Genomic DNA, 57,671 nt, shown 5'->3' on the forward strand with positions numbered 1-57,671 from the left:
AGAAAGCTAAAGCATTAAACTTAGATGCAATTCATGATACAGTGCATGAAATGGCACGTGATGAAGCACGTCATGGAAAAGCGTTTGCTGGATTATTAAAACGCTATTTCGGATAATTAAGAATAATTTTTTAAATTAAAGCAATAAAAGTAGGTATATAAAAGGATAAAATTTCTTTAAGTATACCTACTTTTTATTATGCTTAATTTATTTAAAAATAGTGCTTTTCAATTTGAGCAAGTGAAAACAATACAGTAAAAGTAAAGAAAAGTTCAACAATACTATTGATTACGCCAAACATAATGATAAACATTCCAATTAATAAGACTAAACTCCTAAATAGAGTAGACATTTTTTTATAAAACTGATAATCATCTAACATGATACGATTAATTAGTAATTGGATAATAAATAATAGGGAGATGGTTCCTGATGATGAAATGAGGACATGGAGAACCGAAACAATATTTTCATTATCAGGATGATAAGGTAAATAGGAACCTGTCAGCATGGAAATAAAACAACTCCCGATTAAGAACTTATTTGCAATCGTTAGATACGTAATATGTTTAAAAAGTTTAATTACCTTAAATAATAAGAAACATGAAATTAATGTAACCCAAATTAAATAATATATTCTTAAATGAGGTTGATAAGATAAGTAAGTAAAATTATTATATGCCCAAGAGGTTTTTAACGACATTAAAAAGGTGATTATAAACATAAATAGATACATTTTTCAACCCCCAATAATGTTATTTTAATAAAATTCTAAAAAATTGTAAATAATAAAAGAAAAAATGAACATTGAATAGTAAATAATATTATAGGAGGATTTTAAAATGAAAATCAAAATGAAGAGTATTCATGCAAACATTATTAATGAAACCGTATCAGCAAGTGCCACGGATGTTCGAGCACAGATAGAAATTGGATATAGTCACGATGAAAAAAATCGATTGCAGCTTAATTATCATATATCTGTAGGTAAGCAAAACAGTGGGCATTTATATGTTATTAAGTGTTCTTTTGTCTTGATTGATTTCTCAACAGAAATGTCTGAAAAAGAGATTTTAAATGAAGCAGTAGAAAATTTACAAGAACGTATTGAAATTATATTAGCCTTATTAACTGAAGAAATGGGTTTTGAATTACTTTCATGATGAAAGTGATTATCGAGTAACAAACTAAATTAATTATCATATTTTATAGTAGAGGTGGAATATGATAGTTTATATAAATGGAAATGATAATCGTTGTAAACAATTAGCAAAGCTAATGATTGCAGATGGTTATCAAATTCAAGAAGATAGTAGGCTGATATCTTCTTGTGATATTATTTATTTAGGTAAAGATGGTCAGGGGTTTGAACAAGTTGATTTTAAAAATAATGCTGTAGTACTTTCATTATTAAAGAATCAGCGATTATGTTATTTAAGTAAGTTAAAGGGATTTAATTATCGTTACTTGTATAGTGATGAAGACTTTGTTGTTGAAAATACGCATATTAGTGATGAAGCAGTGATTGCGTATATGATAATTGATAATTCAATTAGTTTGTCAAATTCTAATGTGTTAATCTTAGGTTATGGTCATTGTGGACGCGATTTAGCAGCTAAACTTGAAAAATTTAATGCGAAAGTCAGCATTAGTAATCGCAGTGATCATTATCATGATGAAGTTGTTGAAAAAGGATATCGTTATATTCGGTTGGATCAGCTCACTTTAAATGGGTATGATTTTGTTATTAATACTATTCCTAGTCAAATAATTGACAGCGATATTCTAAAAACAAAAGATGTTAATTGTAAGATTTATGATGTTGCTTCAACACCATATGGTTTAAAAACTTGTGATCGTGATGAAAGTTATCATCTATTAAAGCAGCTTCCGACTAAGTATGCCTATGATAGTAGTGCAAAAGCGCTTTATAAAGCAATTAAACGGGCAGTTGATCAATATGCTTAAAAACAAGAAAATCGGAATTGGATTAACAGGGTCTTTTTGTTCGCTACAAAAGACGCTGGCTGTAATAAAAGAATTAGCAGCTTTAGAATGTGATTTATATATATTTGCAAGTGAAAAAATTTTAAATTGTAATACTCGTTTTAATAAAGCTGACGAATTAATTGATGAATTAGAAAAACTTTCTAAAAGAAAAGTAATTACTAATGTTGTAGACAGTGAAATATTTGGACCCAAAATTCCTTTGGATATAATGATTGTAATGCCCTGTAGTGGCAACACATTAGCAAAATTAGCTATAGGGATAAACGATAATGCTGTCACAATGGCTTGTAAATCAACACTTCGTAATGAACATAATGTTGTTTTAGCAATCGCGACAAACGATGCTTTAAGTAATTCTGGTAAAAATATCATGCAAATTTTAAATACTAAACATTTTTATCTTGTCCCAATGTATCAAGATGACTGCATAAAAAAACCAAATAGCATGTTATTTGATGAGACTCTTGTAATTCAAACAGTAATCAATGCAATTAATAATAATCAGCTCCAGCCCGTTTTTGAGGGTGTAAAAGATGATTAGAGTTTTAAAATTTGGTGGAACTGCTTTAAAAACAAATGATTCAATCAAACTAGTTACTAATGTTATAACTAATAATTTGGATCATAAATTATTAGTTATTGTAAGTGCTATGGGACGTTATCCAGATGCTTATGCCACTGATACATTAAATGCACTAGCACTTAATGCTAACTATGATGAACATTGTCGATTGCTTAGTTGTGGAGAAATAATAAGTAGTATCGTGTTATCTAGTAATTTGAAATCACAAGGAATTAATGCAATCTCGCTTTCAAGTATGCAGTTAAATCTTAAAGTTAAGCATAATCGTTTAGTTGGCTTAGATACCAAAGTAATCAATAAGTATTTTGAAACATATGATGTCATTATCGTGCCAGGATTTCAGGGAATAGATAAATTTAAAAATATTCGTATTCTAGAAAAAGGGGATAGCGATTATACAGCAGTATACCTAGCACGACGTTTGAATTTGGATGAGGTATATATTTATAGTGATGTTTGTGGCATTTTTACTGGTGATCCTAAATATATTAATGAAGCACGACTTATCAAGCATATTGGCTATCGTCAAGCTCTTGATTTAGCCAAGCACAAAGCTCGGATCATTTGTTACAAAGCATTGATGGAAGGGTATAAAAAAGATGGCTTTAAAATCAAGTTACGTTCTTTTAAAGATGATAGGATTGGTACTTTGATTAATCATGATGATACAAATATCCGAACAATGTCAATTGATTTTAATTATTGGCTAATTCGTTTTGAAGAAACAATAGCTAAAAGCGATTATAGTTTCCTTCATGATTGCTTTGACGATGATTATTTAATTTTTGAAGAAGATTTAGCTAAACTAGAAACTGATTATACTAAAATAGATCTTTATACAAAAGTACATTTTGTTGGTTGTGGATTAGAAAATGATGAGATTTATCGGAATTTTCTTGAAAAATTTGCAATTGTTTCTAAAAATGAACATGATAGTTATTATGTGAAAGCAAAAAATCAAAAACAAGATTTGAATCTTTTACATGATTTGGTTGTAAGGAGTGATTAAAATAGATATTTTTACTAATTTAATTACTCCCTTTGATATTGATGATATGATTGATTATCAAGCGCTAGATAATCATATTGAAAAATTAGTAAATCAAGGAAATAATAAATTTATTATTGGCAGCAGGACAGGGGAAGCTGCTTCATTGACTTTTTTAGAACAAAAACACTTATTACGATATGTTTGCTATCACTATCCTGGTCTTGAAATATATATGCAGCTTAGTGAATCATGTACAAAAAAAGTAATTAAACAGATAGGAGACCTTAAAGACATTAACGAATTTGCTGGCTATATGATCGAGTTACCAGAAATTTTTAGTTTAACCCAAAACGGATTGATTAGGCATCTTGATCTAATTGCTACTGCAACTAATAAATCGATTGTTATTCAACAACATAAGCAAAATACGATTGCTGTTAATCATTTATTGGAATTGAAAGAAAAACATGAAAATATAACTGGCTTGATTACTGAAGTAAATAGCACAGGTTATCAGATTATTAGAAATAAGGGGTTAGGTCTATACGGTATAGAAGAGATGCTAGTGCAAAATGAAATTAATAATTATGATGGACTTATTAGTAACTTAACTAATCTAAGTTATAAAAAGTATAGAGAATTAATTACTCAGCATAATGATTTATATTTTGATTTTTTTAAATTAATAGTTAAATATTTTTATCAAGATAATATTGTAAGTACATTAAAATATTCGTTGAGCCAAAGTAGCAATATTCTTTATAAGTTACGTTTGCCATTAGTTAAAATCAGTGATGAGTCAAAAGAACAATTGAATAAAATAATGGAGAAATATTAATTTATTTCTCCATTATTTTTGAATCACGAAATAAAAAAAGATACTTTAAATTTATTTATTTATTTAATGAGGCGGATGTTATATACTATTAAAAACGGCTAGATAACTATGAAAAAGTAGATACTCGTAAAGTCTAATTAAAGATTAGAGTTTGAATTTTAAGGAGACAATATAATGAAATTTGCATTTATAATCATGGGAGATTTTAATTTGAAATATGATCATGCCGCAATCCATCAACAGACAGCACAAATAATTGGCGTTACTAATTTAGCAGAAGCAAGTATTGTGGCAAAAAATTATTTATTGAGGGAGTTGACTGCATCGAATTATGCGGTGCTTTTGGAAAAGCAGGAGCTAAAACTATAATTGAAGTGACGGAAAATAAAATACCAATTGGGTATGTTACGCATTTACCAGAACAAGATGAAATTTACGATCTCACTTTTGCTAAATAATTTCTTAAATGAACACGGCTAAAAAAGGTTATTGTGTTAATAATATTACATGTTAAAGATGTTAGTAAAAATTAAATCATTTCTCTTTTCTTGAGAATTTTGATACAATGAACGTAGAAAGTATTAGCAAACGATACTATAATATGTTAATATGGTAAAGATTGTTTTTCAGCGATGATTAAGAAATAATATAGATTATAATAATGGAGGAAAAAATGAAGAAAGATGTTGTTAAAATTTTACCACTTGGCGGACAGGCTGAGATGGGTAAAAGTATGTACTGCATCGAAATAAAAGAACAGATTTTTATTTTAGATGCCGGGTTTAGATTCCCAGAAGTAAGTAAATTAGGAGTGGATATCATTATTCCTAGTTTTGATTACTTAAAAGAAAATAAAGAACGAGTTGTAGCTATCATCATAACGCATGGTCATGATGATGTGATGGCAGCTTTGCCTTACTTGTTAGAAGCGGTCAATGCCCCAGTTTATGCTCCAGCACTAACAGCTGATCTAATTGAACAAATGATCAAGCGACATAAAAAACATAATAATTTTAGAGTGAGTTATCAGTTAAATCGTGTAAAACGCAATGATTCAATTATTATTGCTGGCATTCCTGTTGAATTTTTTCCAGTAACTCATTCGATTCCTGGTAGTGTTGGAGTGGCTTTATGGACTGATAATGGATATATCGTTTATAGCGGTGAATTTATTGTTGATTTTGGTGCCCCAGAAGGATTTAGATGTGATATTCAAAAAATGATGGAGATTGGAAAAAAAGGTGTATTAGCACTTTTATGTGAGTCATCTTATTCTAAAAATCCAGGTTATACATCACCAAAACATAAATTGACAGATAAAATTGATAATATTTTTGAAGATAGTGAAGGACGAATCATTATTTCAAGTTATGCTCAAAACATTTTTAGAACTAAAGAAATTGTTGAACTGACGAAGAAATATAATCGAAAAATTGTTTTTTATGGTCGTGATAAATATGATAGCACAAATAGTATTGTCCGCATTGGACAGCGTTTAAAAAAAGCAGTGATTCAAGTACCAAAAAATCTTATTGCTTTTTCTACTGATATTGGTAAAAAAGGAATTGATGATAATTTAGTAGTGTTGCTCAGTGGGACACCGCAAAGAATCTATCATGATATTTGTGATATCATTGATGGTGGGGATGAGTTTTTAAAATTAAATAAAAATGATACATTTATTGTTGCTTCTCCAGTTATTCCTGGAACAGAAAAAATTGCAAATAAAGCGGTAAATGAATTATATAAGACAGATTCAAATATTCATGTATTAAAAAATAAAGAATTATGTTCGATGCATGCATCGCAGGAAGATATTAAAGTAATTATACAAATTTTTAATCCGACATATTTTGTACCAGTTAAGGGTGAGTATCAACATTTTATTTCAAATTTGGAAGTTGCTAAAAATATGGCAATTAAACCAGAAAATATTGCTATTATCGATAATGGTGAAATTTTATCGTTTAAAAGTGGAAAACTAGAAGATTATCGCGATACTATTGAAGTTGAAGATGTAATGATTGATGGAATTGGTGTTGGTGATGTAGGTGATAAAGTTATTGATGATCGAATTCAGTTGTCAAATGATGGAGTAGTCATTATTGGAGTCACGATTGATAGTAAAACTCATGAAATTATTGCCAATACTGATGTTCAGTCACGTGGTTTTGTTTATTTAAGGGATTCTGAACATATTATTAAGGGAGTTATTGATATTGCTGAAAAATGTGTTAGTGAAATGAAAGATGATCCTAAACTAGAAGCAGTAGAAGTTCGACAAAATATTAAAGATAAAGCAAATAAGTTTATTATTAAAGAGACAGGTAAAAGACCTGTAATCTTGCCAATTATCATCGAAGTTTAAGCAAGTTTATCCTTGCTTTTTCTTTTGCTAAATAGATATGATATGGTATAATGATTGAGTTAGAGTTGGGAGTGTGAGTCATGGCGAAAACAAGTCGTTCAAAAAAATCAAAACAAGATCAAATTAGTGAGGATTTAAAAGTAAGAATCATTGCTACAGTAGGCTTGTTTTTAATTGTTGTCGGGGCAATGAAATTAGGACCAATTGGCGAACAACTGAATTTTTTGTGTACTTATATAATTGGAAATTTTGTTGGAATTAGTTATATTTCATTGGTTTTGATTAGTGGGTATGTAATTTATTTTGCTAAATTACCAAAATTTACTGGTCCTCGTGCAATCGGATTATACATGGTGGTAGGGGCAGTTTTGACTTTTATGTCATCTTTAAATGATGATTTAATGGTTGGAATGAAAGTAATTAATCAATATGTCTCAACAGCACCTTGTAATCGAGGTGGATTTCTAGGAGCTGTTTTATATGGCATTTTAAGTGCTTTGTTTGATAAAACGGGGGCAATGATTGCTGCTGGTTTTATTTTAGTAATTGGTTTAACTTTGTTAGGTAGTAAGTTTTATTTAGAACATCGTAAAAATGTTGCTGAAAGAAAGAAAAAGAAACCCACTAAAAAAGATATTAAAATGCATCAAAGCGCTAGTAAATTCACAGATTTTTTTACCCCTAAAAAAGATAAAGCAAAAGGCTTTTTTCCAGAGGAGATATTTGGTGATGAAAATACTTCAAGTCAAGAGCAAGATCCCCCTGGAAAGAGTTCAGCTCGAATCCATACTACTCATTTAGAAGAAGATGAATCAGTACCCTCTACATTTGAATTTGATGAGGATTCTATGACTTTAGAAATTAAAGATAAAGAACCAAAGATCCATGAAAATGATATGTCTAAACCTAAGAAAAAGATTAATAAGAATTATCGTTTACCTGCCTTATCCCTATTAAAAAATCCTACAGCAAAAAAGTCTGGTGATAATAAAGGAAATGCATTATCTAAAGCTGAAGCACTAACAAATGTTCTTCATGAATTTGGAGTAAACGCAACAATTAGTGATATTTTTATTGGACCATCGGTTACTAAATATGAATTAAAATTGGAAACGGGCACGCGTGTTAATAAAATTATGCAATTACAAGATGATATAAAATTAGCCTTAGCTGCAAAAGATATTCGTATTGAAGCACCAATTCCTGGTAAACCGGCAGTTGGAGTGGAAATTCCTAATAGTGTTGCAACAATGGTAAGTTTCAAAGAAGTAATTAAAGACATTCCAAAAGATTTACAGGATAACAAGTTGTTAGTTCCTTTAGGCAAGGATGTTAGTGGTAAGATTATTTATGCGGAATTAAATAAAATGCCCCACTTATTGATTGCTGGGGCAACTGGAAGTGGAAAATCAGTTTGTGTAAATACTATTATTTGTAGTATTTTGATGCGTGCTCGACCGGATGAGGTGAAATTTATTCTTGTCGATCCTAAAAAAGTAGAGTTAACTAATTATAATGGTATACCTCATCTATTAGCTCCAGTAGTAACTGATCCTAAAAAGGCAGCTGCAGTATTGCAGGAAGTTGTAGTGGAAATGGAGCATCGCTATGACCTTTTTGCTGGGGCAAATGTACGGAATATCGAAGGCTATAATAACTATGCACGTAAAAAAAATGAAGAATTAGCTTTGGACGAACAATTAGAGATCTTACCTTTTCATGTAGTTATTTTAGATGAGGTTGCTGATTTGATGATGGTCGCAAGCAAACAAGTTGAAGATTGTATCATGAGGATTGCTCAAATGGCGCGGGCAGCAGGGATTCATTTGATCGTTGCAACACAAAGACCATCGACTGATATTATCACTGGAGTCATCAAAGCAAATATTCCATCAAGAATTGCTTTTGCAGTCTCTTCTGGAATTGATTCACGAACAATTTTGGATGCTTCTGGAGCGGAAAAATTATTAGGAAAAGGAGATATGTTATTTTCACCAATGGGTTCTAGTTCACCGGTGCGGGTTCAAGGTGCTTTTGTATCTGACGATGAAGTTAGTGCAATTACTCACCACACTGCTACTCAGCAGGAGGCTAGCTATGATGACAAATACATAAATGTAAAATTAAATACTACTTCACCAAGTGCTGCTTCGAAAGAAGAAGAGGAAGATGAAGAATATGAAATGTGTCGCAGTTTTGTAATCAATGCTCAAAAAGCAAGTACATCTTTATTACAACGGCAGTTTCGAATTGGATACAATAAAGCAGCACGAATCATCGATCAGTTAGAAGCAGACGGTGTTATTGGACCACAGATTGGCTCTAAGCCACGTGAAGTTTACATTCGCGGATATCAAGAAGAGGACATCTAAATAGATGTCTTTTTTGTATATTTTATAAAAAAACGGGAATAATAAATGTAATCGCTTTCAATTTTTAAGGAAGAATGTTAAAATAAAGCTATAGTTTATTGAAGGAGGAAAATTGAATATGAAAAAGCTTTTGGCTTCACTTGTTGTATTCTCATTTCTATTAGTGGGATGCGGTGGTAGTAGCAGTGAAGAATTTGAAGTAGCACTTGTAACAGATGCAGGGGATATTAACGATAAATCGTTTAATCAGTCTGCATGGGAAGCTGTTGAACAGTATCAAAAAGATCATGATGCAACTATCAAATACTATAAACCAGCAAGTTTTGATGATGCTGGCTACAAATCACAAATTGAAGAAGCTGTAGAAAATGGGGCAAAAATTATTGTTTGTCCAGGTTTTAAATTCTGTAATGCAATTGGTGAATTACAAGATAAATACAAAGATGTCAAATTTATCTTGATTGATGCTACACCAACAGTTCCAGATGAGAAGGATAGTACTAAATCTAATCCAGTTGATCCTGGTGATAATGTTTATTGTGCATTGTATACAGAAACACAACCTGGATATTTAGCAGGGTATGCAGCTGTCAAAGCAGGTCACACTAAACTTGGATTTATGGGTGGAATTGCATTACCAGCTGTAATTAATTATGGTTATGGATATATTCAAGGAGCAAATGATGCAGCAAAAGAATTAGGTGTTACAGTCGATATGATGTATACATATACAGGAACATTTAATGAAGATCCTGCGATTAAAACTAAAGCTGCTAAGTGGTATGATGCTGGAACTGAAGCTATTTTCTCATGCGGTGGTGGAATTTGTAACTCTATTTTCCCTGCAGCAAAAGAAGCTGGCAAATATGCAATTGGTGTTGATAGCAACCAAAATGATGACAAGACAGGTGTTGTTATTACTTCAGCATTAAAAGATGTAAAAAAGACAGTTTATGATAAATTAGTCGATTACAAAAATGATAAATTTAAAGGTGGTATCGAAACATTAGATGCATCAGGTGGTTATGTTGGTTTACCAGATGACTTTGATCGTTTGGGTGATTTTAATGCTGCAGCATACAAGGAAGTATTTGATAAAGTGGCAAGTGGTGAAATTAAAATCAAATCAATGACAGATATTACTGACAATGATAATGGTAATCCTACTAAAGTACCTGTCACTAATGTAAATATTACATATGATAAATAATAAAAAGCGAGACAACTCGCTTTTTTTAAAAGTATTTCTCAATCTAACCGAGAAAAATCAACATTAGATAAGAAAGGAGTGACGGTATGGAATATGTAATAGAGATGTTGAATATCACTAAAGAATTTCCTGGAATTAAGGCTAATGATAATATAACCGTACAACTAAAAAAAGGTGAGATTCATGCTTTGTTAGGAGAAAATGGAGCAGGAAAATCAACATTGATGTCAATCCTATTCGGGCTGTATCAACCTGACGAGGGATGCATTAAAATTAACGGTGAAATTGCTGAAATAAATGATCCTAACGATGCTAATCGTTATAAAATTGGAATGGTTCATCAACATTTTAAATTAGTCGAAACATTTACAGTTTTGGATAATATTATTTTGGGTGTTGAAGAAACTAAAAATGGATTATTAGCCAAAGACAATGCTCGTAAAAAGGTTCTTGATCTTTCCAAACAATATCATTTAAATATCGAGCCTGATGCTCTTATAAAAGATATAACAGTAGGGATGCAACAGCGAGTTGAAATTTTAAAAATGCTCTTTAGGGATAATGAGATTTTAATATTTGATGAACCAACTGCAGTTTTAACCCCTCAAGAAATTGAAGAATTATTGAAAATTATGAAAGGATTAGTTGCCGAAGGAAAATCAATTATTTTTATTACACATAAATTAAATGAAATCAAAGCGGTAGCTGATCGATGTACTGTTATTAGAAAAGGAAAGTACGTTGCTACTGTTGATGTTACAACGACCTCAAAAGAAGAATTGTCAAAGATGATGGTAGGCCGTGATGTTAATTTTATTGTTGAAAAAGGAAAAGCAACTCCTGGGCAAACGGTTTTAAAGGTTGAAAATCTCAATTATTGTAAGAAAAACGCTATGAAAAATGCCTTGACAGATATTAATTTTGAAGTTAAACGTGGTGAAATAGTCTGTATTGCAGGAATTGATGGAAACGGGCAAAGTGAACTTGTATATGCATTAACTGGAATGTTAACTGGATATACAGGTAAGATAATTTTAAATAATGAGGATATAACCCATTATTCGGTTAGGCAAAGAAATTTAAAAGGAATTTCCCATATTCCTGAAGATCGTCATAAGCATGGACTAGTACTAGATTATAATTTAGCAGAAAATATGATTTTAAAAAATTATTTTAATAAAGATAACCAGAAACATGGTTTCTTAAAATTTGAGAACATTTATAATTATGCAGATAGATTGATTGAAAAATTTGATGTTCGTTCTGGTCAAGGGTCACATTCGATTGTTCGAGGAATGTCTGGTGGAAATCAACAAAAAGCAATTATTGCGCGAGAAATTGAAAGTAATTGTGATTTATTGATTGCTGTTCAACCTACTCGTGGGCTTGATGTTGGAGCAATAGAATTTATTCATAAACAGTTGATTCAACAGCGCGATGAGGGACATGCGGTTTTACTAATTAGTTTAGAACTTGATGAAGTTATGAATGTCAGTGATCGAATTCTGGTAATGTATGAAGGAGAGATTGTTACTGACTTAAATCCAAAAGAAACTAACGTTGAAGAATTAGGATTGTATATGGCGGGATCAAAGCGAGGTGTTGGATATGAAAAATAAAGCATGGACAAAATCATTTTTATCTTCTTTGATTGCGATTTTATGCGGTTTGATTTTTGGACTACTAATTATGTTTTTAGTAATTCCTAATCAGGCATTAGAAGGATTTTCAATCTTACTTCGAGGTGGTTTTTATCGTGGAATTAAAAGCGTTGGTGAAGTATTATATTTATCAGTACCAATTATGATGACCGGTCTTTCAGTGGCTTTTGCATTTAAATGTGGTCTATTTAATATTGGAACACCAGGACAATATATTGTAGGAGCCTTTGCTTCAATGTTTATAGCTTTTAATGCAACTTTTATCCCCGAATCTATTCGTTGGATCTTTGCTGTGCTTGCAGGAGGATTAGCAGGAGCCTTATGGGCCAGTGTTCCTGGATTACTTAAAGCTTATCGCAATGTTAATGTTGTAATATCTAGTATCATGATGAATTATATTGGGATGCTATTAGTAATTGAAGGAGTAAAAAAATTTATGTATAATCCCACTGGCGCTGAATCGTATACTATTCCTACAAGTTTAGCAATACCAAATTTAGGATTAGATCAGGTTTTTAATGGTTCGAGCATTAATTTAGGAACGTTCATTGCTATTGGTGTATGTATTCTTGCTTATGTTATTATGAATAAAACAACATTTGGTTATGAACTAAAAGCAACTGGATATAATCCAGATGCGAGTAAATACGCGGGAATGAATGAGAAAAAAAGTATTGTTTTATCGATGGTAATTGCCGGTTTTTTTGCAGGACTAGGTGGAGCTTTGGTTTATATGGCGGGAACTGGACGAACAATAGGAACAGCAGAAGTTTTAGCCGCTGAAGGTTTTAATGGTATTCCTGTTGCCTTATTAGGGTTTAACAATCCACTTGGCGTGATTTTCGCTGCATTATTTATCGCATATATCAATTTAGGCGGAAACTATGTTCAAGCAGTACATATTGCAGTAGAAATTATCGATGTAATTGTTGCAGCAATTATTTATTTTAGTTCTTTCACATTGTTTATTCGATTGATTTTAGAACGCCGAAAGGGGCGTAAAAAAGATAAAAAACAAGCTTTGATTGGAGGGGATGAATAATGGATTTATTTTATTTCTTATTTAGACAAAGCTTGATGTTTTCGATCCCTCTGTTGATCGTTGCTTTAGGCGGGTTGTTTAGTGAACGCTCTGGAGTAGTTAATATCGCCTTAGAAGGAATTATGATTTTTGGAGCTTTTTTTGGGATTTGGTTTATGCATACTGCTCAAAATGCCGGCTGGTTAAGTGGGCAAGCATTGTTTCTAGTAGCTTTATTAATTTCTGGAGTAATCGGTGGATTATTTGCGCTGTTACATGCTTTTGCTGCAATCAGTATGAAAGCTGATCAGACTATTTCTGGGACTGCATTGAATTTATTTGCTCCTGCTTTTGGAATTTTTGTTGCTAAGACTATTTTTGGTGGAGTAAAAAGTATTCCGTTCAGTAATGAATTTTTAATAAAAAAAGTTCCAGTTCTTTCAGACATTCCAATAATTGGTGATATGTTTTTTAAAGATTTTTATCTTTCTACATTTATTGGTATTGCTATTTTGATTGCTACATACGTGTATCTCTATAAAACGAAAACAGGATTAAGAATTAGGACATGTGGTGAGAACCCACAAGCTGCTGATGCTGCTGGAGTAAATGTATATAAAATGCGTTATTTAGGCGTTGTTCTATCTGGAATATTGGCTGGTATGGGTGGTTTAATCTATGTAATCCCAATAACAAGTGAGTATTCTAGTACAGTTGCTGGATATGGATTCTTAGCATTAGCAGTTTTAATTTTTGGTAACTGGACACCTTGGCGAATCGCATTGTCAGCAATTTTCTTTGCTTTTGCTAAGACTTTAGCTGTAACATATGCTTCAATTCCATTTTTATTAAATTCTGGAGTTCCAGGTGTAGTTTTTAAAATCTTCCCTTATGTTGCCACTTTAATATTATTAGCTTTTACTTCAAAAAATTCTGCAGCACCAAAAGCTGCTGGAGAACCTTTTGATAAAGCAAAACGTTAATTTGTTAAAAAGAACATCATCATGATGTTCTTTTTAACTTGTTCTTTTTAAGATGCGGTTTTAATTTTTATTTTTTAGTGTATAATATATACATTAGGTTTGTAAAGGAGATTTTTATGAAAAAAAGTTATCAATTAGCTGGATATACACTACATGTTATTCCAAGCAAAAAATTTAAGAATATAACAATGTCATTAAAATTAGAAGGAAAGTTAACAAAAGAAAATGTTACTAAACGTTCTTTATTGGCTTTTATGCTTACTGGAGGAACAGAAAACTATCCCTCAACTCAAGCATTATCAACTCATTTGGAAGATCTTTATGGAATGAGTTTTGGCACTAATTTAGCGACTAAGGGAATTGGACAAGTGTTAAATATTTCAAGTGTTTGTATTAATGAAACATTTTTGCCGTATCAAGAAAATTTATTAGTGCAACAAATCAAAATGTTTAATGACGTTTTATTTCATCCCAATGTTAGAAATGGAAAATTTGATGAACAAACTTTTGCTATTAAGAAAAAAGAATTAAAAGAGCGTTTGATTGTTCAAAATGATGATAAATTTATGTACGGATTAGATCAATTATTCAAAAATATGGGTGAGGGTGGTTTTTTATCCATTAGTAATAATGGCTATGTAGAAGAACTTGATCGAATCACTAATGAAGAGGTCTATAAATACTTAGTTGAATGCTTAGAGAATGATGTTAAACATTTATATGTTGTTGGTGATGTTGATGAAAGTATTGTAGATGTATTTAAAGAAAATCTAAGTTTTAGCAGCAGCAGCAGTCAACCGCTTGATCCAGTTACTAATTTCAAATCAAGCAAGAATGACATCTTAGAAGTAGTTGAAAAACAAGATATTACTCAAGCTAAATTAAATATAGGATATGTTGTTGATTGTAACTTTAAGGATCCTGGCACTTATGCGATGACTGTATTTAATGCAATTTTTGGCGGATTTTCACAATCACGGTTATTCAAAATTGTCCGTGAAAAGCATAGTTTATGTTACTATATATCATCAAGCTATGGGGCATTTAGTGGGATTATGACAGTTAATGCGGGAATTGAAGGCAGTGACTATCAAAAAGCTAAGGACTTAATTGCCCAAGAATTAAAGAATATTCAAAATGGTGATTTTAGTAATGATGAAATTGATTTAGCAAAACTGATGTTAAAAAGCTCATTAACAAAAACTAAAGATGAACCAATTAGTTTGATTACATTGGCTTATAACCGGGATTTAACAGGTGTTCAAGAAACAAATGATGAATATTTAGAAAAATTAATGCGTGTATCCAAAGAAGAAATTATTGCTGCCAGCAAAAAAGTACACTTAGATACAATTTTCTTATTAACAGGGAGTGATAAATAATGGAAAAAATATACTTTGATACTTTAAAAGAAACTTTATATCATGAAAAAATGGATAACGGATTAGAAGTTTATCTTTTACCAAAACAAGGGTTTGAAAAAACTTACGGGTTGTTTTCAACCAAATTCGGCGCTATTGATACAACTTTTGTACCTTTAAATGGTAATGAAATGATTAAAGTAGAAGACGGAATAGCTCATTTCTTAGAACATAAAATGTTTGATATGAATGGTACTGATGCTTCTGATGAGTTTGCTAAATTAGGTGCCAGTACCAATGCCTTCACTTCATCAAGTAGAACAGCCTATTTATTTAGTACTACTTCAAATGAATATCCATGTATTGAGTTACTATTAGATTTTGTTCAAAGATTAGATATTACTCCTGAAAGCGTTGAGAAGGAAAAAGGGATTATTGGTCAAGAGATAAAAATGTATGATGATGACCCAGATTGGCGTGTTTATTTTGGATCAATTCAAAACCTTTACAATAATCATCCTGTAGCCATTGATATTGCGGGAACAGTTGAAACCGTAAATCGCACTGATAAAACAATGTTGGAAACTTGCTATAATACTTTCTATCATCCTAGTAATATGATGTTATTTGTCGTAGGTAATATTAATGCCGATACAGCCATAAATGTAATTAGAGAAAATCAGGCTAAAAAGAATTTTGAAACAGCACAACCAATTATTTGCCAGAAAAACATTGAACCTTGTAAGGTTAAAACAAAAGAAAATATTTTATCAATGGATGTTGAAATGAATAAAATAATTGTTTCAATTAAAATAAATGAAATTCTTTCTGAACCTAAAGAAAAAATCAAACGTGAGTTATCAATGAATCTATTGTTTGACTTACTATTTTCAAAAAGTTCAAAATTATATAACGACTGGTTAAATAAAGGGATTATTAACGATTCATTTAGTGCAAGTTTTACGCAAGAAAGAGACTATGCATTTATTCAAATTGGATGTGATTGTGATGACTATGAAACATTAAAAAATCATTTGCTCGACTTAATTAAAAATTTTAAAGAGCTTAAGATTGAAGAAAAAGACTTTGAAAGAATTAAAAAGAAAAATATTGGATTATTTATAAATTTATTTAATAGTCCTGAAAGTATTGCGAATTTATTCAGTCGCTATTATTTTGAAGGAACTATCGCTTTGAATTTAGTCGATGAGGTGGCTGATATTCAACTTAAAGATATTTATAACACTTTTAAATATTTTGATATTGAATACACTAGTACTTGTATTGTTAAGAAAAAGTAATAATTTTGTCACATATCGCTATGCTTAAAGTGTTGACACTTAAGGTGGCTGTGTTATAATAATTTTGGTTAGAGAGTAAATAAATTTCCACATCATAGATAAGGGAACCTGATCTAAATTGCGGTGTTGAAAACCTGTCTTTGAATAGGGATCCTAAAGTATATTTAAAGGTGCCCACCTGTACTTAACAGGGAAATATCTAAAGCTCTCTACCTTTTTTATATTTAAGGAGAAAATTAAAATGAGTAATATAGATCCAGAATTAATTGTAAGAATTAATGAATTGGCTAAAAAGAAAAAAGATGGTACAATCAGTGAGGCTGAATTAGAAGAACAAAAAGAATTACGTCAAAAATATTTAAAAGCTTTTCGTAGTGGGTTTAAGCAACAATTAATGGGTGTTAAAGTTGTTGACGAAGAAGGAAATGATATCACGCCACAAAAGCTAAAAGATGAAAAATTAAAAAATTAATATAATTTGTCGAAAAACTTATTTTAATTTATACGATTTTGTGTATAATAAGAATAAGTTTTTATGTGCAAAAAAGGAGAATTAGAAATTAATGGAAACATCAAGCTTATCAATCGCAACAATTCGTGCGTTAGGTATTGATACCATCAACAAAGCTAACTCTGGTCATCCAGGGATGGTATTAGGGTCAACACCGGCAATCTATACGTTATTTACTAAGGAAATGGATTTTTATCACAAACAATCAAAATGGTTTAATCGCGATCGTTTTGTATTGGCTTCTGGTCATGCTTCAGCATTGTTATATTCAATGCTGCATTTATCTGGTTATCAAATTTCTATTGATGACTTAAAGAATTTTAGACAATGGGGTTCTATTACTCCAGGACATCCTGAATGTGATATTACTGATGGTGTCGATGCTTCTTCAGGACCTTTGGGTCAAGGAATTCCAATGGCAGCAGGAATGGCTTTAGCAGAAAAATTCTTAGCTTCAAAATATAACCGTGAGGGTTATGATGTTGTCGATCACTATACATATGCATTATGCGGAGATGGTGATATGCAAGAAGGCGTTACTTATGAGGCTGCTTCTTTAGCTGGGCATTTATCGTTAGGTAAATTAATTGTTTTATATGATGCCAATAAAGTTACGCTTGATGGGCCGTTATCAATGTCTTTTAGTGAAGATGTGAAAAAGCGTTATGAAGCAATCGGATGGCAAGTAATTCGTGTAACAGATGGAAATGATGTTAGTGCAATTCAAAAAGCAATCCGTAAAGGAAAAAAAGAATTATATAAACCAACTTTGATCATTATTGATACAGTGATTGGTTTTGGTTCAAGTAATGAAGGAACTAATAAAGTTCATGGTAATCCATTAGGAAAAGAAGATGGTAAAAATGCTAAAATTTCTTATGGCTTTGATCATGACGAATTTTATGTTCCTGAAGAAGTTTATGATGATTTTGCTAATACATGTATTAAACGTGGAAAAAATCGTTATAATAAGTGGCAGCGGTTAATGAAAGACTATAAAAATGCTTATCCAGAACTTGCTCAAGAATTAGAAAATGCTATTGCTGGGAACTTTTCATTAGATTTAGATGAAATAATGAAAAAATATTCACCTGGTCATAACGATGCAACAAGAAACACTTCATTAGAAATGATTCAAGAAGTTGCTCAACAAAATCCTACATTTATGTCAGGAACAGCTGATTTAGCATCTTCAACTAAAACAAATATTGCAGGCGAAAAAACATTTAGTGTTGAAAATTATGATGGCCGTAATTTAGCGTTTGGAATTCGTGAGTTTGCTATGGTTGCAATGATGAATGGAATCACTTTACACACAGGAATAAAAGTATCTGCAGGTGGTTTCCTAGTTTTCTCTGACTACTTTAAAGGCGCTTTGAGAATGGCTTGTTTGATGGAATTGCCAATCATTTTACCATTATCTCATGACTCGATTGCAGTTGGGGAAGATGGACCAACTCATCAACCCGTTGAACAACTAACAATGTTACGTTCAATGCCAAATATGCGAGTATTTAGACCAGCAGATGCTGTCGAAATGGCATCTGCATGGAAATTAGCAGTTGAATCAACTAATAATCCTACAGCTCTAATTTTGACTCGTCAAAATGTTACCACAATGACTGCAACTTCATACGAAGGTGTTTGTCATGGAGCCTACATTGTAGGTAAAGAAGTCAATAAATTAGATGCAATTATTATCGCTTCAGGTAGTGAAGTAAATTTAGCAATGGCAGCTAAAGAAGAATTATTGAAAGAAGATATCGATGTTCGTGTTGTATCAATGCCATCAATGGAGTTATTTGAACAGCAAGATGCTAAATATAAAGATGAGATTCTTCCACACAATGTTAGAGCTCGTTTATCGATTGAAATGGCCAGTGATTTTGGTTGGCATAAATATGTTGGTTTAGATGGTAAAACAATGTCAGTAAATAAATTTGGTGCTAGTGCACCTGCTGATATCGTTATTAAAAACTATGGTTTTACAGTTGAAAATGTAGTAAAAAACGTTAAAGATATTTTATAAGGACTAGTAAAAGTGATGTAATAACATCACTTTTATTGATTTTTGGGCATGATTTGACAATATATTTAGATTTTCTTTGATACACTAATCATGGTGATAGAAATGAATACATATAAAATATATAAGTTAAATCCTAATGTTGTTGGATTACTTGAACAATATCCAGAGGTGAAAAATCAAATTATTAATATTGAACCTAAAAATGTTTTTTTTACGAAGCAAATGGAGTGTTTATTTGGAAATAATGAAGGAGTTAGTGACTTTATCGAATACAAGTTAAAAGACCGATACGATTATCATCGGGATAAAAATAAACATGTTATTGATAATCAATTAACAAAAGAAGAAATGATTTGCGTTATTCATGATTACTATATAATTATTGAAGCAAATAAAAAAACAAATATATTCTTGGATATTTTATACCAAATATCAAAAAGTTATGTTATAATGGTAGAGCAATCTAAAAACTTGGAGGTATAAATATGTTGAATATAATTTTGGGTTTAATCGTTGGTGCGATTATCGGTTTTTTCGCAGCACGTTATATGTTTAAAAAACAATTACAAAAAAATCCACCAATCAACGAAAAAATGATTCGTGCAATGTATATGGAAATGGGTCGTAAACCTAGTGAGGCTCAAATTAAAAAAATCATGTCATCTGTTATGTCACAATATAAATAAGGGGTAACCCTTATTTTTACTTTATGAAAATATACCTTACTCGACACTCAAAAACATTGTGGAATCAAGAAAAAAGATTACAGGGATGGCAAGATTCACCGCTAACAGCAGAAGGCATAGAAGATGCTAAGTTGCTAAAAGCAAGAATCACAGAACTTAAAATTGATTATTGTTATAGCAGTCCGATAGAACGTGCTAAAGCAACAAGTGAAATATTATTTGATCATGTTCTTGTTGACGAACGATTAAAAGAAATGAATTTTGGTAAATACGAAGGATGCCTTATTAATGAATTATTAAATGATCCAATTTATAATCGATTATGGAATCTTCCGGATGATGATGTTAGCACTCCTGGTGGTGAAACATATCATGAAGTCCAAATGCGGTTAAAAGATTTTTTTAATGATATTTATAAAAAACATCATGATGATACAATTTTTATTACGATTCATGGGATGTTATTTATTATTCTTCACGGAATAATGCTTAATTATAAAACATCCGAATTAACAAAAATCAATAAATATGTTGTTCGTGGTTGTTCTTTAAGTGAAGTTGAATATGATGGAAAAGAATTTAAGATTAAATATATTGGTGATGATAGTCATCTAAAAAGTAGTGAAATAATTACATATAAATAATTACCTAATGGATGCATCTCTTTTTGGATAATGCATCCTTATTTTTATTAAATAAAAAAGCCGTGATAATTCACAACTTTATGTATTAACGAGCATATTTACATCCAAGTAATTTTATTTTCTGTCCCATTTTTAATTCTAATTAAATTTTCTTTGTGTCGATAAATTAACAGTAAAATAACCGCTGCAGTTACGATTTTACCAGTCATTGACATATTTAAAAACGGAATTGCAAACAATACTGAAGACGATGCTAAAACTGAAGACAGTGAAACATATTTAGAAAGCTTTAGAACAATGAAGAAAACGACTAAGGCTAAGACAGCACCTATAGGATTGACAGCCATAAAAAAACCGATTGCAGTTGAAACTGCTTTACCGCCTTTGAAATTTGCAAAAACAGGATAGCAGTGCCCAATCACACAAGCTAAAGCACATATATATGCTAAATCATTATTCATTTTTAATAGTGAACATAAGTAACTAGTTAAAAGCATTACTAATAATGCCTTTGAAGCATCCAAAAGAATTACAGCAACACCAGCTTTTTTTCCTAAAACACGACCAGTATTTGTTCCCCCTAAATTACCGGAACCATAGTTTCTAACATCAGTTTTATAGACTAATCGCCCAATAACTAATGCAAAGGGAATCGATCCATATAGATAACTGAGTATAATTAAAATTATTGAAATCATTATATCCATTTTTTATCACCTGTGACTATTATATATTATCATTATAAAAATGCAATAATCTTTGAAAAAAACCTAAAATTTAGGTATAATGGTACAAGTGATTAAAGGAGGCAGATGAATTATATGGCAGCTAAAAGTAATTATGATGAGTCAAATATTCAAATACTTGAAGGCTTAGAAGCAGTTCGTAAGCGACCAGGAATGTATATTGGTTCGACTGATGCACGCGGACTGCATCACTTAGTTTGGGAAATTGTTGATAATGCAATTGATGAAGCACTTTCAGGATTTGGTGATAATATACAAGTAACGATTTGTAAGGATAACAGTATCAAAGTAACTGACCATGGTCGGGGAATGCCGACAGGGATGCATGCTTCAGGTAAGCCTACAACAGAAGTAATCCTTACGATTTTACATGCCGGTGGTAAGTTTAACGAAGACGGCGGTTATAAAACTTCTGGCGGATTACATGGAGTTGGGGCGTCGGTCGTTAATGCACTATCTTCATGGCTTGAAGTAACAATTTATCGTGATGGAAAAGTTTGGCAGCAAAGATTTGAAGATGGTGGTAGTAAAGTTGGGAAGTTAAAAGTGATTGGTAAATCAAATCAAACTGGAACAACGATTCATTTTATGCCCGATTCAAGCATTTTTTCAGTTTATGAATATAATTTTTCTACGATTAGTGAACGATTGATGGAAAGTGCGTTCCTTTTAAAAGGAATCAAAATTGATTTAGTTGATGAACGTACAGGTAAAGAGATAAGTTATCAATACGATAATGGTTTAACAGCATTTGTTGAATATTTAAATTATGAAAAAGAGACTCTTAATGAAATTATTAATATTGAGGGTACAAATAATGAAATAGAAGTTGATGTCGCTATGCAGTTCACTAGTGGTTATCAAGAAACTACTTTATCTTTTGTGAATTTAGTTAGAACTGGTGATGGTGGAACTCATGAAACAGGATTTAGATCAGCTTTAACTAGAACGTTTAATGAATATGCTCGTAAATATGGGTTATTAAAAGAAAAGGACAAGAATTTAGAAGGAAATGATGTTCGTGAAGGACTTTCGGCAATTATTTCAATTAAAGTACCTGAACATTATTTACAGTTTGAAGGACAAACAAAATCTAAACTAGGAACGCCAGAGGCACGAAATGTTGTAGATACAGTAGTTTATGAAAAACTTACATATTTTTTAGAAGAGCATAAAGAAACAGCAGATAATCTTGTTAAGAAAATGATTAAAGCTGCTCAAGTTCGTGATGCGGCACGTAAAGCTCGAGAAGCTGCTCGTAAAGGTAAAGGCCCACGTCAAGAAAAAATTTTAAGTGGAAAATTAGCACCTGCTCAATCTAAAGATAAAAAACGTAAAGAGCTATACTTAGTCGAAGGAGATTCAGCAGGCGGTAGTGCAAAACAAGGTCGCGATCGTAAATATCAAGCAATTTTACCATTACGAGGAAAAGTTGTTAATACTGAAAAGGCAGCAATGGCTGACATTTTAAAAAATGAAGAAATTGCAACAATTATTAATACAATTGGGGCTGGCGTTGGAGCTGATTTTAACGAAAAAGATAGTAATTATAATAAAGTAATCATCATGACCGATGCTGATACCGACGGTGCCCATATTCAAATTCTTTTACTAACTTTCTTCTATCGATATATGCGAGATCTAATTACTGCAGGAAAAGTATATATTGCTTTACCACCACTTTATAAAGTGTCAAAGAAAAGTGGGAAAAAGGAAGATATCGTTTACGCTTGGGAAGAAGACGAATTAGAAGAAGCAAAGAAGAAAATTGGTCGTGGATATAATGTACAACGGTATAAAGGACTTGGGGAGATGAATGCTTCTCAATTATGGGAAACAACTATGAATCCAGAAACTCGGACTTTAATTCAAGTATCAATTGAAGATGCGGCAATTGTTGAACGTCGAGTTTCTGTATTAATGGGTGATAAAGTAGAACCAAGACGAGAATGGATTGAACAAAATGTCCAATTTACATTAGAAGATAATTTTGCAATTGAGTAAGGAGAAAATAAGCGTGGATAAAAAAATAATTATGTCATTAGAAACTATCATGGGTGACCGCTTTGGAAAATATTCTAAATATATTATTCAAGATCGTGCTTTACCTGATGTTCGTGATGGTTTAAAACCAGTACAGCGCCGGATTCTTTATTCGATGTATAAAGAAGGAAATTTATATTCAAAACCATATCGTAAGTCAGCAAAAACAGTTGGGAACGTTATTGGTAATTATCATCCTCATGGAGACACATCAGTATATGATGCAATGGTCCGTTTATCCCAAGATTGGAAAATGCGTGTTCCATTAGTTGATATGCAAGGAAATAATGGATCTATTGATAACGATCCGGCAGCAGCAATGCGTTATACTGAAGCTCGTCTATCAGCAATTGCTGTTGAATTACTAAAAGATTTAGATAAAGATACAGTATTAATGTCTTTAAACTTTGATGATACAGAATATGAACCAACTGTATTACCAGCGGCCTATCCAAATTTATTAGTAAATGGTGCAACGGGAATATCGGCCGGTTATGCAACAGATATTCCTCCACATAATCTTGAAGAAGTAATCGATGCAACGATTCATCGAATTAAATACCCTAACTGTTCTTTGGAAAAACTAATGGAATTTATTAAAGGTCCAGATTTTCCAACTGGAGCTATTGTTGAAGGAAAACAAGGAATTTTAAATGCCTTTAAAAGTGGCCGTGGGAAAGTGATTGTTCGTAGTACTAGTGAAATGATTGAAGAGAAAACGATGAATAAAATCGTTATTACTGAAATTCCCTATGAAGTAAACAAAGCAGAATTAGTTCGTAAAATTGATGAAATTCGATTTAATCGCAATATCGATGGAATTATCGAAGTTCGTGATGAATCTGATCGTACTGGATTACGGATTGTTATTGATTTAAAAAAGGATATAAATGTACAAAATACTCTTAACTATCTATACAAAAATACTGATCTACAAAAAAATTACAACTATAATATGGTTGCAATCAAAGATAAGCGACCAGTCTTAATGGGGGTAATTGAGATTTTAGATGGCTATATTGCACATCAAATAGATGTTGTTACACGAAGTTCAATTCATGATCTTAATAAGGCTAATGAGCGTAAACATATCGTTGAAGGATTGATTAAAGCAATTTCAATTTTAGATGAGGTTGTAAAAACAATTAGACAATCAAAAGATAAAAGCGATGCTAAAAATAACTTGATTGAAAAATATGGTTTTAGCGAAAAACAAGCTGAAGCAATTGTAATGTTACAATTGTATCGTTTAACAAACACTGATATTGTCACATTGGAAAATGAAAATAAAGAATTAGATAATCGAATTGCATATTTAAATAATATTTTAAACAGTGATGAGGTTCTACGTAAAGTTATTATTGATCAATTAAAAGGTATTAAGAAAAAATATCCAATGCCACGTCTATCAAAAATTCGTGATGAGGTTCAAGAAATTAAAATAGATGAGAAAGCAATGATCCTATCTGAGGATATCAATGTTTCTATTACCCGTGATGGATATATTAAGCGAATTAGTAATCGTTCTATCAAGGCTAGTGAAGGTATTCCGTTCGGCAAAAAAGAAAATGACTATCTAGTTTCAATGTATCAAGCCAATACGTTAGATCATTTATTGCTGTTTACTGATGCTGGAAATTATCTCTTTATTCCAGTTCATAAGATTGAAGAATTTAAATGGAAAGATGCTGGTAAACATGTTAGTTATTTAGTAAAACTAAATGCTGGTGAAAAAATCATCGGAACTATTTTGGTAAAAGATTTTAATTTACCATTGTACGTTATGCTAGCAACAAAAAATGGTCAAATCAAACGGACGAATTTAAAAGATTTTGAAGTTACTCGATATTCAAAGCCCCTTAAATGTATGGGATTAAAGAATGATGATCGGGTAGTCGATGTTAAATTGACTGATAATAATCAAGGAATTATCTTAACGACTAAAGCTGGGTATGGAGCATTATATTCAGAGCAAGAAGTTTCAATCGTTGGAATCAAAGCCGCTGGGATTAGAGCTGTAAATTTAAAAAATGATGAGTTAGTTAGTCTCAATATTTTTAATCCATTAGTTAGCAGTTCATTAATCGTTATTAGCGAAGAAGGTGGGGTTAAACGAATTAAAATTGGCGATATAACACCTTGCAATCGTGCTACAAAAGGAACTTTATTGTATAAGAATCCTAAATCTAAAATTATTTATGTAAAAGATTCCGTAATTGTTGATAATTCACAATTAATTACAGTCACTTTAAACGATCAGACTTCATTTGAATTTAAAGCAACTGACTATAATAATGCTAATCTTGAGCAAAAACCAAGTGTAGCTAATAAATTAACGGCTAATCAAGTAATTGATGATGTTTATATAAATTCTCCAATTTCAACAAGTGATTATGATGTAGCTAAGAAAACCGAAGTTGATTTAGAAATCTTTAAACAACCCAAAGAGCATACCTTATTAGATGATTTTGAAAGTGATGAGGTTGAAACTACCAAAAATAAAGCGGTTGTTAAAGTACCCAAAAAAACAGAACCAATTAAATATGAAAAAATATCTCTAGAAGATATTCTAAAAGAAGATGATTTTTAAACCGTAAATTATATAATTTACGGTTTTTCTTTCATATGTTCACGCAATAATTTAATTAATGCACGTTTTTCAAGACGTGAAACATAAGAACGTGAGATATTTAATTTTTTAGCAATATCTTTTTGAGTATACTTTTTGGTATTATTCAAGCCATAACGCATAATCAAAGTATCTTTTTCGCGGGGTTCAAGAACACTAAAATATGTTGTAAATTTATCTAAAGTATCCTTTTTATCTACTATATCGATAAACTCCTCTTGTTTTGCGGCAATGATATCACCTAAAACTATTTCACTGCCATCCTTATCAATACCGATTGTCTCATTTAATGAAATATCTAAGTTAGTCTTTTTATTAGTTCTAAGATGCATTAATATCTCATTTTCAATACATCTGGAAGCATAAGTGGCTAACTTAGTTTTATGGTTTTGTTTATAACTATCGACTGCTTTAATCAGTCCTATTGTTCCAATTGAAATCAGATCTTCCTGCATATCTTTATTGTTCTCGTATTTTTTAGCAATATGAGCTACCAATCTTAAATTTCTTTCAATTAAAACATTCCGAGCCTCTTTGTCACCATTAAAAAACTGTTCAAGATATCTTTCTTCCTCTTTAGCTGTTAGTGGTAACTCAAAAGATTTTGATTTAATGTATGAGACAAAGAAACCATTAGTAAGTAAGGATAATAATGTTGAAAACATTTATATTTCACCTCTAATACATATATATTGTCAATCTTTTAATTTAGGACAAAAATCTTTATATTCATCCAAATAAATAAAATTATACCAAGTTTTATTTTAACGATTATTTACTTTAAAATTGGCTTAAAATAAGGTACAATGGGAGTGGTTTGAAAAGGAGATAGTATGACTAAAGAGATTAGATGTTTTGGCTGTGGAGCCATAATTCAAAGTGAAGACGAAAAAAAGATAGGTTTTGTGCCTAAAAATGCTTTAGAAAAAGATGTAATTCTTTGTAAACGCTGTTTTCGCTTAAAAAATTATCATGAATTACAAAAAACAGATCTTACTAGTGATGATTTTTTAAAAATTCTTCAAGAAATCGGAAATCATGATTGTCTTGTTGTTTATTTAGTTGATTTATTTGATTATAATGGCAGCTTAATAAATGGATTATCACGGCATCTTAATAATAATGATATTTTAGTTCTTGGAAACAAACGAGATATTTTGCCAAAATCACTAAAAGATCGTAAAATTGAGCATTGGCTAAGAAGACAGTTGAAAGAATCAGGAATTAAACCTATTGACGTTATTTTATCAAGTGGAACCAAAAATTATAATTTAGATTTATTAATAGATAAGATTAATGAATATCGTCATGGTCGAGATGTTTATATTGTTGGAGTTACTAATGTCGGGAAATCTTCGTTGATTAATTCTTTATTAAAACATTATGCAGGAGTAACTGATAATTTAATAACAACAAGTGAATTTCCTGGAACAACGCTTGATTTAATTGAAATTCCACTAGATGATAAAAATTATTTATATGATTCGCCTGGTATCATTAATAATCATCAGATGGCTCATTTAGTTAAAGATGAAGATTTGAGAATAATTATTCCTAAAAGCGAATTAAGACCAATTAATTTTCAATTAAACGACCAACAAACACTATATTTTGGTGGGTTGGCACGCGTTGATTTCATTAAAGGACCGCGTAGTTCTTTTACTTGTTTTTTTCCAAAATTATTAAAAATTCATAGAACTAAATTGGGAAACAGTGATAATTTATATAATCGGCACTTGACTCTGATGCCGGAAATTGAAAGTATTAAGGATATTAATGAAATGGCAAGTTATGATTTTAAATTACCAGAGGGTAAAATTGATATTGTTATTTCCGGTCTAGGATTTGTCAGTGTTAATTGTCCCAATGCCAATGTTAGAGTTCATGCACCACAAGGTGTTGGTGTTTTTATTAGAGAAGCATTAATTTAGAAAGGAATCGGGTTATGTTAACAGGAAAGCAAAAAAGATATTTAAGAGGGATAGCACATAATTTAAATGCTATTTTTCAAATTGGTAAAGAAGGAGTTCATCAAACTCAAATTGAAGGTATTGACGATGCTCTAGAAGCTCATGAATTGATCAAAGTAAAAATTCTTGAATCATGTGCTGATTCAAAAAATGAGATTGCGCTAGAGTTAAGTATGAAAACAAAAGCAGATGTTGTGCAAATTTTAGGAAGAACAATTATTTTATATCGCCCAAGTGAAAAGGAAATTTATAAATTACCATGATAAAAATAGGTGTTTTTGGCGGTAGTTTTGACCCAATTCATCGTTCTCATGTACGCGTGATTGAAGAGTCAATCAGGCAATTAAAGTTAGATAAAATTTTAGTTATGCCGACTGCTAACAACCCATGGAAAGGCTCTACAGGAGCAACTAAACAACAACGATTAGCGATGTTGGAAATTGCTTTAAAGCGCTATAAAAATGTTGAAATTTGCCGCTACGAGATTGATCAAGATAGTAGTAAAAAAAATTATACGATCGATACAATTAGATATCTAAAAAAAATATATCCAAATGATCAGTTATATTTTATGATGGGAATGGATCAAGCAAGTTTATATCATAAATGGATTGCTGCTAAAGAATTGAGTCAATTAGCTCAATTAGTGGTATTCGATCGCATAGGTTATCAAATTAATGATAATTTAGATAAATATAATTTTATTCACTTAGATTTGGTTGCCAGTGATGACGCTAGTAATAATATCCGGAATGGTGCATTACATGCTTTAAATCCTGAAGTTTTAAAATATATTGTTAATAATGGTATTTATTTAGAAACAATTGTGAAAAATAAAATGTCTTTAAAACGCTATCGTCATACAGTGAGCATGGCTCATTTAGCTAAAGAAATTGCATTAGCTAATAATCTAGATGGTAGAAAAGCATATGTAGCAGGAATGCTTCATGATATTGCTAAAGAAATGCCTCATGATGAAGCTGTTGTAATAATGCAAAAAAATTATCCAGATTATCTTAATAAACCAGAGGCGGTTTGGCATCAATGGTTATCTGAATATGTTGCAAAAAATGAGTATTTAGTTGATGATCCTGAAATATTACAAGCAATTAGGCATCATACAACTGCTTCTTTATATATGTCAAAACTTGATATGTGTATTTATGAAGCTGATAAATACGATCCAAGTCGAGATTACGATTCTTCAAAAAAAATTGCATTATGCAAAAAAGATGTAGTTGCTGGCTTTAAAGGGTGTTTACAAGATTTTTATGATTTTTCCCATGAAAAAGGGCGAAAAATTGATGAATGTTTTTTTGAAATTTATAATAAATATGCAAAAGGAGATATTAATGAATAAATTAGAAGTAATTATAAAAGCATTAGATGATAAATTAGCAGAGGACATTGTAGTAATTGACATGCAGTTAGCTAGTCCTATTTTTGATACTTTTGTGATTTGTTCAGCAAGTAACGAGAGATTGATGAATGCTTTACGTGACAGTGTCGAAGACAGCTGTCATGAAAATGGTTATGAAGTTAAAAAAATTGAAGGGTTACGCAATAGCAAGTGGTTATTGATGGATTATGGTGATATCGTTGTGCATATATTTGATGCTGACGAACGAAACAGTTATAATCTTGAGAAATTATGGTCTGATATGCCACGAATTGACGTATCAAAATATTTAGCTTAATGTCATACGAAAATTTTGCTTATTACTATGACAGCTTAATGGATGAACAATTTTATGATGATTATTTCAAGTTTATAAATGAGCACGCTGATTTTAAAAGCGTGCTTGAACTTGGGTGTGGAACTGGTGAAATTGCAATTCGTTTAGCTAAAGCAGGTAAAGAGATTTATGCAACTGATCTTTCTAAAGATATGCTTGAAGTTTCACGTTTGAAAGCAATGGAAGCAGATGTTAATCTTTTATTAGGTCGAGTTGATATGACTGATTTTGTAACCGATAAAGCAGTAGATTTGATTTTATGCCTTTGTGACTCAATTAATTATGTTTTGAGTAAAAAGAAAGTATTAAGAACTTTTAAAAATGTATATGAATCACTAAAATATAATGGAACCTTTATATTTGATGTTGATAGTCTTTATAAGATGGATGAAATTCTAGATGGCTATTTTGAAGAAGAAGATGCTGATGATTTCTATTTTAAATGGCATGTAGAAAAGACTGCTCTTGGTAAAGTGGAACACGAAATTGAGATAATTGATAAGGAAAATAATGAACATATAAAAGAAATGCATTATCAGCAAACTTACGATATTGAAATTTATCTTAGCTTATTGAAACAGGCAGGTTTTACGGATGTACAATATTATGGTGAGTTTGAGGAATATCATGATAAATCACAAAGAATTATTTTTATATGTCATAAAAGAAGGGGAGGTAAGTAGAATGATTGGAATTATCGGAGCAATGGAAGAAGAAGTGGCAGCAATTAAAGAATATATGGAGATTACTGAAACACGCTCTATTCTTGATTGTACATTTTATCAAGGAACGATAAAAGAGCGCCAAGTCGTTTTGTTACAGGGTGGAGTAGGAAAAGTTAATGCTGCTATTTGTACTACTTTATTACTGACTAACTATAAAATAGATTATGTCATAAATATCGGTTCTGCTGGTGGACTGTGTTTAACTCAAGAAGTTGGGGATATAGTTATTTCTAATGAAGTTTGTCAACATGATTTTGATATTACGGCATTTCCCAATCGAGTGATTGGTGAAGTTCCAGGTTTACCCCCAAGAATAGAAGCAGATCGTCAACTAATTACTCAAGCTAAAACAATATTATCAAACTTAAATTTAAATTGCGAAATTGGTCTAATTGTTTCTGGTGACCAATTTGTTGCTACACCGGAAGTAGCAACACGCATTAAAAATAATTTTCCTGATGCAAAATGTACTGAAATGGAAGCAGCAGCAATTGCTCAAACATGCTATAAATTCGGGACTAGTTTTATTATTACACGTTCTTTAAGTGATGTTTTTGGTAAGGGAGATTCTTCTGTCCAATTTGATGAATATTTAAAAAAAGCATCCCAAGCGTCAGCTAAAATGTGTATAGCATTAATTGCAGAAACGGAGCATTAATACATATGCAAAATATAGAATTACTTGCTCCAGCTGGAAGTTATGAAGCTTTAGTAGCAGCGGTTCAAAATGGTGCAAATGCAATTTATTTAGGAGGAAATGAATTTAGTGCCAGAGCTTTTGCAACAAACTTTAATCGCGAGGAATTACAAGCTGCAGTTGCATATGGCCATTTACGCAACGTTAAAATTTATGTAACTGTAAATACTTTATATGAAGATAATCAGTTTGAAAAACTACAAGATTATCTTTTGTTTTTACAAACAATAAAAGTTGATGCTTTAATTATTCAAGATATCGGACTGATGAGTTTTGTTAAACAATACTTTCCAGATTTTGAAATTCATATGTCAACACAGACTAGTATTTATAATTTGTCAGCAGTTAAATATTTTGAAGATGCTGGTGTTGATCGTGTTGTTTTAGCGCGCGAAAATACACTTGATGAAATAGCTGATATTTGTCAAAACACAATTCTAGATATTGAGGTGTTTGTTCATGGTGCTCTATGTATGTCATATTCGGGACAGTGTTTAATGTCGAGTATGATTGCTAAAAGAAGTGGAAACAAAGGAGCTTGTGGACAGCCTTGTCGGCTCGCTTATAAATTGCAAAAAGATAGTATGAATTTAGATAAAATTCCAAGCTATTTATTATCACCTAAAGATTTATGTACCTTTGAGAATATTGGGCAATTAATTGATGCTGGTGTTACATCATTTAAAATAGAAGGACGGATGAAACGACCTGAGTATGTTGCTACAATCGTTAAACAATACCGTGAAGCAATAGATGCATATTTAAAAAATACGACAGTTAATGCATTTGAGCAGCGTATAAAAAAAATGAAGCAAATGTTCAACCGTGGATTCACTGGTGGATATATTTTAAAAGATCAAAATTTTGTGGCTAAAGATTATCCTGGAAACCGAGGAATTGAAGTTGGTACAGTGATAGATTATGATAAACATCGAAAAATTGTAAAAATTCAATTACAAGATAAGTTGAAACAAGGAGATCGGATTAATTTCAAGAGTGTTGGGTTTACTCGAACTATTACAAAGTTATATTTATTTAATAATTTGATTAATCAAGGCAATGCTGGTGATATTGTTGAAATCGAATTGAATACCCCAGTAAAAAAGAATGAAACAGTATATAAGGTTATTGATATAGATCTAATCAATGAAGCTTTAGCAAGTTATAAAAATGAAAATATTAAAAATACAGTAACTATGGCATTTTCAGGTCAAATCAACGAACCAGCACGATTAACCATCAACTATAAAGATTTAAAAGTTGAAAAAGTTTCTAATCTTCTAATTGAATCAGCAGCTAAATTGCCATTAGATCCTCAAAGAATCAGACAACAATTAGGAAAATTAGGAAATACAGTATTTAAGGCAAATGATATTACTATTGACTTTCCTGATAATGGTTTTTTTAGTATTAAAGAAATTAATGAAATGCGTCGTCAAGCAATAGATGAACTTTCTAATATGATAGTAAAGATAAAAAAAGTTAAAAAACCAATGATTAAAACTAAACATAATCATATTAATAAACAAATTAAAGGGATTGTGGTAAAAATTTATAATTTGGCACAATTAAAAGCATTGTTAACAGAGGAAGTGGATGCATATTATTTTCCTATCAACGAAGAACTTGATGAAGCTATAAGTTTAGCGCATTCTGTAAATAAAGAAATAATCCCATTTACAAGCTTTTTGAATAATCAGGATATTTTAATCAAGTTTAAAAATAGTGTCTCATACAATAAGATAAATAGTATTTTAGTAGGTGACTATGGAGCATTACAAATTTTTAAAGATAAAAAATGTATTTTAGATAGTACTTTCAACCTTTATAATAGCTATGCTTTGAATTATTTTAATAATCATGATGCTATTCTTTCTCTCGAGATGAGTAGAAAACAAGTTAATCATTTAAATAATATTAAACAAAATATTATAATGACAGTGTATGGCAAAACAATCAATATGCATCTAAAACACTGCTTAATAAGTGATCATTATTTTAATTGTAAAAAAATCAAATGTAATCTTTGTAAACAAGGAAAGTTTACTTTAATTGATCGTAAAGGTGAACAATTTGATATTTTCCCAGATCAAGACTGTAATAACTTAATATTCAATAGTCACTGTCTTTACATTGATCATTTAGAAAAACTAGAAGTTGATTTTATTTTGCTTTCATTTAGTAATGAAGCACCAGAAATCACCAAAGCTGTATTTAGGGATTTCAAAAATAATATTATGTTTGCTAAACCTCGACAAATTAGTTTAAAAACAAAACTAACTAATGGATATTTTTATGACTAATTATCTAATTATATAAATAAAAATTATTATTTGTCGAAATAAATTATAAATATACAAAATCTTATTGAAGAAAAATAAGGAAAATGCTAAAATCTATTTATCGGAGGTATAATGATGATTGATAAAGATTTAGCGGCACGATTAAAATCTTATCGGAATTTCAAACACCTGACACAAAAGGATGTTGCTGCTTATTTAAAAGTACCACATTCAGCCATTTCAGATATTGAAAATGGTAAGAGGGATATTACAGTAGGGGAATTAAGAATATTTTCTAACTTATATGGACGAAGTGTAGAAGAAATAATGAGTGGTAAAAAATACGACTACTATAATATTGCTAATATCGCACGGTTGTTAACAGAGTTACCGGATGAAGATTTAAAAGAAGTAATGTTTATGATTGAATATAAGCGTAAGCGAAATGAAGAAAAAAATAGAAGTGAGAAATTTTAAATCTCACTTCTATTTTAGTATTTGCTTAAATTCTTCTAAAACGATTTTTCCATCGTCTAGAACCATTTTTGAGCATTCTTCAAAAGTTTCACTATTATAATAATTTACTTTTATAGTATCACCGATTTCCACGATTGCAAAGGTTCCGAAACCATATGAACCTCGATTGATCATCACACTGCCTGGATTAATAATATAACGGTTACCAATTTGGGTATATGCAGGAACATGAGTATGTCCGTGAAAACAGATATCAATATTATTAGCAATCATATATTGCTTTATTTTATCATTTCCGTAGTATATATCGTAAGCATTTCCATGAGTAATTAAACAGCGATATTTTCCAATTTCTAAAATAATATTGACTGGAAAATCTTCATCATCATGATTACCTTTTACAGTATAATATTTGTTTAACAAGAAATCATCTTTTTTTAAGGATGAATCTCCACAATGTAAATAATAATCCATCTTAGGATATGTTTGATTAATTTTTTGAAATAATTCATTTTGTAAATGAGTATCACTAATTACTAATACCTGCATGTAAAATCACTTCCTTCTTTATCTATCATAACATATTTGAAAAAGGATAAAAATAAAGATAATTATTCTTTGACACCAATGGTCTAGACAAGTACAGAAGAATAGCGGCTGTTATACTATAAAAAAAGATTTATTTGAAATATTTTATAAAAGAAAAATTAAAATTTTTAGATTCTTTTTTTATAATTCCACTTCAAAAAAACGGTGTTAAAGAGCTTTAAAAATTGATGATTCTAACAAGGAAAATTTTAAAATGGCAAGATTTATTAACTAAGAGTAGAAGTTATTTTTTACTAAAAAATTCATTTTTAATTGTAAAAAAATAAAGCATTTCAGCCAAGAAAGTGTTTACATTCTAAGCCATTCGGTGTAAAATTAATTTAGGTAAAAAAAAAGGAGTGTATATTATTATGAAAACTATTTTATTAGTGTGTTCAGCAGGTATGTCTACTAGCTTACTAGTAACAAAAATGGAAGGTGCTGCTAAAGATGCAGGTGTTGAATGTAAAATTTTTGCATTACCATTCTCTGATGCACCAAGAGTATTAGAAGAAGTAGATTGTATTTTACTTGGCCCACAAGTTAGATTCCAAAAAGCTGCTATTGAAAAATTGGCTGCTGGACGTAAAGCAGGAGCTATCCCTGTTGATGTAATCGATATGAGAGATTATGGAACTATGAACGGTAAAGCTGTATTTGAAGCTGCAATGAAAATGATTGGGTAATCAAAAAGCTTAAACTGAAATAACAAAAGATAAAACGGGCGTTTTTTGTGATGCCCTTTTTATATGAAATTTAACAATAAAGGAGAGAGTTAGTTATGGCAACAAGAATTATGTTAGTATGTGCTGCAGGTATGTCTACTAGTTTATTAGTAACAAAAATGGAAGTAGCAGCAAAAGAAGCTGGAGAAGAAGTAGAAATCTTTGCTTTACCTTTGACAGAAGGTGAAAAAATTATTGATACTGTAGATTGTGTATTACTTGGCCCACAAGTTAGATATGCAAAAAAAGAAGTTGAAAAAATTATTGCAGATACTGGAAAAGATATTCCTTATGATGTAATTGAAATGAAAGATTACGGAATGATGAATGGTAAAGCTGTTTACGAATTTGCTAAAAAATTAATGGGAAGATAATTCCTTACGATTAAATAAAAACGGATAAATTTTATCCGTTTTTATTTTGACGAAATTTCAAGAAATAGGGGTTTTATATTGTATACAACTATGATATAATATCCTAAATAATTAGGAGGTAGGTAATAGTATGCAAAAGGGGATTATTACAGTAGTAGGAAAAGATCAAGTAGGAATTATTGCTAAGGTTTGTAGTTTTTTAGCGGAGAAACAAGTTAATATCTTGGATATTTCTCAAACTATCATTCAAGGTTATTTTAACATGATGATGATTGTAGAACTAAGTTCAATTACCGAAGAATTTGGAACTATCTGTGAAGATTTAGATAAATTAGGTGAAGAAATCGGAGTAAATATTAAATTACAACATGAAAACATTTTTAATAAAATGCATCGTATTTAAGGAGAATCGGAATGATTAATTTATTTGAAGTAGCAGAAACAAATAAAATGATTGAGCAAGAAAATCTTGATGTGAGAACAATTACATTAGGGATCAGTTTATTAGACTGTATGGATCATGATATTGATGTTTTATGTGAAAATATTTATAAAAAAATTACTACCGTAGCTAAGAATCTAGTCTCTACGGGTAAACAAATCGAAATGAAATATGGAATTCCTATTGTCAATAAAAGAATTTCAGTAACACCAATTGGATTTGTTGGCTCTAATGCTTGCAAATCAACAGCGGACTTTGTTAAAATTGCTAAAACATTGGATAAATGTGCTCATGAAACTGGAGTTAATTTCATCGGTGGTTATACAGCAATTGTTTCCAAAGGAATGACAAAGGCGGAAGAATTATTAATTCGTTCAATTCCTGAAGCAATGAAAGTTACTAGTAATGTTTGTAGTTCGGTAAATGTTGGATCAACTAAAACTGGTATTAATATGGATGCAGTAAAATTAATGGGGGAAATCATTCATGAAACTGCAGATTTAACTAAGGAAAATGATTCTATTGGTTGTGCTAAGTTAGTTGTTTTATGCAATGCACCTGACGATAATCCATTTATGGCTGGGGCTTTCCATGGGGTTAGTGAAGCAGACGCAATTATAAATGTTGGAGTTAGTGGCCCGGGTGTTGTTAAAAATGCTATTGCCAATGCCAAAGGAAAAGATTTTGGAGAGTTATGTGAAATTATCAAGAAAACTGCGTTTAAAATTACTCGCGTAGGTCAATTAGTTGCTTTAGAAGCGTCGGAAAAATTGGGGATTCCTTTTGGAATCATCGATTTATCATTAGCTCCAACTCCAGCAATCGGTGATAGTATCGCCGATTGTTTAGAAGGAATGGGCTTGGATAGTGTTGGTGCTCCAGGAACAACAGCTGCATTAGCAATCTTGAATGATCAAGTTAAAAAAGGTGGCGTTATGGCTTCTTCATATGTTGGTGGATTAAGTGGAGCATTTATTCCAGTCAGTGAAGATCAAGGTATGATTGATGCTGTAAACCGTGGCGCATTAACACTTGAAAAATTAGAAGCTATGACATGTGTATGTTCAGTTGGACTTGATATGATTGCGATTCCTGGAGATACTCCAGTCACTACTTTATCTGGAATCATTGCCGATGAAATGGCAATTGGTATGATCAATCAAAAAACCACAGCTGTTAGAATTATTCCTGTAATCGGTAAAAATGTTGGTGAAGTAGTAGAATTTGGGGGACTATTGGGTTATGCACCTGTAATGCCAGTAAACCAATTTGGATGTGCTGAATTTATTAATCGTGGTGGTAGAATTCCTGCACCAATTCATAGTTTTAAAAATTAAAAGACGTTAACTCGTCTTTTTCATTATATTGAAAGGAAAATGTAAAATGAATGATTTAATAGTTTTTAATCCATTGTATAAAAATAAAGATATTGCTGAGTGTTTTGCATTATATACTGAAGTAGTAGATGGGAAACTTGAAAATAGCAGTAAATTTGTTTCATTGTTAATTAAATTAGCTGAAAAATACAACTTGTACGATAATCTATTTAATAGTTTATTAACTTATTTGTTAATTAATAATGAAAATTCGTTTACTCTAGCATTAGAAAGAAAAAAAACAATAGCTGCTAATTTAAAAGAAATTGTTATGAATGATTTTAAGATTATTTTCAAAATGTTTAATACGGATTTTAGTGTCTTGCCATTAGCACAACAAAATTTGATAACAGGATTCACACCTTCAAAGCCTGTCATTAATATTGAACTATTCGAAGTTTCAAAAACATTACAGGACAATTTAACTGCCTGTAATGATGTTGAATCATTTTATAATGTATTAGAAAACTTCTTTTTAACGTATGGAGTTGGAAAATTTGGATTAAATAAAGCATTTCGTTATGAAAATGAGCAAATTAGTCCTATAATACATATAGGTAATGGGCGACTAGATCAGTTGATTGGTTATGAAAGCCAAAAAGAAAAACTTACCCAAAATACCGAGGCATTTTTAGCAGGAAAAAAAGCAAACAATGTTTTATTATACGGTGATAGTGGAACTGGTAAATCAAGTAGTATTAAAGCTTTATTAAACGAATATTATAAAGATGGTCTAAGAATGATAGAAGTTTATAAACATCAGTTTATAAATCTTCCTAGTATTATTCAAGAATTACAGTCACGTAATTATAAATTTGTATTATTCATGGATGATTTATCGTTTGAGGAATTTGAAATTGAGTATAAATACTTAAAAGCAGTCATTGAAGGCGGGTTAGAAAAGAAACCTGATAATATTTTGATTTATGCAACAAGTAATCGCCGTCATTTAGTAAAACAAACATGGGGTGATCGTCAAGATCAGGATGAGGTTAATGTAAATGATGCTAAACAAGAAAAAACATCATTAAGTTCAAGATTTGGTGTTAAAATTTTATTTATGCATCCAGATCGTCAAAATTATTTAGATATTGTTGATGGTTTAGCCGAACAATATGGTTTAATGATGGAGCGTAACGAATTGCATCAAAAAGCATTAACTTGGGAAATTCGTCACGGTGGATTTTCAGGAAGAACTGCCAAACAATTTATTAATGCAATGCTAGGTAAATAAAACAATAGGAGTAATATGCGAAAATTATTATTAAACGATTATCACAAAATAAAAAAATATTTAGACGATGCAAATTATGAGGGCTATAATTCTAATTTTGTCACAATGATGATGTGGGATCATGAATATGAAATATATTATGAAATAAAAGATAATTTCATGGTTATGTTACACACATATTTAGACGAAAAGTTTTTTGCAATGCCTTTTTGCAAACCAGAGTACTACTATGAAGCAATCGAATATATGCAAAACTATGCTAAAGAGCATAACTTTCTTTTTAGAATCGATTTAGCTGTTGAAGAATCTATGAGTTTAATTAAAGAAAGATATGGAGATAAGTTTTTGTATTTGCATAATGAAGATTTTGATGATTATGTCTATACAAAAAAATCTCTAGAATCTTTGGCAGGAAAAAAAATGCAAAAGAGAAGAAATCACTTTAATGCGTTTGTTAAAGAAAATCCGAATTATATTTATAAAGAAATTGAAGATGAAGATGTTGATAATGTTTTACAGTGTCTCAAAAAATGGGATTTTTCTCATCGAATAGAAGAGAGTGTTATTTCTGAGTATATCGGGATTGTCTACTTGTTAGTACATCGTCATGAATTGGAAATAAAAACTGGCTGTATTTACATTAACGGACAGTTAGAAGCATTTATTATTGGTTCCCCACTTAAACACAGTACCGTTCAAATTCACGTAGAGAAGGCTAATAAAGATATTAGAGGATTATATGTGGCAATTGGTAAATTCTTCCTAGAACGAAATTTTGAGGGTTATGAATTTGTTAACCGTGAGGAAGATATGGGATTAGAATCACTACGCCGTGCTAAACAAATGCTGCACCCAGTTAAAATGGTTAAGAAATATAATATTGTTCCTAGTAACCTATCAATTATGCCGGCAGCAGATAATGATCTGCATTCAATTATTGACCTATGGCGTGATAGTTTTGAAGATGAAGACAAGCAAACAACTAACTTTTATTTTATGAAATGTTACAGCAAAGAAAATACATATCTATTAAAAAATAACAACTTCCTTGTTTCAATGATGCAAATAGTCCCATATACCATTGTTCTGGATAATCAGGAGATAAAGGCATACTTTATTCTTGGTGTTGCTACTAATAAGAATTATCAAAAGCAAGGAATGATGAAAAAGTTAATGAACTATGTGCTTAACTTGCCAAAATATGCTGGTCAAAAAGTTTTACTTCAAGCTTACATGCCAGAAATTTATTATAATTTTGGATTTAATAAAGATTATTATCATAAAATTACAAATGTTGACAAAAAATCATATCAAAATGATTATGATTTAACAGTTATTGAAGATCTGGATTTTGTAAATTCACTTAAATTATATAATGATTTCACAAAAGATTTTAATGGTTATCGTAAAAGAGATATCGACTATTACCAAAATTACTTAATCGCACGTTGCCGTGCTTATAATGATCGAATAAAATTATTTTATGATAATGCTAAAATAATTGGATATGCAATTTATCATGAAAGTGCTTCTAAAATTGAGGTCAGTGAAATAATCTATACTAATTATGAAAGTCTAAATAAAATCGTTTGTTTCTTATCAAAAACAAACAAAGAACTGATTATTGAAAGTGATTTAAACAATGAAATAATTGGTGATTGTACGTATATATGTACAATGTTGACCAATTTTTTAAAAAATAGTTGTCAAGATAATAAATTTTATATAAATGAGTGCCTATAATACCTATTTTTTATTGACTAACCTATCTCTGCATTATAAAATGTAAAAGTATTTAAGAGGAGGTTAGTTAATGTTTTCAAAAGATCGAGAATTACATGAGGAATGTGGAGTATTTGCAGTTTGTGGATATGAAAATGCTGCAGCAATGTGCTACTATGGATTACATAGTTTACAACACCGGGGGCAAGAAGCTGCTGGTATTGTTGTAAAAAATAAAGAAGCTTTGTCAATTCAAAAGGGTGAAGGGCTAGTTACTGAAGTATTTGATCAAGATAAAATTAGCAAAATGAAAGGTGATCATGCTATTGGTCATGTTCGTTATTCAACAGCTGGTGGTGGTGGAATTGCTAATGTTCAGCCATTATTATTTAGAACCTTAAATGGATCTTTAGGAATTGCGCACAATGGAAATATTGTTAATGCCAATGTCTTAAAGGCGGACTTAGAAAAAAAAGGAAGTATTTTTTCTAGTTCTTCAGATACTGAGATTTTAGGTCATTTAATTATGCGTGAAGAAGGTCATATGATTGATCGTATTTGTAATTCCTTAAACAAACTTGATGGTGCATTTGCCTTTTTGATTTTGATTGAGAATGCTTTGTATGTAGCAAGAGATAAGTATGGTTTGCGACCTGTTTCTATTGGTCAATTGCCTAATGGGGCATATGTATTTTCATCAGAAACGTGTGCATTTGAAGTTGTTGGTGCAAAATTTGTTCGTGATTTAGAACCTGGTGAAATCGTTAGAGTCAAAGACGGTCAAATCAAATCAAAGCTTTATACAAATGATGTTACTGATAAAATATGTGCAATGGAATATATTTATTTTTCACGACCAGATAGTAATTTAGATGGAATAAATGTTCATACAACTAGAAAACTTGCTGGTAAACAATTATTTAAAGAAGCACCAGTAGAAGCTGATTTAGTTATTGGTGTTCCTGATTCTTCTATTTCTGCTGCAATCGGATATGCAGAAGCAGCTAATATTCCTTATGAAATGGGTCTGATTAAGAATAAATATGTAGGTCGTACTTTTATTCAACCTACTCAAGAAATGAGAGAGCAGGGGGTTCGAATGAAATTATCTGCAGTTTCTTCAATTGTTAAAGGAAAACGTGTTGTTATGATTGATGATTCAATTGTACGTGGAACTACCTCTAAAAGAATTGTACGATTGTTAAAAGAAGCTGGTGCTAGAGAAGTGCATGTAAGAATTGCTTCACCAGCAATCAAATATCCTTGTTTTTATGGTGTTGATATGTCAACCATGGACGAATTAATTTCTAATCGTTTGAATGTTAATGAATTATGCAATTATATTGAAGCTGATTCACTTGCCTTTATTACTGAAGAAGGAATTGATAAATCTATCCATTTTAATAAAGAAAAACATAAATGTAGTTTATGTTTAGCTTGTTTCAATGGTGAATATGTAACAAATTTATATGATTCATTTGAAATGGATAAAATCAAGAAAGGTAAGGAATATTAAAAACTCCTTACCTCTTATAATTATTAAAGTAGATATAACATATATAACTTCGCATAATGTATATTATGTAAATTTTATAATTAATTTTTAATAGACAAACAGAAATAAATTGATCGATAAATCCTAATTAAAAGCATTCCAATAATCTTAGAATGCTTTTATAAACTATAAGTTATTAATTAATACCGTTGTATTTAAAAACAAGAAAACAATTCCTACCACTATTAAGTATAAGTATAATTTAATTTGATGATTTTTTTTATAATTATTATATAATGCTAAAATACCGCAAATTATTAATATGCTTGCAATTATATAAAATAATATTATGCTAACGGCTGTCTTGGTCATTAATCCTGCAGCAAAGATAAACGTTCCAATTGCATAAGCTAAAATTGACATCACGATCAATCGTTTTGTATTATCTTCCATAAATTCTCCTATTTAATTAATTCTAAAATTGATTGGCCAATAGTTGGTAATTCGATACCAAAATTATCTGCAATTGTAGCACCAATTACAGCAAAAGATTCCATATCATGTAAATGACGTGGCTTCAATAATTCCTTTGAATAAATAATTAATGGAACTTGTTCACGAGTATGATCAGTACCACTATAAGTTGGATCATTACCATGATCAGCAGTGATCATTAATAAATCATCATGATTTAAATATTTCATTAATTCCTCCAATTGCTTATCAAAATCTACAATTGCTTGCCCATAGCCCTCAGGATTACGCCGATGACCGTATACTGCATCAAAATCTACAAGATTAACAAAACACAATCCTTTAAATTCTGATTTTGCAAGTTCAACAGTTTTTTCCATTCCATCCTGATTACTTACCGTCTTAACTGCTTTAGTAATTCCTTGATCAACAAAAATATCCGGAATTTTCCCAACTCCAATAACATCAAACTGTTTATCTTTCAAATTATCAAGAACAGTCCGTCCAAATGGTGCTAAGGCCAAATCATGACGATTGGCAGTACGTTTGAATTCCCCTACCCTTTTTCCTACATATGGTCGAGCAATAACTCTACCAACTTTCCAACGCTCATCCATGGCTATTTCACGAGCAATTTCGCATGCTTTATACAATTCTTCTAACGGGATAATCTCTTCATTTGCAGCTATTTGAAAAACTGAATCAGCTGAAGTATATACGATCCAATCACCTGTTTTTATCTGATGTTCACCATACTCATCAAGAATTGCTGTACCACTTGCAGCCTTATTGCCAACACATTTACGCCCAGTTTTTTCTTCAAAAAGTTCAATAAATTCTTGAGGAAAGCCGGTTTCGGTAAATGTAATAAATGGTTTTTCAGTTTTAAGCCCCATCATTTCCCAATGACCGGTCATAGTATCTTTACCATTAGAAATCTCGTTTAAAGCTAAAGTATATCCTAATTGTGAAGTTAATTGATGTATTCCAGAAAAATTACCCAAACTTCCTAATCCTAATCCTTCCAAATTTGGTAAATCAAGGCCATTGCAGGCATTACATATATGTTTTAAAGTATTTGATCCTTCATCGTTATATAAATTAGCATCTTTTGCATTACCAATTCCTAAGGAATCACACACAATTAAAAAAACTCTGTTGTATTTCATCTTGTCCTCCATTCCTTGCGTCACTTTTTACGCAATCATAAGTATATCATTAAATTGTTTCCATATCTAGACATTATTTTACCCATCATTATGCTTTTTTATGCGTGGGTGGAATTGCTGATACTCACTTCTAATCTTTTGATTCGAAATATGTGTATAAATAGTTGTTGTACTAATATCACTGTGGCCAAGCAATTCTTGAATAGAACGCAAATCAGCACCATTTTCTAAAAGATGAGTTGCAAACGTATGCCGAAAAGTATGAGGCGAGACTTTTTTAGTTATAGAAGTTGAATTTACAATTGTTTGTAATATAGAATAAAATTCTTCTCTACTTAATCTTTGACCATGCTTATTAAAAAATAATAAACTATCATTTTTTATATTAAATTCAGCTCGATAATCATTTATGTATTGTTCCAATATCTCTCCAACATATGAACCGATTGGAATCATTCTCTCTTTGTTTCCTTTTCCAATAACTTTGATAAATCCCATTTTAATATTTAAATCTTTCAAAGTAAGATTCAACAATTCTGAAATACGCATACCCGTTGCATATAGCAATTCAACCATACATCTATTTCTCGTACTAATTGCATCACAAACAATGATCCCATCAAGTATCTCTATCATTTCTTCTTGAGACAAAACAATAGGTAATTTTTTATCTCTTTTCGGTAAGGTAAAACTACTCATGAGATTTTCTTTCACAATATTTTCTTTCACTAAAAAAATATATAACATTCGTAAAGAAACAAGTTTACGAGAAATTGAATTAGTACAGTTTGTTTTCGATAACTCCTTTAAATAAAGATGAATATGTTCTTTATTAATATTTTCAATTTGATTAATTTCATATTCCTCACCGATAAAATTAGAAAAAGCAATCAAATCTCGTAGATAAGAATAAATAGTATTCTTACTCAAACCTTTTTCAACAATCAAATATTGCTTATATTCACTTAAGGCATCTTTAATTAACATAAATTTAGCAAGTACTACACTTACTTTCACCTCACCTTCACTTAATAATTATATCACGTTTAAATTTAACCATACTAACGATTTGCTAACTAAAGTGCATAAACCTTAAATGCCATTGATAATGTGACTATTATTAAGATAATTATTACGTAATCTAAGATATAATTAATTATTTTTCGACTATTAAATACTTCTGTTGTCAAAAATGAAATTGTAAAACAATTTATTGATAATCTAATAGAAATTATAGAAATAATATAAGTTAATGCTAATTCAATAATTAATTGTGGAAAAAAACCTAAAAAAAGCATAGATGCATCAAACGTATTTAAAGTAAAATAAAAAATACTTGCAATCGATAATTGCATTCCTTTTGTAAAAATAACAAAACTATTAAAAATTGTTCCTAAAAAACTAGTTGAAATTATTAGAGATAAAAATATGTAGAAACTAGTAATTGTAATATATAGATTATAATTATTGGTTGCCTCATTATCTTTGAAAAAAAAGATATATTTACATAAATTTAATAGGGCTTCATTACCATAAAAATAATAAATAATGCCAAATAAGATACCAAAAACAAATAATATTGCAGAAAATATATTAATTAATACTTTTTCATTTCTAAAAACTTTATTTAAAATGCTCATAAGTTATCCTCCGTTTATACAACTTATGAGCAAATCATTATTTTATTCTTTTATTTTAAATATTTCTTTTGGGGAGTCTTTTTTGCAAATGATGAAGCTTTAGTCACCAGCTTCTTATCAAATTTATTATTGATAGCATTTAGTAACTGTTCAAGAGAATCATCATTGGTTTCATCCTCTTGCGCCATTTCAAAAATATTAAGTTGTTCTTTGTAGTTCTTCTTATTGATTGTATTATTTAAACTGATGCCTAAAAGACGCACAGGTCGACCGCTATAATTAGCATCAAATAACATTTTTGCAGTAGATAATATGGTTTCATAATCATTAATAAATGAATTGACAGTAGTTTGTCTAGTAACACTTTCAAAGCGAGTATATTTTATAGTAATCGAGATTGAATTTGAAATTAAGTTGCGCTTATTAGCTCGCGCTGAAACTTGGCGAGCTAAACTCTTTAATGTATCCCTTAGTATTTCCTCATCATTTGTATCATATGGTAAAGTAGTTGAGTTTCCTACAGACTTTAATTCATTTTGTTTAGCATCAACAGCGCTATTATCAATTCCATTGGCTTTACGATACAATAGTAGCGCATTTTTGCCAATAATTTGTCTTAGTTTATTATAGTTATCATAATTTGCAATATCACCAATTGTATTAATTCCTACTGCTTTAAGCTTTGGCTGAGTTTTTTTACCAATTCCAAACATATCCTTAATATCTAATGGCCACATTATTTCTTTTAAATTAGACCTTGTAAGTATAGTAATTCCCATTGGTTTTTTCATATCGCTTGCCATTTTTGCTAAAAATTTATTCGGTGCGATTCCAATAGAACAGCGTAAACTTAAATGTTCATATATATTTTTTTGAATTTCTTTAGCAAGTAATATTGGATGAATCTGTTTATCTATAATTATTTTAGTTACATCTACATAGCATTCATCAATACTAGCAACCTCTAAAATTTCGCTATAAGAAGCTACTATTGAAAAAAAATCATTAGATAAACGATGATATAATTCAAAATCGGCAGGTAAAACAATTAAATCTTTGCACAATTCTAATGCTTGAAATAGTGGCATTGCAGAGTGAATGCCAAATTCACGGGCTTCATAAGAAGCTGTGGTAATAATACTTCGTCGTGATTTACCAGATATAACTATTGGTTTTCCTTTTAAGTCAGGATTACGTGATATTTCTGCACTTGCGTAAAATGCATTAAGATCAATGTGGAAAACAACTTGCATTACTATACCTCCTTTATGCAAAAATCACTTGAATGCAAATCATATATGTAATTGTGCCTACTAAAATCGATAATAAAGTATTTTCCTTTAATAAATGAATTATAATGGTAATTGAAACGGCAATTATTTCTGGAAAACCATGATTTCCGGAAATAAAAGTTGTATCCCTTAAACAATATACAACTAACATTGCCATAATTGAATATGTTACTTTTAAAATCATTTTTCACAAGTAAAGAAAATGTTTCATCCGTTAATGAAAAAATCATATAAAGTTTTAATTTCCCTAAAAAATTAAATTTTTTTAACATTGATAATCCATAAACTAAATGCCTTGCATTAACCATCAGTGTCATAATAAATGAACTAATAAAAGAAGCTTGACCAGCTAATAAAGAAATTGTTACAAACTGCATACTTCCCGCATATATAAAACAGCTCATAATAAATGCATAATAAATTGGAAATCCTTTAGAAACAAGCAACATTCCAAAAGCAAATCCTAAGACTAAATATCCCATCATAACGGGGATACTTTCTTTAAATGCACTTTTTATCGTTAATAAATTCATCATGTTTCCCCCTTAACTGTATAATTATACTAAAAATCTCACCAAATTGAAATAAAAAGGTGCTCAATTTGAGCACCTTTTTATCCTTATTTATCCATCTCAAGCATCCAATCTATATATAGACCATAGCCAATAATTGGATTATTACCTGATACATGAGTCACACACCCAACTATTTTGTTATTTTGAATAATCGGTGATCCACTCATTCCTTGTACAATTCCATTAGCTTTATTAATTACTTCTTGATCTGTCACAGTAAATTCAATTCCCTTTTCTTTTATAGAATCCTGGTCATTCAATTTAGTGATTTCAATTTCACACTTCTGGATTTTATCACCATCTAAAACAGTTAAAAAGTAGGCTTTTCCTAATTTAGTTTCTTCAATAGATGCAGTTTCCATCATTTCTCGTTTTGAAATATCATAATTATAAGTTCCATAAATACCAAATTGACTATGGCTGTTTATACTACCTATTTCAATATTGGAAATGTCTGCAATTTTATTTCCTGAAGATTGCGTTGTTGCTTTTTTAATACTAGTTACTGTACTTTCAAAAATATTACCATTTTGAATAAGCTCTTCGCTGTCAAGTTTAGAGTCACTCATTGCATGTCCTAAAGCTCCAAAAGTACTAGTTGCCGGGTTATAAAATGTAAGTGTTCCAACCCCGCTAATTGCATCTTTGACATATAATCCCGTAGAAAATTGCTGATTTTCATAAACGACCTGGAGGTCGTGGTGGAGGGTTTCTTTACCTCTTTTAATGGTTAAATCATATCTGGGATTAGCTATATCGCCTTCTTTAATAACATTGCTTAATTCTTCAATACTTGTTACCTTTTGATTGTTAATTGCGACAATAATATCTCCAACTTTAAAATCTTTTGCTAGTGGATCGTAGCTTTCATTACCGACTTTGATCTTATATCCTCCTGTAATAACCACACCTTGATAATCTAGTTCGATTCCAATGGAATCTCCACCAGGTACTAGAGAAATAGCATATATTGCAATTGGATTAATAATGGCTAAAGCTAAGATAAAGGAAAGGATTAGCTTTTTAAAAAGCATAGAAACCTCCTTGTAACATTCGTTACATCATAGTTTGGTTTCTATGCTTTTAATTATTCACTACTTATTTTTAATTTTTTTGCATGATTTATTGATTCCTGAGATACTTCTTTTCCAGAAATCAATTTAGCAATTTCATTAATACTTTGATCATAAGATAATTCTTTAATCTTTACATTTGTATAATTGTCATTGCTTGATTTTTGGATCAAATAATGATTTTTAGCAAAAGCGGCAACTTGTGCTAAATGAGTAATGCACAATACTTGATGCTGCTTGCTAATATATTTCATCTTTGCTCCAATACTTTCAGCCACTTTACCACTAACGCCAGTATCAGCTTCATCAAAAATAATTGTTTCCACAGAGCTCGAAGATAAGGACAATATCTTGATTGCCAACATAATTCTGGACATTTCTCCACCTGAAGCTACTTTATTCAACGGTTTTAATGTTTGTCCAGCATTTGTAGAAATTAAGAATTCTACATTATCTTGTCCATTTTTTTGAAAATCAACTAATTTAAAATCAACCTTAAAAACAACTTTATCTAAATATAAAGATTTTAATTCTTTTGTAACTAATTCAGTAAATTCTTTAGCTTTTGATTGCCTTAATCTAGTAATTTGCTCAGCTACTGATTTGGTCTCTTGATAAGCAATATCCAATTGTTTTTTTAAATCATTCAAATATGTTTCCCGATTGTTAAAAGCAGCAACTTTCATTTCTAAATCTTCTTTAGCTTCTTTAATCGCCTCAATTGATTGTCCGTACTTTCTTTTTAAACGATTTAATTTAAAAAAGACTTCTTGAATTTCATTTAAACGATATTCATCAAAATTAGTACTATTAAATTCATTGATTATTTCATCATCAAGATCAATTAAATTATAATATAGGTCATACATCCTTTCATACGTATTTTGATATTGAGGATTATCGTTTAATTCTTCTAATTCGCTTAATGCATTGCTTAATGTTGCTAGAGCACCACGATCACCATTCATATATTGTCGATATTTAGAAATTTGCTCATTTGTTTTCTCATAACTTTGAAGCAGTTTTTTTTCACGTTCTAACTCATCTTCATCTAATTCTTCAAGATCAAGACTATTAATTTCAGCTAATTGAGCTTGATAAAATTCTAATTGCTCATCACTCAGCTCTTCGTTTAATGCTTTTTGATAGTCACGATTTATTTCTCTATAAGTACGATATGCTAGTGAGTATGTCTGAAATAATTTTTTTAAAGGCTGATTAATGAACTCATCTAAAATAATTAAATGATTTTCAGCATCAAAAAGACTATGGGTTTCAAATTGTGAATGAATATCAATTAAATCAGCCATGATTGATTGTAATACCATTTTTGAAACATTACGATAATTAATTTTAATAATCGATTTATTATCACGATTAAAAGATTTTGAAACAACTAATTTATCTTCATAATCAATACGATATTCTTTTAATTTATTTAAGACTGGTGACTTAGCACCAATTGTAAAAACACCCTCAATAAAACATTCATCACAATCAGCTTTAATAAAACTTGATTGACTACGATTTCCCATTAATTGACCAATCGCATCAATAATAATTGATTTTCCTGCCCCAGTTTCTCCCGTAAGAACAGTCATATGATTATGAAAATCGACTTCAAGACGGTCGATAATAGCAAAATTTTCAATATATATACTCTCTAACATTATCTCACCTACCCTTTAAAACAATTATGTGCTGTTTCTACAACTCTTTCTATGTCAATGGCAACATTATTACCATCTTTAACAAAAAGCCCTAGAAACTCGATATTCCCTTCACCACCAGTTATTGGCGAATAAGTTAACTTTTCTAAAACAAAGCCATCATGATTTGCATATTCAATAACATGTTGAATTACTTTTTGATGGACAGATGGTTCTTTGACTATTCCCTTTTTCCCAACTTCTTCACGTCCAGCTTCAAACTGCGGTTTGATTAGTGCTACAACTTGATTACCACTATGTAAAATATTTTTTAATGCATCAAAAATATACTTCAAAGAAATAAAAGATACATCAATTGAAGCAAAAGTAGGAATTCCATGTTCAAACAGTTCACTTGTTGCATATCTAAAATTTGTTTGTTCTTTTACAATAACACGTGGATCATTGCGTAATTTCCAAACTAATTGATTGGTTCCAACATCAATTGCATAAACTAGTTTTACACCATTCTGTAAAGCACAATCGGTAAACCCACCTGTTGAACTGCCGATATCGACCATTATTCTATCCGTTATATCTAATTCAAACTCCTTTAAGGCACGTTCCAGTTTTAAGCCACCACGTGACACATATGGCATTATGTTTCCTTTAACATGAAGATTTGAATCTATTGGAATTTTTGTTCCCGGTTTATCAATAATATCATAATCATCATGAACAATCCCGGCCATAATCGCGCGTTTAGCTTTTTCACGAGAATCAAAAAAGCCCTGTTCGACTAATAAAACATCAATTCTTTCCTTCTTCATTTAGTATCTCCTTAACTTTTTGATAAAAAGTATCCATATCTAAACCCTCATCTTGTAAAATTTGTGCAACTGTTCCTTGAACAGAATAGTGGTCATCTACTCCAAAACTATGAATCCGTTTTAAAATATTATTTTGGCTATAATAATAAGCAATATTACTAGCTAAAGAACCAGTTTTTAATTCTGTTTCATAAACAATCAACGGTTTTTCATCAATAATTTCATTTAACATATCTTCATCCATAGGTTTAATAAATAAAGCATCAATAATTCTAACTTTTATCTCTTTATCTTTAAAAAATTCACGAATCAAGTTAACGTTTTGACCATAACAAATAATTGTTACATCGTAATCTTTTCGATTTACAACTTGCCATTTACCAATAGTTAAAAGCTCATCACCTACATTCATATCTTCAATATCGCCTCGAGGGATTCTTAAAATGTAAGGATGATCGTTATTCTTTAAATATGTGTTAATAAAGCGTTTAGCATCATAACTATTACTTGGAGTACAAATTATTACATTTGGCAGAGGTGTTAATATTCCTAAATCAAAAACACCATGATGTGTAGGTCCGTCTGCTCCAACAAATCCACAGCGATCAACACAAATCAAGCAGCCCAGATCCATTCTTGCAATATCATGATTTATTTGATCATATGCACGTTGTAAAAATGAAGAATAGATAGAAATAAATGGCTTTTTTTGAGAAATTGCTAACCCTGCTGTAAAAGTCAAAGCATGCTCTTCAGCAATTCCAACATCAAAACTTCGCTCAGGATAATGCATAAAAATATTATCCATTGCAGAACCATGAATCATGGCAGGGGTAATAGCAACAATATCCTGATCTGATTTCATCTGCCTTTCAATATGATCAGCAACCATTTTTGACCAACTTATTTTCGAACTAGTTCCCGCACCTTTCATAGTTCCGTCTTCAATATTGAATGGGGCAATCCCATGCCATTTACCGGCAATATCATTTTCGGCGTATTTATAGCCACGCCCTTTTTTCGTAACCACGTGAACTACAACACTAGTTTTTGCACTTTTAGCTAAATTTAAAACCCTAATTAGATCATCAAAATCATGACCATTTACCGGACCCAGATAATCAACCCCAAAATCTTCAAAAATTGTATCATCAATCAATCCATGCTTAACAAAATCTTTAACTCGTTTGGAAACATTAAAAATCATCTTACCTATTTTATTGTGCGAAGTAATATTGCGATAATCCTCTTTTAAATTATTATATGTACCACTAATTCTTATTGAAGATAAAAAATCACCAAAACCACCAACACTTTTACCAATTGCCATTTGGTTGTCATTTAAAATAATAATCACTTTATTATTAATTGAGCCAAGATGATTTAATGCTTCTAAAGATTCACCCCCAACCATTGCAGCATCGCCAATCACAGGTAAAATATGATAATTTTCATGATTCAAGTCTCTTGCTACTGCCATTCCCAAGGCCCCGCTTAATGCAGTTGAGGAATGACCAGCTTCCCAAGGGTCATGTTCACTTTCACAACGCTTTTGAAAGCCTGAAAGTCCCTTATATTGGCGTAGTGTAGAAAATTGACCAGCACGTCCCGTTAAAATTTTATGAACATAAGACTGGTGTCCTACATCAAAGAAAATTTTATCTTTAGGGGAATTAAAAACATAATGGAGTGCAATGCTCAATTCTACAACTCCTAAGTTACTCGAAAGATGTCCTCCCGTTTTTGAAATATTATTAATCAAAAATTTGCGGATATCATCGGCTAATTGATTCAATTGTCTAATATCCAGCTCTTTTAAAAAAGAGGGATCTGTAATTTTTTCTAGATCCATTATTTCACTCTTTTCTTTAATTTTTCCATTATTTCTAGAATTAATCCATGATTAATCTTTAATTTATAAATTAATTCCATTGCTTCTTTAAAATATTGCTCAACAATCATTTGAGATTGTTCTACTCCCATCAAAGTTACATATGTAGATTTATGATTTACTTGATCACTACCAACTTTTTTTCCTAATAAACTACTATCACCAACTACATCTAAAACATCATCTTGAATTTGAAAAGCTAAACCAATCTTATAACCGATTTCTACCCATGTTTTTTGGTCATCGGGATTAGCAATTAACGCTCCCATTTTCATCGCTGCACTGATTAAGTCTCCTGTTTTATGGTGATGAATCAAATCTAACTGATCACGAGTAGCCAATTTAGTTTCGTATTCCATATCCAATGCTTGCCCTAAAATCATTCCGTTAATACCGCTGGCTTGATATAAAGTTGCTAACAACGAGATTTTTAATTCATCAGGAACTTTTGTTTTAATAATTACATTAACAGCTTCATTCAATAATGCATCGCCAGCTAAAATGGCAGTTGCTTCATCAAATTGTTTATGACAAGTTAGTCGCCCACGTCTTAAATCATCATTATCCATACCTGGTAAATCATCATGAATCAATGAATACGTATGTATCATCTCAATTGCACAAGCAATATCTAGATAATCTTGGTAATTTTTATCATAACTACGAATCACCTGCAGCATCATTACCGGACGAATCCTTTTTCCACCGGCCATCAAAGAATATTTCATGGCTTCTTTAACTTTAGAATCGCCAAATTCCTCAATGATTTCTAATAATCGTTCATTAATTTGTTCAATTAAATTTTCCATGTTATTCCTCGATTTTTAGATCTTCTAACTTTCCATCCACTAAGATTTTTGCTACTTTATCTTCAATTCCAGCTAACTTATCACTACAAATCTTTGATAGTTTTATTCCCTCTTGAAATAAATCTACACTTTTTTCAAGTGATATTTGGTTATTTTCGAGAGCCGCAATAATTTCTTCTAAGCGACTCATTGCTTGTTCAAATGTTATATTGTCCATAAATTAACCTCTATTCTATAATGGCCTTTTTAATGCCATTATGTAATTTTAATTCAATTTTATCACCACTATTTAAATCATCAACTGATGAAATAACATGATCTTCTTTTAAAACAATTGCATAACCACGTTCTAATGTTTTAAGGGGTGATAAAGTATTTAATTTTGATAATGAATAATAAAACTTTTCTTGATTATGTTGTAATTTACGTTTAATCTCAAGACTCATCGTTCGATTAATTGTATCTAAACGATTTCGCTGATTTAGTGTAAATAAATTGGCTTGATGATTAAAAGTTTGTATTAAATTGCTTGCTTTGTTTTGTTTTTCAATCAAATCATGGTTAAAAACATTATTTAATTGATCATATAAATAATCAATTTTAGCCGTCTTATCTTCAAACATTTTTTGAGGATTTTTAAATAAATAGAATGACTTTAATCGATTTAAATTTTCTTTATTTAATATAATTTTTTGTTTCATTAAATTATTTAAAGTATATTTTATATTGTCTACAGCCTGCTGTAATTCAAATAAGTCCGGTGTTGCTTTAATTGCCGCAGCCGTTGGTGTTGCAGCACGATAATCTGCAACAAAATCACAAATAGTAAAATCAACTTCATGACCAACACCGCTAATAATAGGTGTCTTACATTGATAAATTGCTCGAGCTAATCCTTCCTCGTTGAAGTTCCATAAGTCTTCTAATGAACCTCCGCCTCTTGCAATAATAATTTCACTAAATCCTAGTGTATCAACATATCTAAGTGTTCTAATTATTTCCAAATATGCATCCTTACCCTGGACTGGAATTGGAAATACGATTACACGAACGACAGGAAAACGCAAGTGAATGGTTCTAATAATATCAGCAAGAGCAGCACTAGGATAGGCTGACAAAACTGCAATCTTACTAGGAAATTTAGGAATTACTAATTTATTTTCAGGGTTAAATAAACCTTCGCTAGCTAACTGCTTTTTTAATTGTTCATATTTTAAAAATAAATTTCCTAATCCATCTTGTTCAATTGTATCAACATACAATTGATAGGTGCCTGCTACATCATATACTGACACACTAGCTTGAACAAGTACTTTCATCCCATTGGTCAAATCAAAAGGAACTTTACTAGCTTTTGAAGAGAACATTACTGCATTTATTCTTGAATGCTCATCTTTTAGCGTAAAATAAAAATGTCCTGAACTATGATGTTTAAAATTAGAAACCTCACCTTTGATTAAGATTCGCTGTAATTGACTATCAGAATCAATTTTAGCTTTTAAATAACGATTAAGTGCACTAACCGTCAGATATCGTTTTTCCACTATTTAATCCTATTAAGTAATCCATTAATGAATTTATAAGCATCACTATCACAATATTTTTTTGATAATTCAACCGCTTCATTAATGATTACTTCTTTACTTTGTTCAGTTTCTAAAAGTTCATAACATCCAACTAATAAAATTGCAAGTTCCATTTTTGATAATCTATCTAACGTCCATCCGGGTTTTAAATATTTAGCAACTTCAGCTTTATAACGTTCAATGTTACTAGCAATACTTATAATAAACATAAAACAATAATCAAAATCATCTTGATTGCTAGATAAATCCTTATCACTGTTTAAATATTCACGAATCTCATCTTCATTTGTATCTACTAGCAGTTTTTGATAAGTTGCAATTACTGCTTTTTCTCTAATTATTTTTTTTCTATATTTTTTCATCTAATCCGTCCTTCCAAAATATCTATCATGATTTTACCATATTTGCACTTTAAAATAAACGAAATGCATCATAATAAAACAAAAAAGATTATCCGAAGATAACCTTAAAAATTAATTCCTTTAACTTCAATATTTACTTTAACATTTTTGATTCCTGTCATTTCAAAACAGCTTTGAGCTATTTTATTTTGTAAGGCACTAGTCACTGATGCAACATTCAATCCATAATCAATTAGTACATCAACATCAATAATTACTTGGTTATTTTTATTAATATTTGTTCTAACTGGCCCACTTCCAGGCATTGGGATCATATTTCCTTCAAATTGAACACCATCAACTGACTCAACTGCTTTTACAACTATAGCTTGAAAAACGCTCAAACCAATATTTAAAGCTCCTAAATTAGATTCTTTTTCTACTGAATAATATTCTTGACTCATATTAAATGCTCCTTTATATACTCCCATTGTATATAAATTTAAGATAAAATTCAAGTCTCACTGATAAACTTGACTTCAACTTGATACTCATTTTTAGTCTTTTCCATAACTGTTTTAATAATACTGTTAGCATCACTACTACTTGCTTCCTTTTTATCAATAACTACTTTAATCGTTTTATTCTCAACCTCAACAAATGCATTCTTAAAACCAGCATCATTAATTATCTTTGTAATTTTTGCTTCTAAAGCAGCAGTTTCTTTAGCTTCACTAATATTAGCCAAAGCAGCAGCGATTTTATTACTATCGCTATCACTTGATGCAATAATTGCATTATTTTCACTAATTAAATCTGCTCTTTCTTTTTCTAAATTTTGTTGTAATACTTCAATTTGCGATAATTCTTCATTATTAACAGATACTTCACTGGCTTCACCTTCAGGTGGTAGAAGAATATAGTAAATTGAAAGTACCAAAATTAGACTAAATAGGGTTAAAAAAGTAATGGCTTGTCTATTCATATTATTTCTCCTTTTATCAACTACTTTAATATATGCTAAAAGTTAAAATATATGAAAAAAAACACTAGTTAAACTAGTGTTAAGCTCTTCCTTGATATTTTCCATCAACTGTATTAACAATGACAACTTCACCTTCAGAAATAAATAAAGGTACTTTAATTTGAAATCCAGTTTCGATAATTGCATTTTTTGTTGCCCCAGTAGCTGTATCACCTTTTACTGCTGGTTCAGTTTCTGTAATAGTGAAAGGTACATTAATTGGTAAAGATACCCCTAATACTTCTCCTTCATAACTAGTTACTTCAACTTCATCACTTTCTTTTAAGAAATTCATTTCCCATTCTAAGTTTCCAGCAGGAATTTCGATTTGTTCGTAAGTTTCATTATCCATGAAAACTAAAGCATCTCCTGAATTATATAAATATTGCATTTTACGTTTATCGATATGTGCTTTTTTTACTTTATCATTTCCACCAAAAGTAATTTCAGTAGTTGCTCCAGAACGCATATTTTTCATTTTAACTTTGATATTTGCAGCCGCACGAGCTGTTTTATTATGAGAATAATCAAGCACTACATATAAGTTACCTTCATATTCAAAAGTAATTCCTGGTCTTAAATCTCCAACACTAATCATTTTAAAATCTCCTTACTTGTAATTTACTTTGTGATTATATCAAAAATCATCGATAAAGTGAAGTGATTTTAGTAACTATTGATAATCAAACGATGATATTACTAGCGTTTCGATATTAATCTCCAAATTAAAACTGTATGATGAATCATTTTGTTTGATTGTTGTAACAATATAATAGTAACTCCCCATATCATCCACTGTATAATTAATGAAATAATCATCAATACTTATTTCATCACTAAAAAGAAGATCATTTAAAATTGTTTCTTTATAATATCTCAGTATTGTTATTTCCAACAAACGTGCCCTATCTAATTCTCTGATTCGTTCTAGACTGCGGCTATTCTCTATTATATTATTAAAAACAAGACTTATGTTTAAGATTAAAACAATAAAAATAACTAACACGACTTGAAGAATCGTACCCCGATTATTACAATACTGTTTCAACTTCATCTTTTTCATTCTCACTTATTTGATAATCAGTAGCAATAAGATAAACATGTTCTTTATTATCGACTATTATTTGTATAAAATTATATATGTCTTTTTGACTATCTTTTTATATTTTCTTAAATGTCCGCAAAGCCTTATTTTATAGGCTCTACGGGCATTTTTCTTTTGTGGTAAACCTCACATATCTAGGTCTATCTTCTTATATTTTCGCTATCAATCGTGGTTAAAATCGTGGTAAATACTTCTTATGCGATTAGACGCTGAACCTCTGATTTTGCGGTATCTATGGACGCATGAGCGTACCAGTTCATTGTGATACTGATGTTTGAATGTCCCATGATATACTGTAAATCTTTCGGGTTCATGTTCTTGCTTGCCAGTCTTGTGCAGAATGTATGGCGTAGCGTATGCGGTGTGATATGTGGCAAGGGTTT

At 30.6% G+C, this 57,671-nt stretch carries 60 protein-coding genes and 1 pseudogene (1 of these 61 running past the window's edge); 38 read left to right on the plus strand and 23 right to left on the minus strand.

The genetic code is table 11. The features are described 5' to 3' along the window. A pseudogene (locus tag KTF99_RS13355) lies at positions 1 to 116 on the plus strand (NADH peroxidase); the annotation flags it as partial. Between the two features lie 95 nt (positions 117 to 211). Here the strand turns inward: KTF99_RS13355 and KTF99_RS13360 are convergent. Further along, positions 212 to 736 (minus strand): hypothetical protein, encoded by a 525-nt coding sequence (locus tag KTF99_RS13360; protein ID WP_008791716.1) that lies wholly within the window; start codon positions 734 to 736, stop codon positions 212 to 214. 106 nt (positions 737 to 842) lie between these two features. On the opposite strand from KTF99_RS13360, the gene KTF99_RS13365 reads away from it, so the two are divergent. From KTF99_RS13365 to KTF99_RS13455, 20 genes are all read left to right on the plus strand, one after another. Then, complete coding sequence (locus KTF99_RS13365; RefSeq protein WP_003538427.1) at positions 843 to 1,163, plus strand: hypothetical protein; 321 nt, start codon at positions 843 to 845, stop codon at positions 1,161 to 1,163. A 61-nt stretch (positions 1,164 to 1,224) separates the two neighbouring features. Beyond that, complete coding sequence (locus tag KTF99_RS13370; protein WP_029480034.1) at positions 1,225 to 1,968, plus strand: NAD(P)-dependent oxidoreductase; 744 nt, start codon at positions 1,225 to 1,227, stop codon at positions 1,966 to 1,968. Beyond that, positions 1,961 to 2,551, plus strand: a complete 591-nt coding sequence (locus KTF99_RS13375; RefSeq protein WP_008791717.1) for a dipicolinate synthase subunit B — start codon at positions 1,961 to 1,963, stop codon at positions 2,549 to 2,551. The genes KTF99_RS13370 and KTF99_RS13375 overlap by 8 nt, the downstream gene beginning before the upstream one ends. Then, complete coding sequence (locus tag KTF99_RS13380) at positions 2,544 to 3,602, plus strand: amino acid kinase family protein (RefSeq protein ID WP_008791718.1); 1,059 nt, start codon at positions 2,544 to 2,546, stop codon at positions 3,600 to 3,602. Before KTF99_RS13375 ends, KTF99_RS13380 begins: the two co-directional genes overlap by 8 nt. Continuing rightward, a complete protein-coding gene (locus tag KTF99_RS13385) occupies positions 3,595 to 4,422 on the plus strand; it encodes a dihydrodipicolinate synthase family protein (RefSeq protein ID WP_029480032.1) in 828 nt (275 codons plus the stop codon). Before KTF99_RS13380 ends, KTF99_RS13385 begins: the two co-directional genes overlap by 8 nt. Positions 4,423 to 4,596: 174 nt before the next feature. Beyond that, positions 4,597 to 4,791, plus strand: a complete 195-nt coding sequence (locus KTF99_RS13390) for a hypothetical protein (protein ID WP_003538417.1) — start codon at positions 4,597 to 4,599, stop codon at positions 4,789 to 4,791. Beyond that, positions 4,746 to 4,880 (plus strand): DUF6506 family protein, encoded by a 135-nt coding sequence (locus tag KTF99_RS17675; RefSeq protein ID WP_353799300.1) that lies wholly within the window; start codon positions 4,746 to 4,748, stop codon positions 4,878 to 4,880. Before KTF99_RS13390 ends, KTF99_RS17675 begins: the two co-directional genes overlap by 46 nt. A gap of 215 nt (positions 4,881 to 5,095) precedes the next feature. Next, the gene (locus tag KTF99_RS13395; protein ID WP_008791720.1) at positions 5,096 to 6,790 is read left to right on the plus strand and encodes a ribonuclease J; all 1,695 of its coding nucleotides are present in this window, start codon (positions 5,096 to 5,098) and stop codon (positions 6,788 to 6,790) included. Between the two features lie 80 nt (positions 6,791 to 6,870). Beyond that, positions 6,871 to 9,162 carry an FtsK/SpoIIIE family DNA translocase gene (locus tag KTF99_RS13400; RefSeq protein ID WP_003538406.1) on the plus strand — a complete coding sequence of 764 codons (2,292 nt, stop codon included), beginning with the start codon at positions 6,871 to 6,873 and terminating at the stop codon, positions 9,160 to 9,162. Positions 9,163 to 9,280: 118 nt separating this feature from the next. Next, complete coding sequence (locus tag KTF99_RS13405; protein WP_003538403.1) at positions 9,281 to 10,372, plus strand: BMP family lipoprotein; 1,092 nt, start codon at positions 9,281 to 9,283, stop codon at positions 10,370 to 10,372. 86 nt (positions 10,373 to 10,458) lie between these two features. Further along, positions 10,459 to 11,991 carry an ABC transporter ATP-binding protein gene (locus KTF99_RS13410; protein ID WP_003538401.1) on the plus strand — a complete coding sequence of 511 codons (1,533 nt, stop codon included), beginning with the start codon at positions 10,459 to 10,461 and terminating at the stop codon, positions 11,989 to 11,991. Further along, positions 11,981 to 13,075: an ABC transporter permease gene (locus KTF99_RS13415; RefSeq protein WP_003538399.1), complete on the plus strand. Its 1,095-nt coding sequence runs from the start codon at positions 11,981 to 11,983 to the stop codon at positions 13,073 to 13,075. The genes KTF99_RS13410 and KTF99_RS13415 overlap by 11 nt, the downstream gene beginning before the upstream one ends. Continuing rightward, positions 13,075 to 14,037 carry an ABC transporter permease gene (locus KTF99_RS13420; RefSeq protein WP_003538397.1) on the plus strand — a complete coding sequence of 321 codons (963 nt, stop codon included), beginning with the start codon at positions 13,075 to 13,077 and terminating at the stop codon, positions 14,035 to 14,037. Before KTF99_RS13415 ends, KTF99_RS13420 begins: the two co-directional genes overlap by 1 nt. 116 nt (positions 14,038 to 14,153) lie before the next feature. After that, positions 14,154 to 15,419, plus strand: a complete 1,266-nt coding sequence (gene yfmF, locus KTF99_RS13425; protein WP_217215609.1) for an EF-P 5-aminopentanol modification-associated protein YfmF — start codon at positions 14,154 to 14,156, stop codon at positions 15,417 to 15,419. Further along, positions 15,419 to 16,699 (plus strand): EF-P 5-aminopentanol modification-associated protein YfmH, encoded by a 1,281-nt coding sequence (gene yfmH, locus KTF99_RS13430; protein ID WP_003538395.1) that lies wholly within the window; start codon positions 15,419 to 15,421, stop codon positions 16,697 to 16,699. Before yfmF ends, yfmH begins: the two co-directional genes overlap by 1 nt. A 241-nt stretch (positions 16,700 to 16,940) precedes the next feature. Continuing rightward, positions 16,941 to 17,171, plus strand: coding sequence for a DUF896 domain-containing protein (locus tag KTF99_RS13435; RefSeq protein WP_003538394.1), 231 nt, complete (start codon positions 16,941 to 16,943; stop codon positions 17,169 to 17,171). Between the two features lie 91 nt (positions 17,172 to 17,262). After that, the gene (gene tkt / locus KTF99_RS13440) at positions 17,263 to 19,239 is read left to right on the plus strand and encodes a transketolase (RefSeq protein WP_008791722.1); all 1,977 of its coding nucleotides are present in this window, start codon (positions 17,263 to 17,265) and stop codon (positions 19,237 to 19,239) included. A 102-nt stretch (positions 19,240 to 19,341) separates the two neighbouring features. Beyond that, positions 19,342 to 19,722, plus strand: coding sequence for a sporulation inhibitor of replication protein SirA (locus KTF99_RS13445; protein ID WP_008791723.1), 381 nt, complete (start codon positions 19,342 to 19,344; stop codon positions 19,720 to 19,722). 2 nt (positions 19,723 to 19,724) lie between these two features. After that, complete coding sequence (locus tag KTF99_RS13450) at positions 19,725 to 19,925, plus strand: YneF family protein (protein ID WP_003538385.1); 201 nt, start codon at positions 19,725 to 19,727, stop codon at positions 19,923 to 19,925. A 23-nt stretch (positions 19,926 to 19,948) separates the two neighbouring features. Further along, entirely contained in the window at positions 19,949 to 20,569 is a 621-nt protein-coding gene (locus KTF99_RS13455) for a histidine phosphatase family protein (protein ID WP_008791724.1), read from the plus strand. 98 nt (positions 20,570 to 20,667) lie between these two features. On the opposite strand, the gene plsY is transcribed toward KTF99_RS13455, so the two are convergent. Continuing rightward, positions 20,668 to 21,276, minus strand: coding sequence for a glycerol-3-phosphate 1-O-acyltransferase PlsY (gene plsY / locus KTF99_RS13460; protein WP_003538383.1), 609 nt, complete (start codon positions 21,274 to 21,276; stop codon positions 20,668 to 20,670). A gap of 114 nt (positions 21,277 to 21,390) precedes the next feature. On the opposite strand from plsY, the gene parE reads away from it, so the two are divergent. Together parE and parC are read left to right on the plus strand one after the other, a co-directional pair. Further along, a complete protein-coding gene (gene parE / locus KTF99_RS13465) occupies positions 21,391 to 23,319 on the plus strand; it encodes a DNA topoisomerase IV subunit B (protein ID WP_029480026.1) in 1,929 nt (642 codons plus the stop codon). 13 nt (positions 23,320 to 23,332) lie between these two features. Continuing rightward, positions 23,333 to 25,948 carry a DNA topoisomerase IV subunit A gene (gene parC / locus KTF99_RS13470; protein ID WP_050754564.1) on the plus strand — a complete coding sequence of 872 codons (2,616 nt, stop codon included), beginning with the start codon at positions 23,333 to 23,335 and terminating at the stop codon, positions 25,946 to 25,948. A gap of 17 nt (positions 25,949 to 25,965) precedes the next feature. On the opposite strand, the gene sigK is transcribed toward parC, so the two are convergent. After that, positions 25,966 to 26,652, minus strand: coding sequence for an RNA polymerase sporulation sigma factor SigK (gene sigK / locus KTF99_RS13475; RefSeq protein ID WP_003538379.1), 687 nt, complete (start codon positions 26,650 to 26,652; stop codon positions 25,966 to 25,968). A 168-nt stretch (positions 26,653 to 26,820) separates the two neighbouring features. Here sigK and yqeH point away from each other — a divergent pair, with 168 nt between their 5' ends. The 8 genes from yqeH (at position 26,821) to KTF99_RS13515 (ending at position 33,874) form a co-directional block, all read left to right on the plus strand. Beyond that, positions 26,821 to 27,918: a ribosome biogenesis GTPase YqeH gene (gene yqeH, locus KTF99_RS13480; protein WP_003538378.1), complete on the plus strand. Its 1,098-nt coding sequence runs from the start codon at positions 26,821 to 26,823 to the stop codon at positions 27,916 to 27,918. Positions 27,919 to 27,932: 14 nt separating this feature from the next. Further along, the gene (gene yhbY, locus KTF99_RS13485; protein ID WP_003538377.1) at positions 27,933 to 28,220 is read left to right on the plus strand and encodes a ribosome assembly RNA-binding protein YhbY; all 288 of its coding nucleotides are present in this window, start codon (positions 27,933 to 27,935) and stop codon (positions 28,218 to 28,220) included. Further along, positions 28,217 to 29,317: a nicotinate-nucleotide adenylyltransferase gene (locus KTF99_RS13490; RefSeq protein ID WP_217215610.1), complete on the plus strand. Its 1,101-nt coding sequence runs from the start codon at positions 28,217 to 28,219 to the stop codon at positions 29,315 to 29,317. Before yhbY ends, KTF99_RS13490 begins: the two co-directional genes overlap by 4 nt. Beyond that, positions 29,310 to 29,654 (plus strand): ribosome silencing factor, encoded by a 345-nt coding sequence (gene rsfS / locus KTF99_RS13495; protein WP_009301104.1) that lies wholly within the window; start codon positions 29,310 to 29,312, stop codon positions 29,652 to 29,654. Before KTF99_RS13490 ends, rsfS begins: the two co-directional genes overlap by 8 nt. Beyond that, the gene (locus KTF99_RS13500; protein WP_003538372.1) at positions 29,654 to 30,376 is read left to right on the plus strand and encodes a class I SAM-dependent DNA methyltransferase; all 723 of its coding nucleotides are present in this window, start codon (positions 29,654 to 29,656) and stop codon (positions 30,374 to 30,376) included. Before rsfS ends, KTF99_RS13500 begins: the two co-directional genes overlap by 1 nt. Before the next feature lies 1 nt (position 30,377). Next, on the plus strand, positions 30,378 to 31,076 hold the full coding sequence (locus KTF99_RS13505; RefSeq protein WP_009009920.1) for a 5'-methylthioadenosine/adenosylhomocysteine nucleosidase: 699 nt from the start codon (positions 30,378 to 30,380) through the stop codon (positions 31,074 to 31,076). Positions 31,077 to 31,081: 5 nt separating this feature from the next. After that, entirely contained in the window at positions 31,082 to 33,418 is a 2,337-nt protein-coding gene (locus KTF99_RS13510) for a U32 family peptidase (protein WP_003538367.1), read from the plus strand. 111 nt (positions 33,419 to 33,529) lie between these two features. Then, a complete protein-coding gene (locus KTF99_RS13515) occupies positions 33,530 to 33,874 on the plus strand; it encodes a helix-turn-helix domain-containing protein (protein WP_003538366.1) in 345 nt (114 codons plus the stop codon). A gap of 9 nt (positions 33,875 to 33,883) precedes the next feature. Here KTF99_RS13515 and KTF99_RS13520 read toward each other — a convergent pair whose 3' ends face one another. After that, the gene (locus KTF99_RS13520) at positions 33,884 to 34,423 is read right to left on the minus strand and encodes a metallophosphoesterase family protein (protein ID WP_003538365.1); all 540 of its coding nucleotides are present in this window, start codon (positions 34,421 to 34,423) and stop codon (positions 33,884 to 33,886) included. A gap of 410 nt (positions 34,424 to 34,833) precedes the next feature. Here KTF99_RS13520 and KTF99_RS13525 point away from each other — a divergent pair, with 410 nt between their 5' ends. The 7 genes from KTF99_RS13525 to purF all read left to right on the plus strand — a co-directional run bounded on the left by KTF99_RS13525 (position 34,834) and on the right by purF (position 41,851). Continuing rightward, positions 34,834 to 35,148, plus strand: a complete 315-nt coding sequence (locus KTF99_RS13525; protein WP_003538364.1) for a PTS sugar transporter subunit IIB — start codon at positions 34,834 to 34,836, stop codon at positions 35,146 to 35,148. A 95-nt stretch (positions 35,149 to 35,243) separates the two neighbouring features. Further along, positions 35,244 to 35,561: a PTS sugar transporter subunit IIB gene (locus tag KTF99_RS13530; protein WP_003538363.1), complete on the plus strand. Its 318-nt coding sequence runs from the start codon at positions 35,244 to 35,246 to the stop codon at positions 35,559 to 35,561. Positions 35,562 to 35,691: 130 nt separating this feature from the next. Beyond that, positions 35,692 to 35,964 (plus strand): ACT domain-containing protein, encoded by a 273-nt coding sequence (locus KTF99_RS13535; RefSeq protein WP_003538362.1) that lies wholly within the window; start codon positions 35,692 to 35,694, stop codon positions 35,962 to 35,964. A gap of 11 nt (positions 35,965 to 35,975) precedes the next feature. After that, on the plus strand, positions 35,976 to 37,340 hold the full coding sequence (locus KTF99_RS13540; protein WP_008791731.1) for a PFL family protein: 1,365 nt from the start codon (positions 35,976 to 35,978) through the stop codon (positions 37,338 to 37,340). A 46-nt stretch (positions 37,341 to 37,386) separates the two neighbouring features. Then, entirely contained in the window at positions 37,387 to 38,613 is a 1,227-nt protein-coding gene (locus KTF99_RS13545) for an ATP-binding protein (protein WP_003538357.1), read from the plus strand. A gap of 15 nt (positions 38,614 to 38,628) precedes the next feature. Beyond that, entirely contained in the window at positions 38,629 to 40,356 is a 1,728-nt protein-coding gene (locus tag KTF99_RS13550) for a GNAT family N-acetyltransferase (RefSeq protein ID WP_117581878.1), read from the plus strand. 70 nt (positions 40,357 to 40,426) lie between these two features. After that, positions 40,427 to 41,851 carry an amidophosphoribosyltransferase gene (purF, locus tag KTF99_RS13555; protein ID WP_003538353.1) on the plus strand — a complete coding sequence of 475 codons (1,425 nt, stop codon included), beginning with the start codon at positions 40,427 to 40,429 and terminating at the stop codon, positions 41,849 to 41,851. Between the two features lie 165 nt (positions 41,852 to 42,016). On the opposite strand, the gene KTF99_RS13560 is transcribed toward purF, so the two are convergent. From KTF99_RS13560 to KTF99_RS13655, 19 genes are all read right to left on the minus strand, one after another. After that, positions 42,017 to 42,283, minus strand: a complete 267-nt coding sequence (locus KTF99_RS13560) for a hypothetical protein (protein WP_029480014.1) — start codon at positions 42,281 to 42,283, stop codon at positions 42,017 to 42,019. An 8-nt stretch (positions 42,284 to 42,291) separates the two neighbouring features. Further along, positions 42,292 to 43,473 (minus strand): phosphopentomutase, encoded by a 1,182-nt coding sequence (locus KTF99_RS13565; RefSeq protein WP_008791732.1) that lies wholly within the window; start codon positions 43,471 to 43,473, stop codon positions 42,292 to 42,294. A 78-nt stretch (positions 43,474 to 43,551) separates the two neighbouring features. Beyond that, positions 43,552 to 44,490 (minus strand): site-specific tyrosine recombinase XerD, encoded by a 939-nt coding sequence (gene xerD, locus KTF99_RS13570; protein ID WP_081723938.1) that lies wholly within the window; start codon positions 44,488 to 44,490, stop codon positions 43,552 to 43,554. 59 nt (positions 44,491 to 44,549) lie between these two features. Continuing rightward, positions 44,550 to 45,113: a hypothetical protein gene (locus KTF99_RS13575; RefSeq protein ID WP_008791733.1), complete on the minus strand. Its 564-nt coding sequence runs from the start codon at positions 45,111 to 45,113 to the stop codon at positions 44,550 to 44,552. 50 nt (positions 45,114 to 45,163) lie between these two features. Beyond that, entirely contained in the window at positions 45,164 to 46,366 is a 1,203-nt protein-coding gene (locus tag KTF99_RS13580) for a DNA polymerase IV (RefSeq protein ID WP_008791734.1), read from the minus strand. 2 nt (positions 46,367 to 46,368) lie between these two features. Next, positions 46,369 to 46,938 (minus strand): AzlC family ABC transporter permease, encoded by a 570-nt coding sequence (locus KTF99_RS17680; protein ID WP_029480010.1) that lies wholly within the window; start codon positions 46,936 to 46,938, stop codon positions 46,369 to 46,371. Between the two features lie 86 nt (positions 46,939 to 47,024). Next, positions 47,025 to 48,014 carry a SpoIVB peptidase S55 domain-containing protein gene (locus tag KTF99_RS13595; RefSeq protein WP_003538314.1) on the minus strand — a complete coding sequence of 330 codons (990 nt, stop codon included), beginning with the start codon at positions 48,012 to 48,014 and terminating at the stop codon, positions 47,025 to 47,027. A gap of 53 nt (positions 48,015 to 48,067) precedes the next feature. Then, complete coding sequence (recN, locus tag KTF99_RS13600) at positions 48,068 to 49,723, minus strand: DNA repair protein RecN (protein WP_029480008.1); 1,656 nt, start codon at positions 49,721 to 49,723, stop codon at positions 48,068 to 48,070. Positions 49,724 to 49,731: 8 nt separating this feature from the next. Then, on the minus strand, positions 49,732 to 50,532 hold the full coding sequence (locus KTF99_RS13605; protein WP_003538311.1) for a TlyA family RNA methyltransferase: 801 nt from the start codon (positions 50,530 to 50,532) through the stop codon (positions 49,732 to 49,734). After that, on the minus strand, positions 50,513 to 52,384 hold the full coding sequence (gene dxs / locus KTF99_RS13610) for a 1-deoxy-D-xylulose-5-phosphate synthase (protein ID WP_003538309.1): 1,872 nt from the start codon (positions 52,382 to 52,384) through the stop codon (positions 50,513 to 50,515). Before dxs ends, KTF99_RS13605 begins: the two co-directional genes overlap by 20 nt. Continuing rightward, positions 52,384 to 53,232 carry a polyprenyl synthetase family protein gene (locus KTF99_RS13615; RefSeq protein WP_003538307.1) on the minus strand — a complete coding sequence of 283 codons (849 nt, stop codon included), beginning with the start codon at positions 53,230 to 53,232 and terminating at the stop codon, positions 52,384 to 52,386. Before KTF99_RS13615 ends, dxs begins: the two co-directional genes overlap by 1 nt. 1 nt (position 53,233) lies before the next feature. Beyond that, entirely contained in the window at positions 53,234 to 53,449 is a 216-nt protein-coding gene (gene xseB / locus KTF99_RS13620; RefSeq protein ID WP_008791738.1) for an exodeoxyribonuclease VII small subunit, read from the minus strand. A gap of 10 nt (positions 53,450 to 53,459) precedes the next feature. Next, positions 53,460 to 54,776: an exodeoxyribonuclease VII large subunit gene (gene xseA / locus KTF99_RS13625; protein WP_003538303.1), complete on the minus strand. Its 1,317-nt coding sequence runs from the start codon at positions 54,774 to 54,776 to the stop codon at positions 53,460 to 53,462. After that, complete coding sequence (nusB, locus tag KTF99_RS13630) at positions 54,776 to 55,180, minus strand: transcription antitermination factor NusB (protein WP_003538301.1); 405 nt, start codon at positions 55,178 to 55,180, stop codon at positions 54,776 to 54,778. Before nusB ends, xseA begins: the two co-directional genes overlap by 1 nt. A 104-nt stretch (positions 55,181 to 55,284) precedes the next feature. Continuing rightward, positions 55,285 to 55,623, minus strand: a complete 339-nt coding sequence (locus KTF99_RS13635; RefSeq protein WP_008791739.1) for an Asp23/Gls24 family envelope stress response protein — start codon at positions 55,621 to 55,623, stop codon at positions 55,285 to 55,287. A 50-nt stretch (positions 55,624 to 55,673) separates the two neighbouring features. Beyond that, positions 55,674 to 56,144, minus strand: coding sequence for a SpoIIIAH-like family protein (locus KTF99_RS13640; protein ID WP_003538299.1), 471 nt, complete (start codon positions 56,142 to 56,144; stop codon positions 55,674 to 55,676). Positions 56,145 to 56,223: 79 nt separating this feature from the next. Then, positions 56,224 to 56,781: an elongation factor P gene (gene efp, locus KTF99_RS13645; RefSeq protein ID WP_003538298.1), complete on the minus strand. Its 558-nt coding sequence runs from the start codon at positions 56,779 to 56,781 to the stop codon at positions 56,224 to 56,226. Positions 56,782 to 56,856: 75 nt separating this feature from the next. After that, positions 56,857 to 57,237 carry a hypothetical protein gene (locus KTF99_RS13650; RefSeq protein ID WP_008791740.1) on the minus strand — a complete coding sequence of 127 codons (381 nt, stop codon included), beginning with the start codon at positions 57,235 to 57,237 and terminating at the stop codon, positions 56,857 to 56,859. A gap of 245 nt (positions 57,238 to 57,482) precedes the next feature. Further along, positions 57,483 to 57,671 carry part of the coding region annotated (locus KTF99_RS13655; protein ID WP_254210179.1) for a tyrosine-type recombinase/integrase on the minus strand (this coding region is incomplete at its 5' end). 827 nt of the annotated region lie beyond the right edge of the window, so 189 of the 1,016 annotated nt are shown.

This window comes from Erysipelatoclostridium sp. MSK.7.34, from assembly GCF_019041935.1.
Lineage (GTDB): Bacteria > Bacillota_I > Bacilli_A > Erysipelotrichales > Coprobacillaceae > Thomasclavelia > Thomasclavelia ramosa.

Excerpts from the sequence above, each read along its gene's own strand:
- KTF99_RS13360 (WP_008791716.1), bottom strand. The coding sequence starts at position 736 with ATGTATCTATTTATGTTTATAATCACCTTTTTAATGTCGTTAAAAACC.
- KTF99_RS13365 (WP_003538427.1), top strand. The coding sequence starts at position 843 with ATGAAAATCAAAATGAAGAGTATTCATGCAAACATTATTAATGAAACC.
- KTF99_RS13370 (WP_029480034.1), top strand. The coding sequence starts at position 1,225 with ATGATAGTTTATATAAATGGAAATGATAATCGTTGTAAACAATTAGCA.
- KTF99_RS13375 (WP_008791717.1), top strand. The coding sequence starts at position 1,961 with ATGCTTAAAAACAAGAAAATCGGAATTGGATTAACAGGGTCTTTTTGT.
- KTF99_RS13380 (WP_008791718.1), top strand. The coding sequence starts at position 2,544 with ATGATTAGAGTTTTAAAATTTGGTGGAACTGCTTTAAAAACAAATGAT.
- KTF99_RS13390 (WP_003538417.1), top strand. The coding sequence starts at position 4,597 with ATGAAATTTGCATTTATAATCATGGGAGATTTTAATTTGAAATATGAT.
- KTF99_RS13395 (WP_008791720.1), top strand. The coding sequence starts at position 5,096 with ATGAAGAAAGATGTTGTTAAAATTTTACCACTTGGCGGACAGGCTGAG.
- KTF99_RS13400 (WP_003538406.1), top strand. The coding sequence starts at position 6,871 with ATGGCGAAAACAAGTCGTTCAAAAAAATCAAAACAAGATCAAATTAGT.
- KTF99_RS13405 (WP_003538403.1), top strand. The coding sequence starts at position 9,281 with ATGAAAAAGCTTTTGGCTTCACTTGTTGTATTCTCATTTCTATTAGTG.
- KTF99_RS13410 (WP_003538401.1), top strand. The coding sequence starts at position 10,459 with ATGGAATATGTAATAGAGATGTTGAATATCACTAAAGAATTTCCTGGA.
- KTF99_RS13415 (WP_003538399.1), top strand. The coding sequence starts at position 11,981 with ATGAAAAATAAAGCATGGACAAAATCATTTTTATCTTCTTTGATTGCG.
- KTF99_RS13420 (WP_003538397.1), top strand. The coding sequence starts at position 13,075 with ATGGATTTATTTTATTTCTTATTTAGACAAAGCTTGATGTTTTCGATC.
- yfmF (WP_217215609.1), top strand. The coding sequence starts at position 14,154 with ATGAAAAAAAGTTATCAATTAGCTGGATATACACTACATGTTATTCCA.
- yfmH (WP_003538395.1), top strand. The coding sequence starts at position 15,419 with ATGGAAAAAATATACTTTGATACTTTAAAAGAAACTTTATATCATGAA.
- KTF99_RS13435 (WP_003538394.1), top strand. The coding sequence starts at position 16,941 with ATGAGTAATATAGATCCAGAATTAATTGTAAGAATTAATGAATTGGCT.
- tkt (WP_008791722.1), top strand. The coding sequence starts at position 17,263 with ATGGAAACATCAAGCTTATCAATCGCAACAATTCGTGCGTTAGGTATT.
- KTF99_RS13445 (WP_008791723.1), top strand. The coding sequence starts at position 19,342 with ATGAATACATATAAAATATATAAGTTAAATCCTAATGTTGTTGGATTA.
- KTF99_RS13450 (WP_003538385.1), top strand. The coding sequence starts at position 19,725 with ATGTTGAATATAATTTTGGGTTTAATCGTTGGTGCGATTATCGGTTTT.
- KTF99_RS13455 (WP_008791724.1), top strand. The coding sequence starts at position 19,949 with ATGAAAATATACCTTACTCGACACTCAAAAACATTGTGGAATCAAGAA.
- plsY (WP_003538383.1), bottom strand. The coding sequence starts at position 21,276 with ATGGATATAATGATTTCAATAATTTTAATTATACTCAGTTATCTATAT.
- parE (WP_029480026.1), top strand. The coding sequence starts at position 21,391 with ATGGCAGCTAAAAGTAATTATGATGAGTCAAATATTCAAATACTTGAA.
- sigK (WP_003538379.1), bottom strand. The coding sequence starts at position 26,652 with ATGTTTTCAACATTATTATCCTTACTTACTAATGGTTTCTTTGTCTCA.
- yqeH (WP_003538378.1), top strand. The coding sequence starts at position 26,821 with ATGACTAAAGAGATTAGATGTTTTGGCTGTGGAGCCATAATTCAAAGT.
- yhbY (WP_003538377.1), top strand. The coding sequence starts at position 27,933 with ATGTTAACAGGAAAGCAAAAAAGATATTTAAGAGGGATAGCACATAAT.
- KTF99_RS13490 (WP_217215610.1), top strand. The coding sequence starts at position 28,217 with ATGATAAAAATAGGTGTTTTTGGCGGTAGTTTTGACCCAATTCATCGT.
- rsfS (WP_009301104.1), top strand. The coding sequence starts at position 29,310 with ATGAATAAATTAGAAGTAATTATAAAAGCATTAGATGATAAATTAGCA.
- KTF99_RS13500 (WP_003538372.1), top strand. The coding sequence starts at position 29,654 with ATGTCATACGAAAATTTTGCTTATTACTATGACAGCTTAATGGATGAA.
- KTF99_RS13505 (WP_009009920.1), top strand. The coding sequence starts at position 30,378 with ATGATTGGAATTATCGGAGCAATGGAAGAAGAAGTGGCAGCAATTAAA.
- KTF99_RS13510 (WP_003538367.1), top strand. The coding sequence starts at position 31,082 with ATGCAAAATATAGAATTACTTGCTCCAGCTGGAAGTTATGAAGCTTTA.
- KTF99_RS13515 (WP_003538366.1), top strand. The coding sequence starts at position 33,530 with ATGATGATTGATAAAGATTTAGCGGCACGATTAAAATCTTATCGGAAT.
- KTF99_RS13520 (WP_003538365.1), bottom strand. The coding sequence starts at position 34,423 with ATGCAGGTATTAGTAATTAGTGATACTCATTTACAAAATGAATTATTT.
- KTF99_RS13525 (WP_003538364.1), top strand. The coding sequence starts at position 34,834 with ATGAAAACTATTTTATTAGTGTGTTCAGCAGGTATGTCTACTAGCTTA.
- KTF99_RS13530 (WP_003538363.1), top strand. The coding sequence starts at position 35,244 with ATGGCAACAAGAATTATGTTAGTATGTGCTGCAGGTATGTCTACTAGT.
- KTF99_RS13535 (WP_003538362.1), top strand. The coding sequence starts at position 35,692 with ATGCAAAAGGGGATTATTACAGTAGTAGGAAAAGATCAAGTAGGAATT.
- KTF99_RS13540 (WP_008791731.1), top strand. The coding sequence starts at position 35,976 with ATGATTAATTTATTTGAAGTAGCAGAAACAAATAAAATGATTGAGCAA.
- KTF99_RS13545 (WP_003538357.1), top strand. The coding sequence starts at position 37,387 with ATGAATGATTTAATAGTTTTTAATCCATTGTATAAAAATAAAGATATT.
- KTF99_RS13550 (WP_117581878.1), top strand. The coding sequence starts at position 38,629 with ATGCGAAAATTATTATTAAACGATTATCACAAAATAAAAAAATATTTA.
- purF (WP_003538353.1), top strand. The coding sequence starts at position 40,427 with ATGTTTTCAAAAGATCGAGAATTACATGAGGAATGTGGAGTATTTGCA.
- KTF99_RS13560 (WP_029480014.1), bottom strand. The coding sequence starts at position 42,283 with ATGGAAGATAATACAAAACGATTGATCGTGATGTCAATTTTAGCTTAT.
- KTF99_RS13565 (WP_008791732.1), bottom strand. The coding sequence starts at position 43,473 with ATGAAATACAACAGAGTTTTTTTAATTGTGTGTGATTCCTTAGGAATT.
- KTF99_RS13575 (WP_008791733.1), bottom strand. The coding sequence starts at position 45,113 with ATGAGCATTTTAAATAAAGTTTTTAGAAATGAAAAAGTATTAATTAAT.
- KTF99_RS13580 (WP_008791734.1), bottom strand. The coding sequence starts at position 46,366 with ATGCAAGTTGTTTTCCACATTGATCTTAATGCATTTTACGCAAGTGCA.
- KTF99_RS17680 (WP_029480010.1), bottom strand. The coding sequence starts at position 46,938 with ATGAATTTATTAACGATAAAAAGTGCATTTAAAGAAAGTATCCCCGTT.
- KTF99_RS13595 (WP_003538314.1), bottom strand. The coding sequence starts at position 48,014 with ATGCTTTTTAAAAAGCTAATCCTTTCCTTTATCTTAGCTTTAGCCATT.
- recN (WP_029480008.1), bottom strand. The coding sequence starts at position 49,723 with ATGTTAGAGAGTATATATATTGAAAATTTTGCTATTATCGACCGTCTT.
- KTF99_RS13605 (WP_003538311.1), bottom strand. The coding sequence starts at position 50,532 with ATGAAGAAGGAAAGAATTGATGTTTTATTAGTCGAACAGGGCTTTTTT.
- dxs (WP_003538309.1), bottom strand. The coding sequence starts at position 52,384 with ATGGATCTAGAAAAAATTACAGATCCCTCTTTTTTAAAAGAGCTGGAT.
- KTF99_RS13615 (WP_003538307.1), bottom strand. The coding sequence starts at position 53,232 with ATGGAAAATTTAATTGAACAAATTAATGAACGATTATTAGAAATCATT.
- xseB (WP_008791738.1), bottom strand. The coding sequence starts at position 53,449 with ATGGACAATATAACATTTGAACAAGCAATGAGTCGCTTAGAAGAAATT.
- nusB (WP_003538301.1), bottom strand. The coding sequence starts at position 55,180 with ATGAAAAAATATAGAAAAAAAATAATTAGAGAAAAAGCAGTAATTGCA.
- KTF99_RS13635 (WP_008791739.1), bottom strand. The coding sequence starts at position 55,623 with ATGAGTCAAGAATATTATTCAGTAGAAAAAGAATCTAATTTAGGAGCT.
- KTF99_RS13640 (WP_003538299.1), bottom strand. The coding sequence starts at position 56,144 with ATGAATAGACAAGCCATTACTTTTTTAACCCTATTTAGTCTAATTTTG.
- efp (WP_003538298.1), bottom strand. The coding sequence starts at position 56,781 with ATGATTAGTGTTGGAGATTTAAGACCAGGAATTACTTTTGAATATGAA.
- KTF99_RS13650 (WP_008791740.1), bottom strand. The coding sequence starts at position 57,237 with ATGAAGTTGAAACAGTATTGTAATAATCGGGGTACGATTCTTCAAGTC.